This window comes from Ktedonobacteraceae bacterium, assembly GCA_035653615.1.
In the GTDB taxonomy this organism is placed as follows: Bacteria; Chloroflexota; Ktedonobacteria; order Ktedonobacterales; family Ktedonobacteraceae; genus DASRBN01.
On record DASRBN010000011.1, the window covers coordinates 1 to 57671 of the forward strand.

The 57671-nt window shown below is 54.5% G+C and carries 47 protein-coding genes, 1 CRISPR repeat array and 1 other annotated feature (1 of these 49 running past the window's edge); of the genes, 22 read left to right on the plus strand and 25 right to left on the minus strand.

Annotated features, from left to right (window positions below):
- Positions 1-174: 174 nt before the first annotated feature.
- Positions 175-430: direct repeats of the CRISPR family, unit length 32 nt; unit sequence GGCTAAATGGCTTGGGATGCCCGTTGGGGATT.
- A gap of 111 nt (positions 431-541) precedes the next feature.
- Positions 542-1786: an IS110 family transposase gene (locus VFA09_05865; protein ID HZU66784.1), complete on the minus strand. Its 1245-nt coding sequence runs from the start codon at positions 1784-1786 to the stop codon at positions 542-544.
- Between the two features lie 646 nt (positions 1787-2432).
- Here VFA09_05865 and VFA09_05870 point away from each other — a divergent pair.
- Both VFA09_05870 and VFA09_05875 read left to right on the plus strand, forming a co-directional pair.
- The gene (locus tag VFA09_05870; protein HZU66785.1) at positions 2433-2828 is read left to right on the plus strand and encodes an ester cyclase; all 396 of its coding nucleotides are present in this window, start codon (positions 2433-2435) and stop codon (positions 2826-2828) included.
- A 419-nt stretch (positions 2829-3247) separates the two neighbouring features.
- Positions 3248-3688, plus strand: coding sequence for a VOC family protein (locus VFA09_05875; protein ID HZU66786.1), 441 nt, complete (start codon positions 3248-3250; stop codon positions 3686-3688).
- 124 nt (positions 3689-3812) lie between these two features.
- Here VFA09_05875 and VFA09_05880 read toward each other — a convergent pair whose 3' ends face one another.
- Positions 3813-4673 (minus strand): PHP domain-containing protein, encoded by an 861-nt coding sequence (locus VFA09_05880; GenBank protein ID HZU66787.1) that lies wholly within the window; start codon positions 4671-4673, stop codon positions 3813-3815.
- A gap of 383 nt (positions 4674-5056) precedes the next feature.
- On the opposite strand from VFA09_05880, the gene VFA09_05885 reads away from it, so the two are divergent.
- The 3 genes from VFA09_05885 (at position 5057) to VFA09_05895 (ending at position 8408) form a co-directional block, all read left to right on the plus strand.
- On the plus strand, positions 5057-5443 hold the full coding sequence (locus tag VFA09_05885) for a hypothetical protein (protein ID HZU66788.1): 387 nt from the start codon (positions 5057-5059) through the stop codon (positions 5441-5443).
- Between the two features lie 238 nt (positions 5444-5681).
- Positions 5682-7022 (plus strand): dihydrolipoamide acetyltransferase family protein, encoded by a 1341-nt coding sequence (locus VFA09_05890; GenBank protein ID HZU66789.1) that lies wholly within the window; start codon positions 5682-5684, stop codon positions 7020-7022.
- Positions 7023-7043: 21 nt separating this feature from the next.
- A complete protein-coding gene (locus VFA09_05895) occupies positions 7044-8408 on the plus strand; it encodes an FAD-dependent oxidoreductase (GenBank protein ID HZU66790.1) in 1365 nt (454 codons plus the stop codon).
- Between the two features lie 2 nt (positions 8409-8410).
- Here the strand turns inward: VFA09_05895 and VFA09_05900 are convergent, their stop codons facing one another.
- On the minus strand, positions 8411-8767 hold the full coding sequence (locus VFA09_05900; GenBank protein HZU66791.1) for a hypothetical protein: 357 nt from the start codon (positions 8765-8767) through the stop codon (positions 8411-8413).
- 211 nt (positions 8768-8978) lie between these two features.
- On the opposite strand from VFA09_05900, the gene VFA09_05905 reads away from it, so the two are divergent.
- The 3 genes from VFA09_05905 to VFA09_05915 all read left to right on the plus strand — a co-directional run bounded on the left by VFA09_05905 (position 8979) and on the right by VFA09_05915 (position 11119).
- Positions 8979-9536: a metalloregulator ArsR/SmtB family transcription factor gene (locus VFA09_05905; GenBank protein ID HZU66792.1), complete on the plus strand. Its 558-nt coding sequence runs from the start codon at positions 8979-8981 to the stop codon at positions 9534-9536.
- Between the two features lie 24 nt (positions 9537-9560).
- Positions 9561-10145 carry a hypothetical protein gene (locus VFA09_05910; GenBank protein HZU66793.1) on the plus strand — a complete coding sequence of 195 codons (585 nt, stop codon included), beginning with the start codon at positions 9561-9563 and terminating at the stop codon, positions 10143-10145.
- Between the two features lie 122 nt (positions 10146-10267).
- Complete coding sequence (locus VFA09_05915; protein ID HZU66794.1) at positions 10268-11119, plus strand: sulfurtransferase; 852 nt, start codon at positions 10268-10270, stop codon at positions 11117-11119.
- Positions 11120-11161: 42 nt separating this feature from the next.
- Here VFA09_05915 and VFA09_05920 read toward each other — a convergent pair whose 3' ends face one another.
- Positions 11162-12133, minus strand: a complete 972-nt coding sequence (locus VFA09_05920) for a LysR family transcriptional regulator (protein ID HZU66795.1) — start codon at positions 12131-12133, stop codon at positions 11162-11164.
- Between the two features lie 695 nt (positions 12134-12828).
- Here VFA09_05920 and VFA09_05925 point away from each other — a divergent pair.
- The 5 genes from VFA09_05925 to VFA09_05945 all read left to right on the plus strand — a co-directional run bounded on the left by VFA09_05925 (position 12829) and on the right by VFA09_05945 (position 16408).
- Positions 12829-13134, plus strand: a complete 306-nt coding sequence (locus tag VFA09_05925) for a Chromate resistance protein ChrB (protein HZU66796.1) — start codon at positions 12829-12831, stop codon at positions 13132-13134.
- Between the two features lie 70 nt (positions 13135-13204).
- Positions 13205-14260 (plus strand): ABC transporter substrate-binding protein, encoded by a 1056-nt coding sequence (locus tag VFA09_05930; protein ID HZU66797.1) that lies wholly within the window; start codon positions 13205-13207, stop codon positions 14258-14260.
- Between the two features lie 34 nt (positions 14261-14294).
- A complete protein-coding gene (locus VFA09_05935) occupies positions 14295-15161 on the plus strand; it encodes an ABC transporter ATP-binding protein (GenBank protein ID HZU66798.1) in 867 nt (288 codons plus the stop codon).
- Entirely contained in the window at positions 15145-15966 is an 822-nt protein-coding gene (locus VFA09_05940; GenBank protein HZU66799.1) for an ABC transporter permease, read from the plus strand. Before VFA09_05935 ends, VFA09_05940 begins: the two co-directional genes overlap by 17 nt.
- Positions 15967-16072: 106 nt before the next feature.
- Positions 16073-16408, plus strand: a complete 336-nt coding sequence (locus tag VFA09_05945) for a hypothetical protein (GenBank protein ID HZU66800.1) — start codon at positions 16073-16075, stop codon at positions 16406-16408.
- A gap of 58 nt (positions 16409-16466) precedes the next feature.
- Here VFA09_05945 and VFA09_05950 read toward each other — a convergent pair whose 3' ends face one another.
- The 6 genes from VFA09_05950 to VFA09_05975 form a co-directional block, all read right to left on the minus strand.
- A complete protein-coding gene (locus VFA09_05950) occupies positions 16467-16676 on the minus strand; it encodes a molybdopterin-binding protein (protein ID HZU66801.1) in 210 nt (69 codons plus the stop codon).
- Positions 16677-16797: 121 nt separating this feature from the next.
- Complete coding sequence (locus VFA09_05955; protein HZU66802.1) at positions 16798-17250, minus strand: type II toxin-antitoxin system VapC family toxin; 453 nt, start codon at positions 17248-17250, stop codon at positions 16798-16800.
- A complete protein-coding gene (locus VFA09_05960; protein HZU66803.1) occupies positions 17247-17594 on the minus strand; it encodes a hypothetical protein in 348 nt (115 codons plus the stop codon). The genes VFA09_05955 and VFA09_05960 overlap by 4 nt, the downstream gene beginning before the upstream one ends.
- 190 nt (positions 17595-17784) lie before the next feature.
- Complete coding sequence (locus VFA09_05965) at positions 17785-18759, minus strand: diacylglycerol kinase family protein (GenBank protein ID HZU66804.1); 975 nt, start codon at positions 18757-18759, stop codon at positions 17785-17787.
- A gap of 23 nt (positions 18760-18782) precedes the next feature.
- Positions 18783-21443, minus strand: a complete 2661-nt coding sequence (gene alr, locus VFA09_05970) for an alanine racemase (protein HZU66805.1) — start codon at positions 21441-21443, stop codon at positions 18783-18785.
- A gap of 177 nt (positions 21444-21620) precedes the next feature.
- Entirely contained in the window at positions 21621-23288 is a 1668-nt protein-coding gene (locus VFA09_05975) for a hypothetical protein (protein HZU66806.1), read from the minus strand.
- Positions 23289-23676: 388 nt separating this feature from the next.
- Here VFA09_05975 and VFA09_05980 point away from each other — a divergent pair, with 388 nt between their 5' ends.
- Positions 23677-24102 carry a hypothetical protein gene (locus VFA09_05980; protein HZU66807.1) on the plus strand — a complete coding sequence of 142 codons (426 nt, stop codon included), beginning with the start codon at positions 23677-23679 and terminating at the stop codon, positions 24100-24102.
- A 179-nt stretch (positions 24103-24281) separates the two neighbouring features.
- Here VFA09_05980 and VFA09_05985 read toward each other — a convergent pair whose 3' ends face one another.
- Together VFA09_05985 and dprA are read right to left on the minus strand one after the other, a co-directional pair.
- A complete protein-coding gene (locus VFA09_05985) occupies positions 24282-25583 on the minus strand; it encodes a cyclopropane-fatty-acyl-phospholipid synthase family protein (GenBank protein ID HZU66808.1) in 1302 nt (433 codons plus the stop codon).
- A 16-nt stretch (positions 25584-25599) separates the two neighbouring features.
- Entirely contained in the window at positions 25600-26742 is a 1143-nt protein-coding gene (gene dprA, locus VFA09_05990) for a DNA-processing protein DprA (protein ID HZU66809.1), read from the minus strand.
- Between the two features lie 532 nt (positions 26743-27274).
- Here dprA and VFA09_05995 point away from each other — a divergent pair.
- The 4 genes from VFA09_05995 (at position 27275) to dnaJ (ending at position 34691) form a co-directional block, all read left to right on the plus strand.
- Positions 27275-30049 carry a transglycosylase domain-containing protein gene (locus VFA09_05995; GenBank protein HZU66810.1) on the plus strand — a complete coding sequence of 925 codons (2775 nt, stop codon included), beginning with the start codon at positions 27275-27277 and terminating at the stop codon, positions 30047-30049.
- 221 nt (positions 30050-30270) lie between these two features.
- Positions 30271-31329, plus strand: a complete 1059-nt coding sequence (gene hrcA / locus VFA09_06000) for a heat-inducible transcriptional repressor HrcA (GenBank protein HZU66811.1) — start codon at positions 30271-30273, stop codon at positions 31327-31329.
- A 100-nt stretch (positions 31330-31429) separates the two neighbouring features.
- The gene (gene dnaK / locus VFA09_06005) at positions 31430-33349 is read left to right on the plus strand and encodes a molecular chaperone DnaK (GenBank protein HZU66812.1); all 1920 of its coding nucleotides are present in this window, start codon (positions 31430-31432) and stop codon (positions 33347-33349) included.
- Between the two features lie 205 nt (positions 33350-33554).
- Positions 33555-34691: a molecular chaperone DnaJ gene (dnaJ, locus tag VFA09_06010; GenBank protein ID HZU66813.1), complete on the plus strand. Its 1137-nt coding sequence runs from the start codon at positions 33555-33557 to the stop codon at positions 34689-34691.
- A gap of 10 nt (positions 34692-34701) precedes the next feature.
- Here the strand turns inward: dnaJ and VFA09_06015 are convergent, their stop codons facing one another.
- Positions 34702-35682: an endonuclease/exonuclease/phosphatase family protein gene (locus tag VFA09_06015; protein ID HZU66814.1), complete on the minus strand. Its 981-nt coding sequence runs from the start codon at positions 35680-35682 to the stop codon at positions 34702-34704.
- A gap of 132 nt (positions 35683-35814) precedes the next feature.
- Positions 35815-36086, plus strand: a binding site (T-box leader).
- 59 nt (positions 36087-36145) lie between these two features.
- Here VFA09_06015 and leuS point away from each other — a divergent pair.
- Complete coding sequence (gene leuS, locus VFA09_06020; GenBank protein HZU66815.1) at positions 36146-38674, plus strand: leucine--tRNA ligase; 2529 nt, start codon at positions 36146-36148, stop codon at positions 38672-38674.
- 21 nt (positions 38675-38695) lie between these two features.
- Positions 38696-39244 (plus strand): non-canonical purine NTP pyrophosphatase, encoded by a 549-nt coding sequence (locus VFA09_06025; GenBank protein HZU66816.1) that lies wholly within the window; start codon positions 38696-38698, stop codon positions 39242-39244.
- Positions 39245-39289: 45 nt separating this feature from the next.
- Here the strand turns inward: VFA09_06025 and VFA09_06030 are convergent, their stop codons facing one another.
- Entirely contained in the window at positions 39290-40666 is a 1377-nt protein-coding gene (locus tag VFA09_06030) for a glycine--tRNA ligase (GenBank protein HZU66817.1), read from the minus strand.
- A gap of 139 nt (positions 40667-40805) precedes the next feature.
- On the opposite strand from VFA09_06030, the gene VFA09_06035 reads away from it, so the two are divergent.
- Entirely contained in the window at positions 40806-41024 is a 219-nt protein-coding gene (locus VFA09_06035; GenBank protein HZU66818.1) for a hypothetical protein, read from the plus strand.
- A gap of 133 nt (positions 41025-41157) precedes the next feature.
- Here the strand turns inward: VFA09_06035 and VFA09_06040 are convergent, their stop codons facing one another.
- The gene (locus VFA09_06040) at positions 41158-41640 is read right to left on the minus strand and encodes a hypothetical protein (protein HZU66819.1); all 483 of its coding nucleotides are present in this window, start codon (positions 41638-41640) and stop codon (positions 41158-41160) included.
- 348 nt (positions 41641-41988) lie between these two features.
- Here VFA09_06040 and VFA09_06045 point away from each other — a divergent pair, with 348 nt between their 5' ends.
- On the plus strand, positions 41989-43155 hold the full coding sequence (locus VFA09_06045) for a DUF6036 family nucleotidyltransferase (protein HZU66820.1): 1167 nt from the start codon (positions 41989-41991) through the stop codon (positions 43153-43155).
- A 57-nt stretch (positions 43156-43212) separates the two neighbouring features.
- On the opposite strand, the gene VFA09_06050 is transcribed toward VFA09_06045, so the two are convergent.
- The 10 genes from VFA09_06050 to VFA09_06095 form a co-directional block, all read right to left on the minus strand.
- Positions 43213-44190, minus strand: a complete 978-nt coding sequence (locus VFA09_06050; protein HZU66821.1) for an alpha-ketoacid dehydrogenase subunit beta — start codon at positions 44188-44190, stop codon at positions 43213-43215.
- A gap of 13 nt (positions 44191-44203) precedes the next feature.
- Complete coding sequence (gene pdhA, locus VFA09_06055; GenBank protein ID HZU66822.1) at positions 44204-45265, minus strand: pyruvate dehydrogenase (acetyl-transferring) E1 component subunit alpha; 1062 nt, start codon at positions 45263-45265, stop codon at positions 44204-44206.
- Positions 45266-45274: 9 nt separating this feature from the next.
- The gene (leuD, locus tag VFA09_06060; GenBank protein ID HZU66823.1) at positions 45275-45895 is read right to left on the minus strand and encodes a 3-isopropylmalate dehydratase small subunit; all 621 of its coding nucleotides are present in this window, start codon (positions 45893-45895) and stop codon (positions 45275-45277) included.
- Between the two features lie 33 nt (positions 45896-45928).
- The gene (locus tag VFA09_06065; GenBank protein ID HZU66824.1) at positions 45929-46084 is read right to left on the minus strand and encodes a hypothetical protein; all 156 of its coding nucleotides are present in this window, start codon (positions 46082-46084) and stop codon (positions 45929-45931) included.
- Between the two features lie 32 nt (positions 46085-46116).
- The gene (gene leuC / locus VFA09_06070; protein HZU66825.1) at positions 46117-47541 is read right to left on the minus strand and encodes a 3-isopropylmalate dehydratase large subunit; all 1425 of its coding nucleotides are present in this window, start codon (positions 47539-47541) and stop codon (positions 46117-46119) included.
- Positions 47542-47689: 148 nt separating this feature from the next.
- Entirely contained in the window at positions 47690-49579 is a 1890-nt protein-coding gene (locus tag VFA09_06075; protein ID HZU66826.1) for a hypothetical protein, read from the minus strand.
- A 212-nt stretch (positions 49580-49791) separates the two neighbouring features.
- Positions 49792-50877, minus strand: a complete 1086-nt coding sequence (locus VFA09_06080) for a HEAT repeat domain-containing protein (protein HZU66827.1) — start codon at positions 50875-50877, stop codon at positions 49792-49794.
- Positions 50870-51577, minus strand: coding sequence for a sigma-70 family RNA polymerase sigma factor (locus tag VFA09_06085; GenBank protein HZU66828.1), 708 nt, complete (start codon positions 51575-51577; stop codon positions 50870-50872). The genes VFA09_06080 and VFA09_06085 overlap by 8 nt, the downstream gene beginning before the upstream one ends.
- Positions 51578-51761: 184 nt before the next feature.
- Positions 51762-55151: a hypothetical protein gene (locus VFA09_06090; protein HZU66829.1), complete on the minus strand. Its 3390-nt coding sequence runs from the start codon at positions 55149-55151 to the stop codon at positions 51762-51764.
- Between the two features lie 13 nt (positions 55152-55164).
- Positions 55165-57671 carry the 3' portion of a hypothetical protein gene (locus tag VFA09_06095; GenBank protein HZU66830.1) on the minus strand. It continues 430 nt past the right edge of the window, so only the last 2507 of its 2937 coding nucleotides appear in the window; the start codon falls outside the window, past its right edge — the gene reads right to left on this strand; its stop codon occupies positions 55165-55167.

Below are 57671 nucleotides of genomic sequence, written 5' to 3' on the forward strand. Positions count from 1 at the left end.
GTCACATCCAGCTGAGAAACGCACGAGATGTGAGAGCATCCCGGGAAGAGGCCGTTGACGGAACCAGAAGCAGAGAGTACAATGAGCAACAGAGAGGCATCCCGGGACTCTTCCCGGGATTTTGCAAGTGCAACTGTAGTGTGGTCGCGGCGTATCAAACAATGGCAGGTGTTTCGGCTAAATGGCTTGGGATGCCCGTTGGGGATTGAAACGAACTCATCTTTAGCAACAACCCGCTCGGGTATGACCGGCTAAATGGCTTGGGATGCCCGTTGGGGATTGAAACGACACAAGTCGGAGCCTGCCCGCAGTGTGGCGCACCGGCTAAATGGCTTGGGATGCCCGTTGGGGATTGAAACGAACTTTTGCTCGTTCAATGGGAATGACAGCCGGAGTATGGCTAAATGGCTTGGGATGCCCGTTGGGGATTCCTGCGAAAAATGCCTGGAGGATGAGCAGAGAGGAAAAAAGGCAGCACAAAAGCACCCACAGCGAGGAGCTGGAGTGAACAAGGAGGCAGGCGAGCAGGTAAGTGACACGCTTAGGCAGGCACCTCCTGTTGTCGAGCCTGTAAGGTGACGGAGTAGCCGAGGGCTTCGAGCCGTTGAATGGCCCGGCTGCGCTGTTGTTGCTGATCGAGCGTCTCAAAGTAGGGGGAACCGAGATCGCGATAGGGCTTCTGCTCACGCAGCACATGATAGATGATCACCAGCAGGCTATGGGAGACCGCCACAATCGCCCGCGATTTGCCGATGCGACGGGCCAGTCGATGATACTGCGCCGAGAGATAATTGTCCTTCATATGCGAGATGACCCAGACGACTTCCGCTAAGGCCGCCCGCAGGCGTGGATTGCCCTTCGTAGCTTTGCCGCTGAGCCGTTTGCCGCCACTCTGCTTATTGCCCGGACACACGCCGGCCCAGGAGGCCAGATGCTTGGCCGAGGGGAAGCGAGTCATATCGACGCCAATTTCGCCCACGATGGTGGCCGCCGTGATGCGCTGGATGCCGGGGATACTCAGCAGCAACTGCATGGCCTGCTCATAAGGCAGCAAGCGACTCTCAATGGCCGCCAGCAGGGTTTGCATGCTCTGTTCGAGGAAGTCGATATGGGCCAGCAGTTGCTGCAGCAGGATGCGATGATGGGCATCGACCCGTCCATCCAGCGCCTCGCGCAATTGAGCGATCTTGCCGCGCAGGGAGCCACGCGCCAGGTCGGCAAGCGCTTCGGGATCACTGAGGCCCTCCAGCAGGCAGTCGAGCATGCGGCGACCACTTTTGCCCAGGATATCGGAAGCGACCGAAGCCAGCTTAATGTTGGCGGTCTCTAAGAGCTTGTGGAGCCGGTTGACTTCTTGCGAGCGCTCATAGACCAGGGTCTTGCGATAGCGCAACAGGTCGCGCAGATCGCGAATGGGCTGGGGAGGAATAAAGCTGGCTTTGAGCAGGCCGTGGCGCAGCAACTCGGCGATCCATTCACTATCTTTGGCATCGGTCTTGCGACCTGGAACGGCTTTCATGTGCTGAGCGTTGACCAGGATCACGATGAAGAGGCCTTCCAGCAGGTTAAAGACGGGCCGCCAATAGACACCGCTCGACTCCATAGCGACATGCGTGACGTGTTGGCTGCTGAGCCAGTCGCTTAAGGCCAGCAACCCGGCAGTGGTGGTGGCAAAGGTGCGCAGTTCTTTGTAAACCTGAGCGGTGTCCGAGGTCAGCATGAGGCAGGCCACCACCGTCTTCTTGTGGACATCCAGCCCGGCACAGCGTGGATAGAGTACCTGCATTGCGTTGGTCGTTCCTTTCTGCTATACTTCGATGGAGTTCAAGAGAAGAGAAGGCGACGAGCGGTGCGGCGGAACGGACAAGGTTCCTGCTCGTGCTCACGGGTAGTCCCGTGGCGACACTCGGGTCTACTGGATGCACCGGGATCAGCTTGAAACACGGACTTGGGTGTACCAATCCCGATCGATCTCGCCTCGTCGCTTTCTTCGTTTGTTAGTATATACCTTTTTTCATGCTCGGGTCTGACGCGCCGCGTCATTGCGCTTGAAACCCCGGCCTGCTGATCCCTGGCACCGGCGTCACCTGGGGCTAAATGGCTTGGGATGCCCGTTGGGGATTGAAACCTTCGGTGGTTCTGGCCCCTCGCGGGGTCGTTCGTTGGCTAAATGGCTTGGGATGCCCGTTGGGCCTGCGAATTGCGCAACGAGGTTGTTGAAGAGCTAATCGCTGAGTGAGCGGGAGCAAGCTGCCCACAGCGAGATGTTGCCCTCAAGAGAGGCGGCAGTCACAGAGAGGGATCGAGCCAAAAGAAAGATATTCCACCCATTCTGGTACTCGCGTGGAGCGGCATCTTCTCTTGTCCTGACAAGGTGTGCGATGATATGATCAGCTTAGGAGTACGTAGAAAGAAAGCACGGGGAGAAACGTATGCTAAATGCTCCACATGCAAATAAGGTGAACATACAAAAGATCGTCGAAATGTTTAATACGGGCGATCTTTCTGAGGTCGGCTCCCTCTTCTCTCCTGACTATGTGGACCATCAGAGGCCACCCTGGCTCGATGTCAGTGGGTCCGAGGAATTCAAACAGATTGTTCTGAGTGCCAGAAAGTCCTTACCCAACCTCCGTGTCACGATTGAAGATGTCATTGTAGAAAGTGATCGAGTGGTTGTACGCCTCCGGTGGCGGAGCACTCATCCAGAGGGCAAAAAGATTGAGCGAGAAACGATAGATATCCTGCGGTTTGCTCAGGGGAAAGCGGTTGAGCATTGGGGAGCAGAAGCATGGACCAAGGAAACGGCTGGAAACGATCAGACTTCATGAGTATCCCTCCTTGTGGAGCAAAGAACTGCTCAGGACAGGAAAGGATGTCGCTCCACGCGAGTACCAGAATGGGTGGACCCTCCTCTGAGTCAGTGTGGGATCAGGGAAAAGCGGACAAAGAAGGCACGTGGAGACACTCGCAGAGGCACACCTTTCCGAGGAGGGGGCCCGGTATGCTGCTCGAAGCAGGGTTAGGCTGATGCCAGACCAGGCGAGGCAGCAAAGGCTTCTGGGACGCCGAACAAGTTAATCGTCACCCGACCAGCAATGGGAGGACAGGCATTGCGAGCCAGCCGCTCTTGCCACGAAAGACGATAGGGAAGGCGGTCAATCTGAGTGGGTTCTCGCTAGCATGGGTAAGCCCCGCGTCCTGGTCTCCGTTCGTTGACAGGACGAACGATGCAGTATAGAATGGACACATGGCGCTTAAACGAATGGACAACGTCGGTATCGTGGTGGAATCCCTCGATGCCGCTATCTCTTTTTTCGCTGAGCTCGGCTTCGAGCTCGAAGGGCGAGCCATGGTAGAAGGCGAGTGGGCAGGGCGCGTCACCGGACTGGGCGACCAGCGCGTGGAGGTCGCTATGATGCGCACGCCAGACGGCCACAGCCGGCTCGAGCTCTCGCGATTTATCACGCCTCCCGTGATCGCCGATCACCGGAACGCTCCGGTGAACGCTCTGGGCTACCTGCGCGTCATGTTTGCCGTCGACGACATCGACGATACGCTCGTCCGGCTCCGCAAGCACGGCGCAGAGCTGGTCAGCAGCGAAGTAGTCCAGTACCAGGACGTGTACCGGCTCTGCTACATCCGCGGACCGGAAGGACTGCTCATCGGACTGGCCCAGGAACTCGGCTGAGTCGCCGCCCTTTCACGTAGATCGCGGCTGGTCCAACCGGGGCCATGGGCGTAAAATGTGAGGTTTCATCCTTACAGTGCGGGAGCTTGCGCCCAGATCTGTACCGCGACAGCCGGGAAGTCTTCTACCTGATCCGAATCCCCAGGCGTTCCAGCAGCTTCTGGCTCAACCCGGCTCGATATTTGATGGGTTTCTTCTCTGGACCATGGGAGTCTGAACCGGAACTCGTCAGTAACTGATGGGCCTGAGCATATTCCCGATACATAATCACCTGCTCCGGTGTGTGGGCAGGATAATAGACCTCGAAACCATCAATGGGAACCTCCTGCCGGAGCTCGTCAAGCAGGCGAGCATCGAAGCTGGTATAGCCATCGCCCCGGCCAGGATGGGCGATGAGACAAACCGCGCCGCTCCGGTGAACTGCGTCGCAGACCTCGGCCAGATCTTTGGTGACCCACAAGAAACCGGCGTCCGTGATGAGCTGGCCAGCCGAGGTTTCGCCTGTGCCGTAGCCCAGCTTTTTTAAGAGGGCCACCAGCGAGTGTGGCTGTTGCGCGCTCGGTTGGGCCAGGATCGCATCCAGTTCGCGCGGGTCTGGGAAGGAGATACCAGTTTTGCGAAGGTTTTCACAGACCTCCCGAGTGTTCTCGCGCTGGCGGTGCGCGATATCCTGCGCCAACTCCTGCAACGCGTTCTGGTGCGGATCGAAACCGTAGCAGAGAACATCGTTCGGCTCGCCTCTCCACGAGGCGCTTATTTCCACAGCAGTCAAGAGGGGAAACTGCTTCTCCGCCGCAAGCTGTAGCAGTTCCGCGGCGGTATCGGGACGATCATGATCGGTAATCGCAGCCAGAGCAAACTGTTCACTTATCAGGTAGTCGATGAGTTGCGCGGGCGTCCAGGTGCCATCGCTGTAAATGGTATGGAGTTGGAGGTCAATCGCAGCATCAGCCGCCAGGACAAAAGGGAAAGTGAATGGTTTCATGCGAATCCTTTCAAAGTTAGCCAGGTAATGCAGTTATCTGAAGATCTCTGTTTATACATCGAATATGGATATATCATTGAGGGATACCTTAGCCCTTGCCGGGATAGTCTGTCAAGAGGTACACATCAACCTCTGCGTCTGTTCTCTTCCAGAAGCGTGACGAGGCCATTCCTTATCGTTCTTCGACCTCGTCGGGCAGGTGAGGGTTAAATGGCCTGGGATGCCCGTTGGGGATTGAAACATATGAGGTAGAAGCGAGCGGTTCCAGTACCCAGGTCAATGCGCAGCTCTCATGGGTGAATACAGTGGATTTGGTCCTGCCAGTATAATGAATATTGATGAGTAGCATTGAAGCGTTTTGATACATGTGGTAGGGAGGCATTATGCTACAGAAAGTTTCGTATTTTCTCCAGGCCCTCTTTCGCGGTGAACAATCCACCCGGTTCTCATCTACCGATCAGGCTGCGCAGCAGGTCATGCAGGCACGAGATACGGGCAAGCAAGACCTATCTTCCGTGCTGAAAAGGGAACCCATTGAAAGAGATACGCTGCCTGTGATGCCTGCACTCGTCCGGGAGCGCACTACGGAGCCATATCCATCGCTGGTGCAAAAGAAGAATCCGGCACTGCGTTATCGAAACCTTGATGCGATGCTGGAAGAACTCAAACGCGAACGCTTGCACAATATGGATACGCAGCTTATCCCGCATGTAGCGTATAAGCCCGTGCGTCACTTACAACGCATCAGCAACAGGCAGGAAGAATCTTAAGAAGCAGGCGCTTGCTTTTGTGCCAGGATGATCAAACAAAGTGGCTTATCAGCGTGAGTGCGTCGCAATTCTTCTGGGAGATAACCTTCCGGTCTTGAACACTGACGTCTTGAAATTCTGCCTCGTTCATATACACTCCATTCACTAAGATGCCCGGCAATGATAGAATATAGCAGGATCATCTCGCATCGTAAAGAGGCGCCGGTTGCCTGAAACTACGCAGAGGAAAAGATAGTACATGAACAACGCACAAACATCAAGTATTTCCAGCACGATTTCCGAATTCAAACTGCCGGATCTCGGCGAGGGTATGCATGAGGCCGAAATCGTTGAATGGCTCATCCAGCCGGGTGATATGCTGAAGCAGGATCAGACGATGGTGAAAGTAGAGACCGATAAGGCGATTGTCGAAATCCCCTCACCGGTGGCAGGGCGTGTTTCTGAGATTCGCGTCCCGAATGGCCAGGTTGCGAAAGTGGGCGAGGTGTTAATTACTTTTGAAACGCCTTCTCCGGCAAAGACTACCGGTCCGACCGCTACTGAAAGCAATGGGGCCACGGCTACGGCTCCAGCTTCTGTTTCTGGAGAACCGGCAGCGGCACAACAAACGCCTGCATCCAGGCAGCGTGTCCTGGCCGCGCCCGCCGTGCGCAAACTGGCGTTTGAACTCGGCATCGACCTCGCTCAGGTGCCGGCCTCCGCGCCCAATGGACGTGTCACCATCGAGGATGTGCGTGCTTTTGCTGAACGCGGTAGAATCGCATCTACACATCCCGCTTCCTCTGCACCACCGACAGAACTGCAGCCGGCACAGTTACCTTCTCAAGCGGGGCAGCCGGTACAACCATCCGCGCAGGAGAAGTTCCAGCCAGCTACTGTCGAGGAGCGCCAGCCGTTGACGGGCCTGCGCAAACGCATCGCCGAACATATGGAACGCGCGTGGCGTAGCATTCCGCACGCCTCAGCATTCGACGAGGTGGATGGCGGGGCGCTCAAAGCCCTGCGCCAATCACTGACGCCCACGGCAGAAAAGCGCGGCGTTCGCCTGACTTATCTACCCCTGCTCATCAAGCTCTTGATCCCTGTACTCAAAGAGTTTCCGATCTTCAATGCGAGCTTTGATGAGGAGCGACGCGAGATCATCTATAAACGCGCGTACCACATCGGTATCGCCACTGCTTCCCCCGAAGGATTGCTTGTGCCCGTGATGCGCAATGCGGATCGCCTCACGCTGCTGGAGGTTGCTCGCACGCTCGAACACCTGGTAGAGGGGGCGCGCGCGCGCACGCTCTCGCTGTCGGAGCTTAGCGGCGGCACATTTACACTGAACAACGTGGGTAGTTTCGGCGGCAGCAGCGGTACACCGATCATCAATTCACCCGAAGCGGCTATCCTGGCGGTAGGCAAATTGCAGGATAAGGCGATGGTGCAGGACGGCGCTGTGGTAGTACGCCCAATGCTGCCCCTGACGCTCTCGTTTGACCACCGCCTGATCGATGGGGCGATGGCAGGAGCATTCCTGGCGCGTTTCAAAGAGCTGGTAGAAAATCCGCAGCAGTTGATGCTAGATATGGTCTAAAACACTGGAAGGGAAATACTCATGGTTGTTGGAGATGTTACCACAGCAGTCAATGTCCTGGTTCTCGGCGCGGGTCCGGGTGGCTACGTCGCGGCAATACGCGCTGCCCAGCTGGGACACCACGTCACATTGATCGACCAGGGTCCGGCTGGGGGTACCTGTTTGCTGCGTGGCTGCATCCCACTCAAGGCGCTGCTCTCGTCCAGCGAGCGGTACGAGCAGGCCCGCTCGGACGACCTCGCCGCTATGGGCATTCATGCCGAAACCGTCTCTTTCGACTGGACCAGCATGCAGGCATGGAAACAGGGCATCGTCGATCGCCTGGCTGAGGGTGTGCGTCGTTTAGTCTCCGGCAACCATATCGACTATGTACAGGGCATTGGCTGGTTCATCAACAACCGGGAAGTACGCGTCGAGGGAGAATATGGCTCCCATCGCTTCAAATTCGAGCATTGTGTTCTCGCGGTCGGAGCCGATCCGGCCCGGATTGGCGATTACTCTTTTGACGGGAAGCAGATTTTGACACCTGAACAGGCGCTGGCATTGCCAGAATTGCCCGCGTCGCTCAGCATTCTCGGCCATGATTACATCGCCCTGGAACTCGCTACCCTCTTCGCAAGACTGGGAGTCAGTGTTAAACTCTACTCGCCTGGCGAGCAAATACTCGCGAACGCTGATCCGGCGGCCTTACGACTCGTTCAAGCAGGATTGCGCAAACTGGGAGTACAGGCAACGACAAAGGCAACTATCGAGGCCATCGATGATCGCCCGATTGTGATTTCGCAGGGCGTTTCCCCGCATACCGCGGGCCTGCACCTGGATGCTGCCGGAATTGAAACGACGGTCAATGGCGGCATCTCTGTCAACTCCATGCAGCAAAGTAATATTCCTTCTATTTACGCCGTTGGAGACTGTACGGGGGGGCAGGCGCTAGCAACGATTGCCATCAAACAGGGAAAAGTGGCCGCTGAAGTGCTCTCCGGCCAGCGCGTGCAATTTGCCCCGCTTGTGACGCCGCTTGTTGTTCACACGACACCCGAATTTGCTACTGCCGGTTTTTCGGCGAGTGAAGCAACCGGCACCGGTTATACTATCGTCAGCGGTCGTTTTCCACTGGCCGCCAATGGCCGCGCTCTGACGCTTGGCACTGATAATGGGGCCGCGTTCGTCGTGGCAAACGCGGACGATGGCGCCTTACTGGGCGTGACCCTGGTTGGGCCGCGCGCTGGTGACCTGATCGGACAGGCGGCGCTTGCCATCGAGATGGGCGCGACGCTGACCGACCTCAGCGAAATTCTCTATGCTCATCCCGGCTTGAGCGAGGCATTGGAAGAGAGCGCCGAGAATGCCCTGGGAAAAGCGATACATATTCTATCAAAGTCGTAACGCTATTCTTCACCCGTTTTAGCCGCCAGAATAATGTTCTCAATGTCCTGGACGGATAGAGGCTCGATATCAACACGATCTCCCTCGATGGTAAACAGGAGAATCTGCTTCTGACCTGCCGGGCTGCTCTCGTCGTGCAAGAAGTTATAAAGGGTCTGCGCTACCTGCCGGGTGGCCTGCGCAGCCCGCTCTCCGCTGTGCTTTATGCCGATGGCCACCAGGGCAGGAGCCGTGGCATCCCTTGGCTCAATCAGCTCTACCCCCACATCGTGTATCTGCTTCAACTGGTGTTCCAGGATTTTGAGATGCCCCTCTGTATCTGAAAAGAATTCAATCGTAATCGTTGCCATTACATCCATAATTTTCCTACTCTTTCTTTTTCAAACCAGGACTCCAGCCAGGACAGGGACGAACCGCTGTCCCTACAGGAGCTTTCAAGCCCCGGACGTATCTTACCTGATGAATCACAGGGATGCAATAGCCCTGTGCGCTTGACTTTTCCAAAGCAATTAGATATACTTCTATGTAGATATAAATCTAATTAGATGTAGATAAAAAAGGATGGAGAACATGCCGCAAGAAGACTTTGAAGCGCTGCTGCAATTTTTCAAAGTGCTGGCCGATGAAACACGACTCAAATTGTTGGGCATTCTGGCGACACGCGAGCACAGCGTAGAAGAACTGGCCGCCCTGCTGCAATTGAAAGCGCCGACCGTGTCACATCACCTGGCCCGGTTGAAAGAACTGAATCTGGTAGGCATGCGTACCGAGGGCAACATTCATATCTACCGGCTCAATGCCGAAGCGTTGCGCGATACGAGCAAGGGGTTGCTCTCCTCAGAGAAAATGGCCTCGCTGGTCGATAATGTCGAGGGTGATGCCTTTGAGCGCAAGGTACTTAAAGACTTCTTTGAAGGAACACGCCTGAAGGAGATACCGGCCAGTCGCAAGAAACGCTCGGTGATTCTGAAATGGCTGGCTCAACAGTTTGAGCCGGGAGTGCGCTACTCCGAAGCGCAGGTGAACGAAATACTCCAGCGCTATCACCCTGACTCGGCCACGCTGCGACGCGAGATGATCGGAGAACACCTGCTACAGCGTGAGCAGGGTTCCTACTGGCGTCTCTAAACCGTACATGAGCAACAGGGGGGTATGTATGAAAACGAACCTTCTCATCAATCGCAACTTCGCGCTGCTCTGGTTTGGGCAGGCCATCTCTTCGGCGCTGCCTTTGGTGCGGGGGTTATCTCCGCTTCCTTCGCGCTGGTGCTGCTAGCCCATCGCCTGGGAGAGGCGCGCGTACTCGCATTTTCATTGATTGCCTGGGGCCTTTTCATGGTCATATTCTCGCGCCTGACGAGCTTTATTCCCGGTCTGATCATGTTCTTCATGCTCGGCGCATCGAATGCGGGGATTAATGTGACCGTGGGGCCGCTTTTGCTACACACGACTCCCCGGCAGTTTGTCGGGCGCATCTCATCGGTAATGACGCCAAGCATTACCCTGGCATCGATGGCTTCAGCAGCTGGCGCGGGTTACCTGGTCAGCACTACCCTGCGCGGTTTGCGTATCTCGCTGCTCCATCTGACATTCGGGCCGCTGGATATGGTGTTTACGGTAACGGGTATACTTGTGATAGGCGCAGGCATGTATGCCATGCTCGCGTTGCGTGGCGTCGCTTTATCGAAGAAAGCGCAATCAGAAATGCGTACTACCGCAGAGGTTGTCAAAATTTAACCATTTTTTGCTTGAAGAAACGTTGGAAATATGGTATTGTTGACAAAGTAAAGCAGAGTTGTCAAGTATCATTCCACTTGACGCAGATACACCTATTTTATTGTTTTATGGAAGGAGTTGTCATGGCTGAAGACAAGGGGTACGCCCATCCAGAGGCCCTGGTAGATGCCGACTGGGTAGAGGCGCATTTACACGATCCAAATGTTCGTTTGATTGAGGTTGATGTTGATACGGCAGCCTATGATCAGGGACACATTCCAGGAGCCGTGGGGTTCAACTGGAAGAAAGAATTGCAAGATCAGGTGGTGCGCGCTCCGCTGAGCAAGGAACACCTGGAAGAGCTTCTGGGACGCGCCGGGGTCAGCAATGATACCACCATCGTCCTGTATGGCGACAACAATAACTGGTTCGCGGCCTGGGCGTTCTGGATTCTGAAGTATTACGGCCACAACGATGTGCGCCTGCTAGACGGTGGCCGCGTTAAATGGCTGGCCGACAAACGCGAAATCACGACCGAGGTTCCAAGCTATCCACCCACAACCTATCATGCATCGGAACCCAGGACTGATATTCGTGCCTTGCGCGACCAGGTTCTCGCTGAGATTGGCAAGAGTAATGTTGCGCTGGTTGATGTACGTTCCCCCGGCGAGTATAGCGGCGAGTTGCTGGCGCCGGCCAACCTGCCGCAGGAGGGCGCGCAGCGCGGTGGTCACATTCCGGGCGCGGCCAATATTCCGTGGGGCACGGCAGTACGCGAGGATGGAACATTCAAATCGGCGGATGAGTTGCGCCAAATTTACGGGAGTAAAGGCGTGACCCCCGATAAAGAAGTCATTGCCTATTGCCGCATTGGTGAGCGCAGCAGCCATACGTGGTTCGCGCTGCACTACCTGCTGGGCTATCCTCATGTGAAGAACTACGACGGTTCCTGGACCGAATGGGGCAGCCTCATCGGTGTTCCTATTGAAAAATAGCAAAATTTGAGGCTGAGCAAGCATATAAAACGACCGGTAAGCTCAAGATTTGCCGGTCGTTCTGTATGCTTGTTCAGCCTCATCATCCTTAGCTATCTCCGTAGCCTGCTGGAGTTCAGGTATTTCCTTGTCTGGGGGCTTCAGAAGAGCGCAGAAAGCCTGGGCCGCGCGTGAAAGCTGCTTATCGATACGTCGTATCAGGCTCAGCTGGGGATGCAGTTCCAATCCGTTGATCGGAACGTGTACAAGGTCACCGGAGGCCAGCTCTCGCTGCACTGTGAGCCTGGACAGGATTGCTGCTCCTACACCACTCATTACCATCTGCTTAATAGCCTCATTATCGGGAATGGTCAATAGCGGACTAACCTGCACACCATGCTGGAGCAAGGCATGTTCGATTACCTCGCGAATGCCGCTTCCCTGCTCGCGCAACACCAGTTCTTCACTACGTAATGCTTCCGGTTTCAAGGCAGGCAATCGACTCCAGCGGTGTTGCGGCGCTACCACCATCACCAGTTCATCGTAGGCGAATATATCGACCTTCAAGCCTTCCGGCAGGGTCGCAGGATCGCTCTCGACCAATCCAAAATCCAGGTTCCAGTTCAATATCTGTTCGACGATTTCGTGCGAATTCAGGATATTGATGTGCAGAGCCACCTGGGGATAACGAGCGCGAAAACGCGCCACGATGGGAGGCAACAGGTATACTCCGGTCGTGGTATTGGCTGCGAGCGTAATCTCGCCGCTCTCTATATCCTTCAAGGCAGCAAGCGCCTCTTCCATCTCGCGCTCTAACGCGAACATACGGCGGGCGTATCTATGCAGCAAATGCCCGGCATGCGTCAGGACAATGCGCCTGCCATGCCGCTCAATCAGTTCAAGTCCGACTTCGTGTTCCAGGCTCTGAATAATCTTCGTGACAGCCGGCTGGCTCAGAATCAGCTCTTCAGACGCTCTTGTGATATGTTCGTGCTCGGCTACCGTCATGAAGACACGTAAATGGTAGAGATTCATAGCATTATTCCTCTCAACTCGTTGCTTATTCCTCTTCTATTATGCATACCTGGCCCCATGAAAGCAATGGATTTCATACAAATCATGCCATTTTCTTATGGGATTATAACCTCCAGTAATGAAATACATAAACCTTAAGAATGATAAGTGACTTCATCCATATCAATGTTGTTATAACACAAAAGAATATAACAAATAACTTGAAGGAATAGCATTTTTATGTTATTGTTTACTTAACGAAGCTGAGGTTTCAAAGTGATGACCTGTTGACGAGTCATCCTTATTTCAAATCCGGTGTCCTTTCCTGCAAAGGAGGCAGGTGAGCCAGGGGCCGTAGTAGAAAAAAACATTCCCGTCCTCTCCTAACGAGGTATTTCCTATGAGAGATCCCCCCATCTCCATAGGAAATGCCTCCACCTTGAGAGATGGACAAAAACACAATGATGTAACTATAGTTACATCATATCTTGCTTTTTGCGTCGTGAAGATTGATCTGCTTAATAAATCTGCCCATTAGTGGCCCTTTTTCAGGGCAACTCCCTTGACAACTTTTTAAATGTTGGGTATACTTCAGCAAGTGAAAGTAACTATAGTTACATACAAGCGAGGGGAATTCATAGGGACGGCAGAAATTCTGATGAGTTCCTCGAAAAGCAAGAAAGCTGAAGTAGCCTGAAGCTGCGGAGGTGCTTTTCTTGAACACCTGGTTGTTGTTCCTCTACAAGGTGCCGCACGAGCCAAGTTCTCGTCGTGTCTTCGTCTGGAGGAAGTTAAAACGCTTAGGAGCTGTATTGCTGCATGATTCCGCCTGGGCTTTGCCAATGTCGCCTGCTGTCCTGGAACAATTCCAGGTCTTAGCAGTGGAGATCGCCGAAATCGGTGGCGAATCTCTCCTGCTGGAGGCGCAACTGGTACCTGGCGAAAAGAGCCAGACGCTGGCTCAGGTATTGCTGACCCGGGCGGAATCGCTTCGCGAGCAGGAACCTTTAGAAGTGCAGTGATGAAGGCTGCCGGGGTTACTGTTTCAACCATCTCGTCGATAGGGATTAAGAAGAAAAGGAGAACTAGTTTATGAAGCGTTATTTGCAAGTTATCGGGCTTTTTATCATGCTTGCCCTGGCGCTTGCCGGCTGTGGCTCTCAGGGTACCAGTAGTAACGGCAACAGTAGTAGCGGGCCGGTAACGTTGAACCTGGCCTATTACCCCAACATCACCCACGCTGTCGCCTTAGTAGGCGTAGCGCGCGGCACATTCCAGCAAGAGCTGGGATCAAACGTCAAGTTGTCATCCAAGATTTTTAACGCCGGTCCTGCCGAGATCGAGGCGCTTTTCGCGGGTGATATCGATATCGGCTATGTCGGACCAAGCCCGGCGGTGAACGGCTTTGTGCAGAGCCATGGCCAGGCGCTGCGCATCATCGCGGGAGCCGCGAGCGGTGGAGCTTCGCTCATTGTACGGCCCGCCGCGAATATTCATACCGCGAAGGACCTGAGCGGTAAGAAGATCGCTGATCCTCAGCTCGGCGGCACGCAGGACGTATCGTTGCGCTACTACCTCAAGGAAAATGGATTGACTCCACAGGATAAGGGCGGAACTGTACAGATCGTCCCAACAGATAACTCTACAACCCTGACCCTCTTCAAAGAAGGCAAGATCGACGCTGCCTGGGTACCAGAGCCTTATGCTACACGACTCGTGGTAGAAGACGGTGGGTCACGCTTTATCGATGAGCGCACGCTATGGCCGGGTGGAGTATTCAGCACAACCGAAGTCATTGTGCGTACCGCATTCCTCAACGCGCATCCTGACATTGTCAACAAGTTCCTGCAAGCCCATGTTGACACTATCCAGTACATCCAGAGCAATCCAACAGAGGCGGCGACCTACATCAACAACGAACTGATCAAGATCGCGGGTAAGGGCCTGAAGAGCGCTGAAATCACTCAGGCTCTGAGCTATCTGACCATCACATATGACCCACTGAGCAGTTCGGTGTCGACACAGGCGGATAGGGCTTATGCGCTGGGATTCCTGAAGAGCAACCCTGATCTGACCGGCATCTATTACCTGGGGCCGCTCAACCAGGTGCTCACATCCAAGGGATTGGCGGCAGTCTCAGGATCATAGGTACTCAGGCCAGATCACGAGAGAGGACGATACCATGTTTTTCCAATCAACGATCAGTGCAAGCAACGCGAAGAACGCTGAACATGCTGCCAGCAATGGCCAGCAAACGCCCGGGGGCATTCCGTTAAGGATCGAGGGCGTGACCAAGTTCTTCGCGGGACGCAGCGGCTTAGTCGAGGCGCTGCGTCCGGTAGATATTGACGTGGCAGCCGGCGAGTTCATCTGCTTGCTTGGACCCAGCGGCTGTGGCAAGTCAACATTGCTCAGCATTATCGCCGGCCTTGAGCCGGCAAGTAGTGGCAGTATCTGGGCCGATGGACGCAAAGTCAGCGGCCCGGGTACGGACCGCGTGCTGTTGTTCCAGGAGGCGGCGCTGTTCCCATGGCTGGACGTACAGCGAAATGTCGAGTTTGGCCTGCGCCAGGCCGGTATGAGTAAAAAAGAGCGCACCGCGTTAGCCAGGCATTTTATTGAACTGGTGCATTTGAAAGGCTTCGAGCGCAGCTACGTGCATCAACTTTCTGGCGGCATGCGCCAGCGCGTTGCCATCGCCAGGGCGCTGGCGATCGATCCTGCGATACTGCTTATGGACGAGCCCTTCGGAGCATTGGATGCCCTAACCCGCGACCGTTTGCATACCGAGCTAGAGTCGATCTGGGCAGCAACACGCAAGACGGTTTTGTTCGTCACCCATAATGTGCGTGAGGCGGTGGCGCTTGGCGACCGCGTGCTGGTCTTCTCACCACGCCCGGGACGTATTGTACGCGAGTTCCGTGTCGATTTACCACGCCCGCGCAAATTGGAGGATCATTCCTTAGTAGATATGACAAGGGAAATTATGGCCGTCCTGAGTCAAGAGCTAAGCACAGACGAGGAGGATGAGCATGCCGAAAGCAATTAGCGCCGTCACGGTCGTACAGAACCAGCGCGTAAAGCAGATCGCTCAGAGCCCCTGGTTACGGCGCATCATCTTCTATATTCTCCTGCTGCTGCTGTGGGACGCCATCTGCGCAGCCGGTATCTGGCCGGATTACCTGTTTCCGACACCACTCGAAGTATGGAACGCGCTGGTCAACGGTTTTATAGGTGGAGGCCTCTATCTCCAGGCATCTCTGGTGAGCCTGGAGCGCCTGGCAATCGGTTATGGCATCTCGCTGGTTATCGGATTAGTGCTGGGTCTGTTGATAGGGCGCATTCGCCTGGTTGAAGAGACGCTTGGCTCGGTGATATTAGGCCTGCAGGCCTTGCCCAGCGTGTGCTGGTTGCCGCTGGCAATCCTGTGGTTCGGCCTGACCGAACAGGCCATCATCTTCGTCGTAATCATGGGCGCGCTCTTCTCGATCACGCTCGGAGTCGATGCCGGGGTCAAGAACACATCACCTATCTACCTCAAGGCAGCTCGTAACCTGGGATCGCGTGGAATAGGTCTCTATACTCAGGTGGTGATGCCTGCGGCCATGCCTGCGATCTTGAACGGGCTGAAGCAGGGCTGGACTTTCGCATGGCGCTCGCTCATGGCCGGTGAATTGCTTTTCTTCACACTGAGCCTGGGGAATCTGCTGGAAACCGGGCGCGACCTCAACGATGCATCGCAGGTCATGTCGGTGATGGTCGTGATCATTGTAATTGGCGTTGCCATCGATAGCCTGGTTTTCGGTCCCTTAGAGCGCCGCGTGCGCGATCGCTGGGGACTTAATCGAAGGTAAGGAAAATCGAATGATGTAATCTGCAACTCTATGCTATCCTGCCCGTATGATTACATAGCACTATGGAACAGGTCTTAAGCAGGCAAAACGTGAGGAGCAGAACAGCATGTCACAACAAATGAACTACGAAGAGGGCAGGAGTGAGAAGGAAGCCCCACCTTTCAATAACTACCAGTCCGGCTATTCACAGGACCCTTTCATGGGATCGTATGGGCATAAAATTTCGGCACCGGAAGATACTTCCAGGGTCGCAAGCGTAGGCCAGCGCCTGACCCTGGCAATCGTTTCTATAGTGATGCTGGTGCCTCTTAGCGGTATCATCATTGGCATCACAGGTTCGCAAGATAACGTTTTCACGCTGATTGGCGGCCTGGTCGCGCTTGGCTTAATTTGCCTGACGATCATGGTTGTCAATATCGCTTTCAGTTGGAGAGGAAAGTAAGCAGAGCAATAAAGATGGCCAGGGCACATCCTGGCCATCTTTATTGCTCTGCTTACTTTTATTCTTTCCCTATCATCACCTCTGTTGACTTGATGATTGCGACAACCTGGTCGCCAGCTTTCAGACCCAGTTCCTCAACCGAGCCGAGCGTGATGGCGGAGACCACTTCCTGACCATCCGGCAGCGAAACGACTACCTCGGCCATCACAGCACCTTTCTTCACCTCTTTGACCGTACCCTTTAGCTGGTTGCGCGCGCTCATTTTCATAGCAAGCTCCTTTCAATCGGCAAAATATGACTTTGTGACGTTTTTCAATCGGGCAGGTAATCAAACGAATCTGCTCCTTAGTAATATACGGCATCTAACCGGCCTCAGGTACAAAGAAAGATCAATGGAGCATGCTTTTATAATCGGCTAGCCGCCGTACCCAGGGGAGTTTACCGCCGATTGCGTTCCAGAGTCGGGTGTCTGCGGTCCAGTAGTCGCACTGCTCGCGTTCCGCTAAGGCAAGATAATGTGGATCGTATGCGGCTGGAAGAGAATAAAGATGGGCTAATTCAATTGCTCTCTTGCCTAGATTTAAGAAATCATCAAGGTTAAGCTCAAGTTCAATAAGTAGAACATCTTCTAACCCTTTCTTCGCTCTTTCGGCTGAAAGTTCACCTTTACGGACACGCTGATATAATACGTTAGCAACCTCATACGCGAGTAGAGCAGGAGCCCGTATCTCTGTTCCTTCATCAATCCACTTGAAGAGTAAGGCCAGTGCTAAACTGGAATCAGGTTCATCCAACACCCATTTGATAGCAATACTTGTATCAACAACTACTTTTTTTCTCATAACTCACCTAAGTACCTGGAGCGCTCTTCGCGCATCTCTCGAATAAGTTCGGTAGAATCACTAAATGGCTCTCCCTGGCGCTCTTGTCTGATCTCCTCTCTTATTTGTAAGAGCCGTTCAAGTAATTTACGGCGATCAGGGCGAGGCCTCTCTTCCTCATTCACCTCTACTTCGGGAACAGCCTGCTCCAGAATATCTTCGACATATGCACGGATAGAAAGATCCTTCTGCGCTGCCGCAATCTTGATGCGGCGGCGTAACTCAGGGCTAATATCGATCATCAGGCGAGGACGCTTGCTCTGATGCCTGCTTTGATCATCATTATTCTGCTGCTGCATTGCCATAATTTCACCTCTGTTCTTTAAAAGAAGCTACATGAGCATCTGCAAGATGAAATACCTCTCGATGCTACCCATATCCAATATCTGATGAGGTAATTATATATCATTGGTGACAAGTCGTCAAGACATATTTCTATATTTATGACACAATCTATAGTAAGTTACTTTTCTCGCTTGATGCGATGCCAGGTAGTCAGGAGTTATCGTTCTGTGAAAATACGTCAGCAGGCACTTTCTGTGGCACGATAACCTTTAAGCTCGCAGGAAGAATGCTGAAAGTAGCGGGGGTATAACCGGCGGCTTCGCCATCGACCTGAATGGCGACCGGCTGTGGCGTTTCTATCGCAATAGAGGTGAAGGTTTCGTAATGAACCCAGTGACGGCGATGTTCGCGGCGCAGGATGAAGTCCCACAGCACTACCAGGCGACCAAACGGCCCGCGCCTGCGCACGATGCATAAATCGAGCAAGCCATCGTCGCACTTCGCCTGCCAGGTAAACTTGAACGCGCCCGCGTAGAGCTGGGTATTGCCGACAAAAACCTGCAAGGCGCGCATGTTCACAGTTTTTCCATTCTTGTGAAGAGTAACGGGGAAGCTTTGATAGCCGGGGCCTAACCAGGTAGCGGCGAGGAAATAACCAAAAATGCCCAGGCGTTTGAGCGGCTTTTTTTCGACGGCCTGCGTGATTGTGCCATCGAGACCGATGCCGACCATCATCAGAAAATAGCGCCCGTTGACGCAGCCGAGGTCAATACAGCGCGTCTGCCCATGCAGCAGCACGTCGCGCGCGCCTGCATCATAAAAAGGAATGCCCATTTCGCGCGCCCACACATTGACGGTGCCCGTAGGGATGACGCCCAGCGCGGTTTCGCTTCCGGCCAGGGCCTGGATGATTTCGTTGATGGTGCCGTCGCCACCCACTGCGATTACCACGTCGGCTTTCTGTTCTACGGCAGTGCGAGCCAGTTGCTCCGCATCACCGGCTCTTTGCGTGTAACAGAGCTCGACCCTCCAGCCCTGATTGCGTAAAAATGAGGCGGTCTCATGCAAGCGATGCGTATGATGCACAAAGACACCCGATCCCGAATTGGGATTGGCGATCATGACGGCAAAACAATGCGATGCGCCCGAAGCGTGCGAAATATCCCCGGTTGTATCTGTCAGCATATTACTTCTCCGGCTCTACAAGATCAATCTACGCGCGGCACGCGTGCCAGGATTTCCGAGACGACTTCATAATTAATTGTACCCAATCGCTGCGCCACCTGCTCGGCGGTAAGAGTCGCCTGTCCCTGTCGTCCGATCAAGACTACCTCGTCACCTACACGCGCCTGCGGAATGTGCGAGACATCGACGATGCACTGGTCCATGCAGACCCGACCCAGCAGCGGCGCTTCCTGCCCGTGAATCAGCACGGAACCCCAGTTGGCCGGAGCGCGGCGAAATCCGTCGGCGTAGCCAACCGGCAGTATCGCCACCGTTGTAGGCCGTTCCGTCGTAAAGGTACAGCCGTAACTGATGCATTCCCCTGCCGGTATGAGCTTGACCTGGCCCACCTGCGTTTTGAACGAAAGCGCGGGCCGAAAGCCTTCCGGCAGGCGCACCTCCGTCGATGGGTCCAGACCATACAGCGCGATACCGGGCCGCACCATATCGAAATGCGCCTCAGGCAAACTCAAGATCGCCGCGCTGTTGGCGGCATGAATCAGAGGCGGGCGGATGCCTTTTCTCTCCAATACTTCCAATACGCGCCGGAACCGATTCAGTTGCAGGCGCGCATGAGCTAAATTGGCACTATCGGCCATCGCGAAATGGGTAAAGATACCTTCCAGAACAAGCCCGGGCAAACGTTCAACCTCCTGGGCCAGTTGTAATACGTTTTCGGGTTCCTCGGCACGTATACCCAATCGCCCCATACCGCTATCGACCTTGATGTGGACATTGACGGATTTTTTCAGGGCCTGAGCAGCACGCGAGAGCGCCTGGGCCGCTTCCACCGAATACAGTGTGATCGACAATCCCAGGCGCACAGCCTCGCGCATTTGCCAGTGAGGGACATAGCCAAAAACAAGCATGGGCGCATTGATGCCGGCTTCGCGCAAAGGCGCGGCCTCGCTTACCGTCGCCACCCCGATCATGGTGGCACCATTGTGCAAAACTGTACGCGCCACCTTCAGCGCTCCATGCCCGTAGGCATCGGCTTTCAAACTGGCAAGAATACCGACTCGCGGCCCGACCAGCGCCTGAATGCGCCGCGTATTATTCGCGATGGCGCTCAGGTCGATTTCTACCCAGGTAGGCCGCTCGGGGCGCATAACCACAATTTGCTTCCAACCCGGCATCTGGCGCACCAGCTGTTCGGGCGCCTGTTCAGGTTGCGCCATAAGCATTTCTGTTACTCGCTCCATGCGCGTTTCCTCGGAACCTTTGATGAGGACGGTGGATGCGTAGGATAGGAGTTCCGGGTTGGCGGAAGGAACGGATTGGGCCGGTAAATCGGCGGTGTGTACGATCAATCGGCCCCCATGGGATTCTGCGATGAAATGCCGCGCTACTTTTACAGCGTCTTCGTGGGTTGAGGTGATGATGATGCGCTCTGGCGAGAGACCGGCCTGCTGCGCGGCTTCGGAAACAGTTGTCGCCCACTCTCCGCGCAAAATCAGGTAGTCGACGCACGAGGCGGTTTTCTGCCCGGCCTGGCGATGGGCCTCCTCTTCATAGTCGCCCAGGCGTAACATATCGCCAAGCACGGCAATACGGCGACCCGAAGGAAGCGTTCGTAGTGTTTCCAGCCCGACAAGCACCGACGCGGGTGTAGCATTGTGCGTATCGTCGAGCAGCATCGAACCCTGTATGCCGGGGACAGGATTGAGTCTCCCCGGCAGTGGATATACATTCGCCAGGGCATGAGCTATGTCATCCTGATTCAAGCCACAATAGCTGCCGACAGTAGAAGCAGCAAGCATAGTGGAGATATGATGCGCGCCCAGCAGGTGCGAAGAGAGATGGACAGGTTCATCAAAACGGATGCCCTGCCACGTCACTTTCACGTTTTGTGCCGCCAACGGCATAAAAGGTATGATGGGAGCAACAATAAACCTCGCGAGCGAATCTACCATGGAGCCTGAGATGATATCGCGGATGCGCGCATCATCGATGTTGACGATAGCCACACCTTCCTCTGGAAGGTGGGTAAGGAGGGAAACCAGTTCGGCGGCCAATCGATCAACGCTGCCAAAATACTGGAGCTGCGCAGGGCTGATATTGGTCAGGACACCAATCTGGGGCCGCGCAATGCGACACAGGTCTTGAATCTCACCCGGATGATCGCAACTCATCTCCAATACCGCGTACTCGTGGCGCTCTTCAAGACGGCCAAGCGAGAGCGGCAATCCCAGCAGGTCATTGTAGTTTTGCCAGCTGCGAAATGTGGCAAAGCTACCGGCCAGGACAGTAGCTATAGCTTCCTTTGTGCTGGTCTTGCCAGTGCTGCCGGTTACGGCGATAACCGTCGGATGCCAGCGCTCCAGAATGAAGCGAGCATATTGTTGTAAGGCGATGCGTGTGTCTTCTACGACGACGACAGCAATGCCTGCCTGTTGTATCGCCAATTGCGCTTCCTCAGAGAGCGCGTTCATATAGCGAGCCTCTAGCAGCAGGCCCGCCGCTCCTCGCTTCACAGCATCGCCCAGGTAATCATGGCCATCGCGGCGTTCGCCGCGCACGGCTACAAAGAGTTCGCCAGGGATCAGTTGCCTGGTATCGTGGTTAAAAGCATCGAAGTGTTGCTGTTTTCCTGCAAAGCGCAGCACTCCCTGTGTCGCGTCGAGCAGGTGATCAAGGAATATCATTATGGCTCCAACTAGCAGGCTATCACGCGATTTCTCTAGCAGTAGCGGTACTTCCCACTGCTCTCTCTACTAAAAAACGAGGAGGGCCAGTGATCTGTTACATCAGAGGCCCTCCTCGTTTTTAGCGAAAGGAGCAACTCAAGAAGGAGGAGGCTAGAAATTAACCTGTCTGCAAAGTTATGCCTGTATCTCCATGACGCGAGTTCCCCAGTTCGTATGTGTATATCCCGGCCCTGGAATATACTCGGTTGCCATCCAGATGGTCTTGCCATTGTTCGATGGATCAATGACGGCCGCCGAATAGTCGCCCCAGCGGCACAGGCCACCTAATTTGGGTAAGCAGGCGTATTCACGCACGCGGTAAACTCCGGCAGCGGCTACCTGCACGGCTCCAAAACCGGTCTTACCTGACGGCATGACGGTATAGACCGCGCTGGGATATACCTGCGCTGCTGACAGGCTCATGGTCATGACTACTGTGCCATCGGGACTCGCCTGAATTGCCGGATACATCAGATAGGTGCCCAGCATGTCTACATATCCCTGGTTCGTTACGTTAGCACCGCCGATGACATTCCCTTTCAAATGGGGCTGGATTTCAAACCACGCTGCCGCCGAGCGAATCTGCGTATCACCCGGAATCGTGATGGCCGTGGTCAAAGAGGACCATAATTGCCCATTGATGAACTGCACCTGCTGCATGCGATCATCATCGGTATTGAGCAGTTCATTATGCGGGCTTTGCGCGCTCGGTGGCAGTCCGTAGGTTTCCGAAGTAATCACCACGCTGCTGAGATCTGGCACGCCACCTTTCCCTACCTTATCGCGGCCGGTCATGGCCCAGACACCGATGCGATTATCGAATGTTCCATTGGGGTCAAGCGAGTTCAAGAAGTATTCGGCGTTGACATCGCCATGATTGATGGCGGGCTGTACCGAAGCCGCAATAGTACCACCGATATTCAGGTTGCCGAAATGCACATAATTGACCTTCGTATTGTGTACCAGAGCCGCTTTATCGAGCGCGTAAATCTGCGCGCCGTTGAACTGCGGCCCAAGGATCGAGAACTCGTTGGTGCTGACATAGAAATTGAACTGGTCAAGTCCAAAGAGCGGCTGATCACCAAAGCAAGGACAACCAGGATCGCGATTGTCGGTCGTATCGATTTTATAGACCACCGCCGACTTGAGCGGATTGTCATTCGTACTGACCTCGATATCAAAATGCGAATGCTTGTTATTCGGGTCGATGGTGAGAATAGTGCTGAACCAGGCTTGCGTCGTAGGATCAAAATAGCAGCGCGGATCGCTGGTGAACTCGGATGGCGACTCGCCGAAGAAGCTATTCATACTGATCAGCCCGGAAGCGAGCGTACCATTGCGGTGGTAAAGCGCGAAAACGGAATTCACTTCTTCCAGCACGTAATCGCCATTGACGCAGAGGCCCTGGTCGGGGGGTTCAACAGTGCTGCCGTTCACGTTGAAGCTGTCAACTCCACTCAGTCCATTGAAATTCTGCAACAACGAGTGCCCATTCCCTGACGGTGATGCCGGCGCTTCCGGCAGGCCATTCGCGCTACCTGTGCTACCTTTACGGGTAGGGCGATTGACCTTGATCGCAGAGAAATCGGAATGAGAAGACGCGGAAGAGCCTTTCGAGCTAGTTAAGTCCGCCCGGATTACCGCGCTCACCGCTCCCTGGCTGACCGAGTACGGATTGCCAGCAGCATGAGCCAGGGTCGATGGACCATGGAAAAAACCCGTCACCGCAAATCCGCCGGCGACAGCCAGGATAGTGACGAGCGAAAGGATAATGCTCATCTTTGAGCGAGAAGTAATGCGCATGCGACCATCTCACTTTCGAAAATAATTTCAATCTCACATGAGAAGCCAGGTCCAATAGCCAACAGCGTTTATCGGGTATCAGATACAATTATGGAAGAAAGCGCTCAGATACGAAAGGGTAAAGTGGTTAAGAAGCGGTTAAGGGCTGGTTGCAATTTTGTACAAAACGAAGCAAATGAACGCTACTCGTTTTTTAAGAGAGCAAAAAAGCCTTCCAGGATGAAAATAACTTATATATACATTTACACAAGAATTAAAAATGTAAAATGCTTGATTAGACAAGCAAAAAGGGGATGATTTTTGGCGATTTTTGTCGTATAATATATCCATGAGGTTCGATCTGCAACCTCGTAGGGGGAAATATTTCTTCAAGGAGGAAGGAAGAAACATGCTCCAAAAACGATTCCTGCTTACCGTCGTCCTTAGTACGCTGCTGGCTATGCTCTCCATGGGTTTTATGACGCTCACCGCGAGCGCGCAGGCTGTAGCATCTCCGGCACATAGTGTCACGTTCAAAGTCGGCACCACGCCGCTATCCGGCACGCCGAATTCGAACATCAAGGATAACAAGAAAGGGAAACCGGTCTTCAAGCCGAAGAAGCTCTCCTGCACCCAGGTTCAGGGTCAGGCCTGCAACACCATCACCAACGAGTCCAATGAAAATGTAGACATTTACCTGAATGGCAGCTACTTCTTCAGCCAGACACCAGGTCAGGTCAACTACATCTACTACGGTGGAGCTGGAACCTACGTTTACACCATACCCAACCAGAATCCCAAGACCAAACTGACGGTAACCGTCACGATGGGTTAATCGCGGCGACCTTCCAACAGGGCCGAGAAAAATCAACAGCGCTTGATAGGGTGAATCTATCAAGCGCTGTTCCTTTTAAGTATCCTCAACAAACGCAGGATAAGCGTGTCTTATCCATGTGAGAGATACGCTGAATTGTTTTCCCTAGATCAATGCGCTATGGAGTCAATACGGCTCTTTCAGACATACCAATCGCCGCGCGTCAGAGGCAGTCGGCTATCGCCATGGTCAGGTTTAGCCAGCAGCGTCTGATAAATGTTCGTCCGGCCAGTTTTGAAAGCATGGATCGATGCGGCCATGTATAGCCGCCAGATACGATAGGTGACCTCGTTGGTATAGTGGCGCGCCTCCTCGGCATGAGCCTCCAATCGTTTGACCCAATGGCGCAGCGTGAGCGCATAATGCTCGCGCAGGCTTTCAACGTCGCGTACCTCGAAGCCGCTTGCCTCGGCTATGCGCAATGTTGTACTGATCGGCACCAGTTCACCATCTGGAAACACATATTTCTGGTTAAAGGATGATTCCTGCAAAGCGGTTGCGGTCATCACACTGGCTATTCCATGGTTAAGGAAGACTCCGCCCGGTCGCAAGAGGTGCCACGCCTGTTTAAAATATGTGGGCAGCAGCGCCTCACCCACGTGTTCAAACATACCCACGCTCACAATTTTCTCATAGGTGTGTTCCTCGTTCACATCGCGATAATCGCGCATCTCCACGCAGCAGCGATCGGTTAAACCCGCCTGCCGGATACGCTCCTGCGCCAGGTCTGCTTGCGCCTGGCTCAAGGTAATGCCATAGGTGTCGACGCCATAATGTTGCGCGGCATAGATCACCAATCCACCCCAGCCGCAGCCGATATCCAGCAGACGCTCTCCCGGGCGCAAGCGCAACTTGCGACAAATATACTCGAGCTTGCGCTGCTGGGCTGTATCCAGGTCGTCATCGGGACTGGCAAAGTAGGCGCAAGAGTAGACCATGTGCTGATCCAGCCAGAGCGCATAGAAATCATTGGAACGATTGTAGTGATAGGAGATGGCCTGCTTATCGCGCTCTTTCGAGTGCAACGCGCCCCGCAATCTGGCGCCTGAATCGCCAGGGCGAGGTTGGCCTGTGCGAGGCAAGCTCAACAACCGTTTCCCATAGCGGACCTGCGCCATCTTTCCCCAACGCTCATCCATGATCTGATCCGCTACCGGAAACACGGCTTCGATATCCCCCTCGATATCAAAGTCATTGTAAATATACGCCTCGCCCAGATTCAGTTCGCTGGGCGGCAGGAACATCTTCCGCAGGGCCCCCGGATGCTGGAGTACCAGTGTGAAACGGGGTGGCTCATCCGCTTCCGGCTTTGATTGCCAGACCGTTCCTTCCCACAGCCGCACAGCAAAGGCAGGCACCTCCGCGGAGCCGAAAAAATCTTGTAACAATGATAGGGTGGTTTGGATGGCCGGATCGGTCGTTTTTGTGGTTTGCGAAGCCATAGCCTCTTTGCTCCTTTCATCTCGCCAGTACAAACTGCATCCCCCCCACCTGCCTCACCATCCCTTTCAATTCCATCATCATTAGCGTGGCAGTAACCGTCGTGGTCGCCAACCCCGATTCACGAATCAGGTCGTCCACGTGGCGCGGCTCGTGGCCGATCAAATCCAGAAGCACACGCTCTTCGGCATTCTCCGGTAGCGCCGCCTGCATCTCGATATGTTGCGGGATCATGAAGAGATTGAGAGCCTCCAGAATGTCCTTCACGTCCATCACCGGGCGGGCACCGTCCTGGATCAGGCGGTTAACGCCCTTGCTCCTGCTGGAGAGAATGCTGCCGGGAACGGCGAAGACCTCGCGCCCCTGCTTCAGGGCAAAGTTGGCGGTAATCAATGCCCCGCTTTTTTCGGGCGCTTCGATGACCAGTACACCGAGCGAAAGACCGGAGATGATGCGATTGCGAGCAGGAAAATTGCCGCTTTCGGGCTGAACTCCCAGCGGATATTCCGTAATTAAGGCTCCCTGACCTGATTCTACGATGCGACGAGCCAGGCCACGATTGATGGGCGGATAGATGGTGTCCAGGCCATTCGCCAGCACCGCTATCGTGCGACCACCGGCATCCAACGCCGCTGTGTGGGCGATGGTGTCGATGCCGAGGGCTAATCCGCTCACGACTGTAACCTTACCCTTGGCGAGGTCGCTCACCATCTGCTCGGTCACCTGGCGGCCGTAGGTGGTCGAATTGCGCGTGCCAACCACAGCCAGCGCGAATTGATCGGCCTCTGTAAAAGTGCCATAAATATAGAGTACGGGCGGCGGAGCATCGACTTCTTTAAGCAGCGCAGGGTACGTTTTGTCCTTCCAGGTAATTACTCGAATGTGTAATTTGTCCAGGCGCTCAAGCTCCCGCTGCGGTATGATGGCGGCGCGCTGCTTCAGGAAACGTTCAATGATCTTCGGCTCCAGGCCCGCCTGTGCCAGTTCTTTGCTACCGGCATGCCATGCCGCAGCGGCATCATCGTGAAAGAAATCGAGCAGTAACTTGAAACGGACGGGGCCTATGCCGAGCACGCGGTTGAAAGCAATCCAGTAGGCCAGTTCGTCTAATGACAGCGCGTCAGAGGGATAGTAGTGCGAGGGTGAATCAGACACTTCCATCTTGCTTGTCCATCCTTACGAAAGATTTTTCCCTCAAAGTTGCCCCCGCTCACTCATAGGAGCCTGGTTGCTGTGAGTCGTGCCCTATTCTACAAGATTTCCAGCCTTCTGTATAGTCACTTAATACTGGTGATTGCCCAGAAGTGGCCAGGACCAGGAAAGCACGCGGTATCTCAAGGCTGGGCACAGGATTCTTCGCTACGCTCAGAATGACAGGCCCGAGCGCAGCCAGGTGCCTCCGGGCCTGTCATTCTGAGCGTAGCGAAGAATCCCTGGCCTCACCTATGCTGTAGCCAAAATAGGTAGTTCTGTTAACCTGTTTATGTTCCAGCGTTGAGATAATCAAGTCGAAGCTTCTACCAAGCTTCTGGAGAGGGATGGCGAGGGGAGGATAAAAGTTTGTTTTTCCCGGAAACTACGCAAGCGCTTCGTTCTTTTAGAAAGACAAAGGACGAGAGACTTAGAGATGCCACCAGCTGGGGGTTGGCGGCATCCGCACTAGAAGATATTGACGATATCAAGGAAATCTGTAATGAGCAATAACTTCGACAATCAACAATATTCGAATGGATATCAACCCGAAGCCGGAAATGGATACCAGCAAAACCGCCCGGCAGGAAGCCTGTTACGCGATTACGCCAGGCAACAACTCCAGGTACCTCAGCAATATTCTCCTCCTGCTAATTCTCAGACGCAAGGGCCACCTTCTTATTCACCCATGCCTGTGCCATCTGCGCCGCCACAGCAACCACCACAACAAGGATGGCCTTCACCACAGGGATGGCCCTCGCCCTCGTTGTTATCAAACGCGGTACAGATGGTGCGCAGCTGGTCCGGTAAAATAGTAGCAGCCCGCAATGTCAATGTTCCCCAGGAGCCGCTCGTCCTGTATCATCCACCTACGCCGCCTGATCTACACAGGCGCTCGGAACGCTGGCAACGTTCGCGGGCGGTACGCATCTCGATGCGTATGCGCCACCGCAGAGCACGCTGGAAACGCGCCCGGCCCAATAGTAAAAAAATCTGGGCTATCGTAGCTACTGTTTTCGCGCTGCTGCTGGTCATCGCTTCATCGGGGGCAACTGCCGCGGCCTACGCTTACTATCAGAGTCAGCTGCCGCAAGTCCAGGGACTGGCATCACGGGTGGGAGTTGACCAGACCACGCATATTTACGACCGCAACGGCGTACTCCTCTTTAATGCCTATGATAGTGCAGGACGCAGCACTCCTGTTGCTTATAATCAAATTCCAGGGGTCATGCAGGACGCAATGATCGCGGCAGAAGACAATACCTTTTGGGATAATGCGGGCATCAATCCGCTGGCGATTATCCGCGCCGCCACTCAGAACGTATCATCGGGCCAGATTCAGAGCGGCGCCAGTACGATTACACAGCAATTAGTGAAGAACTTGACGGGCAATACCCAGGATACATTGCAACGTAAAATTCCCGAAGCAGCGCTGGCAATCGGTCTGACGCAGCAGTATCCCAAGTGGAAAATCCTGGAGATGTACTTCAATGTCGCTCCTTTCGGCGCGCAAGATGTTGGCGTCGAAGCGGCTGTCGAGGACTTCTTTGGCCTGAAACCGCATTGCGATAAGAACTTCAAATGCACCCCGGCCATCGTCAACCTGGCCCTTGATAAGAATGGCCATCCTGATCCTGTCCTGGCGCTGGCACGCGCATCGTTGCTGGCCGGCATGCCGCAGGATCCGCCTGCTTACGACCCAACCGTGAGTTCCAGCAATCTACAGCAGGCGCTCTTACGCCAGCAGTATGTTTTAAGCCAGATGCTCGCGCTACATATGGACATAAACCTTGGGCTGGGAGATCAGATCCAGGATTATGGTCCGATCACACAGGACATGGTGAATCAGGCAGAAGCATTGACGGCCAAAATGACGTTCCCCGGCTATCACTATTTTAAAAAGGACCCACATTTCGTGGATTGGATCATTTCGCAGCTGGAGACGGCATTGGGAAATGGCGATCCGCAGGTTGGAGTACACCTGTTTCTGTCGGGCGGATTCAACATTCGCACCACTATAGACTCGAACCTGGAATCCTTCGTGGAGAATGCCGTGCATCGTCATCTGGATGAACCGGAATACCAGCCCCTTGTAGGCGGTGATGGGCCGCTTAATACTGTCGAGAATGTCAACGATTCCGCGGTAGTGGTGATGAACGCGCATGACGGCGAAATTCTGGCTATGGACGGCAGCGCAAACTTTAATTCTAACGATCCTAGAATTGATGGACAATATAATGCCGCCCTCTCGCCGCGCCAGCCCGGTTCATCCTTCAAACCCATCGTCTACGCGACGGCATTCGAGATGGGATGGTACCCCGGAATCGTGCTGCCAGATGTGAAGACCTACTTCCCCAAGTATTATGGACCGCAGAGTGGTGATCCTACGAAAATCGCTTACGTGCCTTCCGATTACGGCGGCAGCTATAACAACACAAAATGGCCCATTCACATGGACCTGCAGAACTCGTTCAACATCCCGGCAATCAAGGCCCTCATGTATGCCGGCACGCAAAACGTGCTGACAACGGCAGAACGCATGGGCATAACAGGAATAGACCCGAAAACTTTGGGCCCTGCTTTTGCGCTCGGAACTGCTGGAGTTTCCCTGCTCCAGATGGTAGGCGCCTACCAGGTCTTTGCCGACCAGGGCGTGCGCGTTCCACCGCAGGGCGTCCTGGATATCTGGGACAACTATGGAGACCATATCTACCATTTTGACCCCAGCCATCCTCAAGGCGTGCAGGTAATCAGCAAACAGATCGCCTTTTTGATTACCTCGATGCTGACCGACGAGAATGCCCGCAGCTACGAGTTCGAAACTGATCATGTGCTTTCCATGTGGGACTGGACACTGCCGAACGGTACTCACCCGGCAGTAGCGGCCAAAACTGGCACGACCGACAGCTTCAGAGATAACTGGACGCTTGGCTATACGTCAAATGTGGTAGTAGGAGTCTGGTCCGGCAATGCTGACAATAGCATCATGTACAATCACGTCATTGGTATCACGGGTGCCGCGCCTATCTGGCACAGCGTGATCGAACGCGTGAGCGGTCATTGCGAGGGCGACCCGCTCCTGCCATGCGGCAACATTTCAACCATTTTACCGCCAGGACAGTTCCAGGTGCCTCCTGGAGTGCTTCAGCAAACCGTCTCGGCACAGACAGGCCTCTATGGAAGTGGCTATACCGACTGGATGCTGATGAGCGATATTCCCCAGCCCATAAGTGGTAACAATGGGAACGGGAATCAAAATGGAACACAAACACCATAGTCATTTCTCTCATATAGCGCCGCGAGCAACAGAAGGCCTCCTCAATATTGAGGGGGTCTTCTGTTGCTCTATAGTACCTCTGCTTTAAACCCTTGACAAACACGGCTGCCGAGTGCTATTCTGTACTTGCACTCTCATGGTGAGAGTGCTAGCAATCATCCTTGACAAACGAAGTATCATACCTTTATCTACTACTGGATGCCGTGAGGATATCTGAGCATATGATGCCAATGAGCCCGCGCAAGCAGCAAATCCTGCGCGCACTTGTCGAAGAATACATCCACACTGCTACACCTGTTGCGTCTGAGACCCTGGTGCGTAAATATGGTCTGAGTTTCAGTTCCGCTACTGTTCGTCATGAGCTGGCCGGGCTGGAGGAAGGGCATCTCATCTACCAGCCGCATACGTCCGCCGGGCGCGTTCCTACTGACCTGGGATACCGCTATTTTGTGGAGCATCTCATGCAGGAATCGGCGCTCTCGCTGGATGAGCAGCGCCTCATTCGCCACCAGTTCTACCAGGTGCAGGACCAGCTGGATCAGTGGGTGCGCCTGACCGCTTCGGTTATGGCGCGTTTGTTGCACAGCGCGGCAGTCATGACACCCCCACGAGCGAATGAGGGACGGCTAAAGCACTTCGAGGTGCTGTCCGTTACCGAACTTTCCGCTCACCTGGTGCTCGTGCTGACGGATGGAACGGTAAAGCAGCAACGATTGCTCCTGGAGTATCCGATCGAGCAGGAAGAATTAAGCTCATCAGCAGATCGTTTGAACAGGCTTCTCCAGGAAAAAAGTGCTGGCGAGGTAAAAAAGATACTCGAACAAAATGAACTTTCGCCGGTAGAGCATCTGATCGGCAGCACCATCGCACGTATTCTAGAGCAACATGGCGACCCGCTGGGCGACATATTCTACCGCGAAGGCGTCGTCAATATCCTGGAGCAGCCGGAGTACAGCCGCATGGGACCGGAAGAAGAGCGCAGCGAACGCGTGCGTAAAGTGATGGAAGTATTGGAGCAAAATCGTTTCCTTCCAGCCCTTGCCTCACACTTGCGCGAATCCGACGGCGTGCAGGTGATCATCGGCGGTGAGAACGAGTGGGATGAGATGAAGGATGTCAGCCTGGTTGTAGCCCGCTATGGACATGAGGGCAAGATCGGCGGTTTATTGGGCGTCATCGGCCCTACCCGCATGCAATACGGACGTGCCATCGCCGTAGTGCGCTACATGACCCAGGTAATGAACGAGCTACTGGCTGAAGTCTATGGATTTGACGAGTGAGTAGGGGTCGCGCCCGATTCAGGTTGGGCGACCCATTCGGGGTCGCCCCTACGCATTTATAATAAACAATTGATACACTATACATTTTTAGGAGGCAACTGTGCCAAAGGTTATTGGAATCGATCTGGGAACAACCAACTCGTGCGTCGCCGTCATGGAAGGCGGTGAGCCTGTCGTTATTCCGAACGCGGAAGGGGCACGCACCACTCCCTCCATCGTAGCAATGAATAAGAATGGCGAGCGGCTCGTCGGTGAGGTGGCAAAGCGCCAGGCTGTCACCAATCCTGAGAACACCATCTACTCCATCAAGCGCTTCATGGGTCGCAAGTATGATGATCCTGAAGTGGATCGCGACCGGCGGTTGGTGCCATATAAAGTGGTGCGGGCAAGCAACGGCGATGCCTGGGTAGAGGTGCAGGGCAAGCAGTATAGCCCGCCGGAAATCTCGGCCATGATCCTGCAGAAACTCAAGACCGACGCCGAGGCCTATCTCGGAGAGCGTGTGACGCAGGCTGTGATTACCGTTCCGGCCTACTTCAATGACGCGCAGCGCCAGGCGACCAAAGATGCCGGTAAGATCGCCGGCCTGGAAGTCCTGCGTATCATCAACGAGCCGACAGCTGCATCGCTGGCATACGGCCTGGACAAGAAAAAGGACGAGCGTATCGGCGTCTATGATCTTGGTGGTGGCACATTCGATATCTCGATCCTGGAACTCGGCGATGGCGTTTTCGAGGTCAAGAGTACCAACGGTGATACACACCTGGGCGGCGATGACTTCGACCAGCGCATCATCAACTGGATGGCCGATGAGTTTCGCAAGGAGCAGGGCATCGACCTGCGGCAGGATCGCATGGCCTTGCAGCGCTTGAAAGAGGCAGCGGAGAAGGCCAAAAAGGAACTCTCCAGCTCGATGCAGACGGAAATCAACCTGCCGTTCATCACGGCGGACGCCAGCGGCCCTAAGCACCTGAACATGACGCTGACCCGCTCAAAGCTGGAACAATTGGTAGAAGACCTGATCGAGAAATCGCGTGGTCCCGTCATGAAGGCGCTCGCTGATGCAGGCATTCGTCCTGGAGATATCAACGAAGTCGTGCTGGTTGGCGGCCAGACGCGTATGCCGGCGGTGCAGACCCTGGTACGCCGCATTTTTGATCGCGACCCGCATCGCGGCGTGAACCCTGACGAAGTGGTGGCCGTTGGAGCTGCTATCCAGGCAGGCGTGCTGACCGGCGATGTCAAGGATGTCCTGCTGCTGGATGTCACCCCGCTCTCCCTGGGTATCGAGACGCTGGGCGGTGTCTTTACGCGCCTGATCGAGCGCAACACAACCATTCCAACGCAAAAGAGCCAGGTTTTCTCGACTGCCAGCGACAACCAGCCGAGCGTAGAGATCAACGTCCTGCAAGGCGAGCGCGAGTTCGCCAAGGACAATCGCTCGCTGGGCAGCTTTATCCTGGATGGTATTCCACCCGCTCCTCGCGGCATCCCGCAGATCGAGGTAACGTTCGATATCGACGCCAACGGCATCGTGAACGTTTCGGCACGCGACAAGGGCACCGGGCGCGAGCAAAAGATTACCATCGTAGCTTCCAGCGGCCTCTCTAAAGACCAGATCGACCGTATGGTACGCGACGCCGAATCCCACGCTGCCGAAGACAAGCGGCGCAAGGAAGAGGTCGAGGAGCGCAACCTGGCCGATAGCGCAGCCTACCGTGCGGAAAAGAGCATCTCGGACCTGGGTGACAAGATTACCGCGGAACAAAAGAGCGAACTGGAGTCCAAAATTGCCGACATCCGGGCCGCGCTCTCAACCGATGATGTGGCTCGCATCAAAGCCTCGCGTGAGGCGCTGGAGCAATCCTTCCATCGCATCAGCGAGTCCATCTACAGGCAGGCCGGTGCTGGCGCCGGTGGTCCGGGAGCCGACTTCGGTGGTGGTGCGGATCAGGGTAACCCCTCTGACCAGGGCGGCCCTCACGATGATACCATCGAGGGTGAATACAAAGAGATGTAGGGGAATAATGGGAGAACTGTCCTTGTTTAGGAATGTATCTCCTACTCTGATATATGGTCCAGAGGAATCTTTCAGGTATAGCAAGTCATTAGTCTTGCTATACCTGAAAAAACAATGTAGTATGGAATGAAGCACGGAAAAGCAGTTTTAAACCTGGCAGCGCGGAAAGAGCCGCGCCCTGTTGCTCACTTTAAAGGACCGGTCGATGGCCACGAATAAACGAGACTATTATGAGGTACTGGGTGTATCGCGCAGCGCGAGCGAAGAGGAACTGAAGAAGGCCTTTCGTCGTCTTGCCAAGCAGTATCATCCCGACGCCAATAAAGAGCAGGGAGCGGAAGCCCGCTTTATTGAGATCAATGAAGCTTATGAAGTATTGAGCGATCCGCAAAAGCGAGCTGCCTATGACCGCTATGGGCACGCGGGCGTGAATGGTTCGGGGACAGCGGGCTTCGGTGACTTTGCCGGATTCAGCTCGATCAATGATCTTTTTGAAACATTTTTCGCGGGTGCTACGACCTCGCAGCGCCGTTCAGGCATGCAGCGAGGCGCGGACCTCAAATATGAACTGACGATTACCTTTGAAGAGGCGGTGTTTGGTTGCCAGAAAGAGATTGAACTGCCGCGTTGGGAGACCTGCTCAGTATGTCGCGGCAGTGGCGCGCAACCTGGCACTTCCACGGCTCGCTGTTCCTCCTGCCAGGGCACGGGCGAGATTCGCCGCGTACAGCAGTCGATCTTTGGGCAGTTTGTCAACGTGACGATGTGCGAACGCTGCCACGGCGAGGGGCGCGTGATTACGACGCCTTGTGAGAAGTGTCGCGGGCAGGGACGCGTGCGCAACAATCGCCGCGTGGTGGTCAATATTCCTGCCGGCGTGGATGACGGCATCAATGTGCGCGTGACAGGCGAGGGCGAGGTAAGCGCTCGCGGTGGGACGCCGGGAAATCTGTATGTGATTCTTACGGTCAAGCCGCATCCGTTCTTCAAACGCCAGGGCAACGATATCCTCTACGAACTGCCGATTAGCTTTACGCAGGCAGCGCTTGGCGACGAAGTTGAGGTGCCTACTGTCGATGGCAAGACGACAATGCTCAAGATTCCGGCAGGCACGCAAAGCAATCGCTCGTTCCGTCTCAAGGGTATGGGTGTGCCGGTTGTGCATAGCAACGCTCGCGGCGACCAGCACGTTATCGTGAAAGTGGTAACGCCCACCAACCTGACCTCGGAGCAGAAACGCCTGCTCGAGGAGTTTGCTCGCCTGGAACGCGAACAGGCCGAACAAAACGACAAAAACATCTTCCGCAACTTGTTTGAAAAGACAAAAGATGTGTTCCAATAAAACAGGCGTTTTATTGGAACACATCTAATTCTTCGATATCTTTCCGACTCCTGTCGTACGGGGCATTCTGCGCGCGCTCTCCAAACTCAGCGAGTACGGGATAGTGATCGCTGGCTTTCTCCCCCGCAATACCATTTCCCCCGGTGATTACCTTGCAGCACGTGAGACGTCGCGTCATTTCTGGGCTGGCAAAGATATAATCGATGCGACCGGCAGGTGCGCCCGCAGGACAGGTGAATCCGGAGGCGCGCGGGTTCGTATAGCGAAAACTGTCGGTATAGCCCGCTTTCAGTAACAGGTCAATGCTGCCGCGCGGCGCATACAGCGTCACCAGCTCGTCAAAAATCGCCGATAATATCCTGCTGCGAGGGATAGCTCGCAGCAGCGGGTTGAAGATGTGGAAAGCAGGAGGTACCACAAAATTCAGGTAGGGATGCCCACTGTTGACCAGGGCATCTTGCTTGTAGCGCCGATCCAACATCGCGAGATAGCCCAGCAACGCGCTGCCTTTCAAGCGATCTCCTGGCGCGAGCGCGTTGAAATCGCCCATCAAAAGATGAGGCGTTCCTTGTAAGGGGGCCATGATGCGCAAAATTTCACGCACTTCAGTACGCCGGATGCTATCGCCGGCTCGTCCATGACTAAAAGATGCCGTCAGGTGCGTCACAAAGACCGTAAGCTGACTGCCATCCTTTTCCTCAACACACACCTCTAAAAGTGGCTTTGTCAGGATATCAGGGCGTGTATGCACCTGCGTTCGCACAATGGGAAGACGGCTGAGTACGGCTGCCTGCCAATCCGTGCTATGCTGCCCGCTGGCGCTCATCCGGTATTCCATGCCCAGCCGCTCTGCCAGCGTTTCAACGACCCGTGGATTCGTGGCCTCGACAAGGCCAACAACATCAGGGTCAGCAGATCGAATCATCGTAGTTATCTGATCAATGCGAGGTCGACCACCAACGAGGATATTATATGAAAGTACGCGCGTCATTCGTTCTATTTTCCTTACATGATGAGATAGTATCTGGTTTCAGTATATCAGACGGAGAGAGACGGATGAAAGCTACATGGCGCGACTTGACAAACTGCCCCGCATAGTATACCTTCATTCTTAACAATATCATACGTAGCATTGATCGAGGGAAGTAGGTTTGCGCTCCGGCTTCAGAGAGCTGGTGGGTGATGCGAGCCAGCGCCGGGGACGAACTGAAACTGCCTCGTGAGCTGTGGCTGTGAAATGCCATTCCAGCAATGGAGGATGTAAGTAGTAGTCACCGGGAACTCCCGTTACAGAGCGCGGGTGTGTTCGCACCCAGAAAGGCAGCTATCGCGAGATAGCTGCGAAGCAAGGTGGTACCGCGAAAGTGAGTCGTATGCGCACTGTTCGCCCTTGTCGGGCGGAGGGCGCATTCTTTTTGCCCTCCGCGCTGTCCAAAAGCAACAAGGAGGATCGAATGCCACAACAGGAACCGGCCAGCATCGACGCTGGCACGCCAGAACAGGGGCAACAAACCCAACAAACGTCATCGTCTCAACTTGCCAGGGTGCGACCGCCCAGGTATGATTTCGCAAGCTTCGAGGAGAAGTGGCGCGAACGATGGGAGCAGCAGCATCTCTACCAGGTAGACCTGGAACGCGCTGAGCGGCCTTACTACAACCTCATGATGTTCCCCTACCCTTCCGCTGAGGGATTGCACGTGGGCAACATGTATTCCTATGTTGGCTCGGACATTCATGGGCGCTGGATGACCATGCAAGGGTATGATGTCTTCGAGCCGATCGGATTCGACGCCTTCGGCATCCACAGCGAAAACTTCGCTATCAAGCGCGGCGTGCATCCCATGCTGCTCACCGGACACAACGTCGAACATTTTCGCGAACAGCAGTTGAAGCGCATCGGCAATCGCTTCGACTGGTCGCACGAGGCACATACCACCGACCCGCGCTACTATAAATGGACGCAGTGGATTTTCCTGCAATTGTTCAAAGCTGGATTGGCCGAACGCAAGACCGCGCCGGTCAACTGGTGTCCAAAGGACAAAACCGTGCTGGCCGATGAACAGGTAATTGCCGGTCGCTGCGAGCGCTGCGGAACGCTGGTAGAGCGGCGCTGGCTGGAACAGTGGTTCCTGAAACTGACAGCCTACGCGCAGCGGCTCCTGGACAACCTGGAATGGATCGACTGGTCGGAGCGCGTCAAAACGGCCCAGCGCAACTGGATAGGCCGTTCAGAGGGACTCGAATTTGAGATGCAGATCGATGGGTTACCGGGCGAGAGCGTACAGGTCTATACGACGCGCCCGGATACCATCTTCGGCATGACCTTCGTAGCGCTGGCCCCACTTCACCCGCTTATTCCACGCATCACAGCGGGCGAGCATCTCACAGCTGTCACCGCCTACCAGCAGCAGGCCAATCGTCCACACGACGACGAGCAGCGCATCATGACCGGCGTCTTCACTGGAGCCTTTGCCCTGCATCCCCTGACCGGCGAGCGCATTCCTATCTGGGTAGCTGATTTTGTCCTGGAAGGCTACGGTGCAGGCGCGATCATGGGCGTCCCGGCGCACGACGAACGCGACATGGCCTTCGCGAAAGCCATGGGATTGCCGGTGCGCGTGATAGTTATCCCGCCCGATGACGATGCAGCGCTGCTTGTGGAACAGATGCAGCAAACCGGAGAAGCATATGTGCAACCGGGAGTGCTGATCGATTCCGCCGGGTATTCAGGCATGACCTCGGCACAGGCCAGCGACGCCTTTGCTGCCTGGTTCGAGGAGCGTGGTAGCGGCAAGCGGGTCGCGAAATACCACCTGCGCGACTGGCTCATCAGCCGCCAGCGCTACTGGGGGCCGCCCATTCCAATCATCTACTGCCCGCGGCATGGAGCCGTAGCGGTGCCGGAAGACCAGTTGCCGGTTCTCCTGCCCAGCACGGAGAACTGGATGCCCACCGGAACCGGAGCGTCACCGCTCGCGGCCATCGAGGAGTTTGTCTCGACAACCTGCCCCATCTGCGGCCAACCGGCCAGGCGCGAAACGGATGTCAGCGATAACTTCCTGGACTCAGCCTGGTACTACCTACGCTACCTGTCTCACAACGACGAGACGCAGGCCTGGGACCCGGCCCTGGCGCGCAAGTGGCTACCGGTTGACATGTACATCGGCGGCCTGGAACACAGCGTTCTGCACCTGATGTACGCACGCTTTATCGCGATGGCGCTGCACGATCTTGGCTATCTGGAGTTCGAGGAGCCGTTTAAACGCTTCCGTGCCAACGGTACGATTACGAAGGATGGCGCGAAGATCTCCAAATCAAGAGGGAACGTCGTCAACCCGGACGACTACATCTCGCGCTTCGGCGCGGATGTGTTCAGAGTCTACCTGATGTTCATGGGACCTTATGATGCCGGCGGCGATTTCAGCGACCGCGGCATCGGCGGTGTCGTGCGCTTCCTTGACCGCGCCTGGTCGCTGGTCACGCGCCATGCCGCGAGCGCGGTCGAGGAAGCGGTCCAGGGAGATGCGCGGCGTGTCCTTCACCAAACCATCAAGCGCGTCACCGAAGATATCGCCACCCTGAAATACAATACCGCAATTGCTGCGCTGATGGAGTTGCTCAACAGCCTGGAAAGCAGGCAAACCGTTACAGGCGAGGAACTGCGCACGCTGTTGCTGCTTATGGCTCCCCTGGCTCCCTATATCACAGAGGAACTCTGGGAGCGCATTGGCCAGCCAGGCTCAATCCACACCGCATCCTGGCCCGCGTTCGATACTGACGCTATCCGCGCCGAGACGCTGGCACTCGCTGTGCAGGTCAACGGTCGCGTCCGTGGTCGCCTCGAAGTCGCGTACAACACGCCCGAAGCTGAGATCAAACGGCTGGCGCTAGAGGCTCCCAGAGTGCAAGCATATATAGATGGGCAGCAAGTGAGCCGCGTGATTTACGTACCGGAGCGGCTGGTGAATATTGTGACCGAGTAAGAAAGGCACGGAGCAGCAAATATGATCGATTCGCTAACATTCATCACAAGCAATCCAGGAAAGGCCAGGCAACTCGGCCGGTATCTAGACTTTCCCGTGATTCACAAAAACATTGACCTGGTCGAAATGCAATCGCTTGATTTAACAGAGATCATCGAGCAGAAAGCCAAAGAGGCTTATAAGCATATCCGCTCGCCGGTACTGGTAGAAGATACCTCGCTACGATTTCTGACATTGGGCAGATTGCCGGGGCCACTCATCAAATGGTTTTTAACAGAACTGGGTACAAATGGGCTTTGCAAGTTGCTTGATGGATATACGGATCGATCTGCCCTGGCAGAAGTACAATTTGGCTTGTATGATGGCGAGATGTTTCAGTCCTTCGCAGGTAGTAGAGAAGGTTCGATTGCTCCTGCTCCACGCGGGAACAGCGGCTTTGGTTGGGATTCCATATTCATCCCTAAAGGGTATCACAAGACATGGGGCGAGATGACGAGCAGCGAAACGCAAGAAACATCGATGAGAAAAATCGCGCTGAAGAAACTGGAAGTGTATTTATCTGCCCTGTAGGGGTAGGGGAGCTTGCTCCCCCACCCCTACTGAGATTGTAACGTCCTATGCGTAATTCCAGGTCACGCGCTTCAGAAGGTATGATGGCAGTTCGTTAATGGGAAGACGAATCTGAGTCATACCATCACGCTCGCGAATCGTGACTGTCGAATCCTCAAGGGTCTGGAAATCGACGGTGACGCAATACGGCGTGCCGATCTCGTCCTGGCGGCGATAGCGGCGACCGATATTGGCCACATCATCGTACTGCGCGACCATGAACCGCTTCAAGCGATTATGGATATCCTTCGCCGTCGTTACCAGTTCCTCTTTGTTCTTCTGCAAGGGCAATACCGCGACCTTGACGGGCGCCAGCCACGGATGCAGGCGCAGCACAGTGCGGCCCTCCTTATCCTTGCCGGATGGTGGCTCTTCCTCGTAGGCATCGAGCAGCAGGTTCAGGAAGGTGCGATCCACGCCGCCAGAGGTCTCGACGATCCATGGGATATACCGTTCTTTGGTCTCTGGATCGGTATAGCTCAGGTCGTGGCCGCTGTACTCACTGTGGCGCGAAAGATCCCAGTCTTGCCGCCAGTGAATGCCCTCCCATTCCTGCCAGCCCAGTACAGTTCGATACTCGATGTCGAAAGCTTGCTTCGCGTAATGGGCAAGCTCATCGGGCGCGTGAGCGCGGAAGCGCAGGCGATCCTTGTGGTTGATGATACCCTCGTACCACTTGAAGCGGAACTCTTTCCAGTAATCGAACCACTTCTGCATCTCGCTCGGATGCACGAAGAATTGCAGGTCCCACTGCTCGAATTCGCGCTGGCGGAAGAGGAAGTTGCCGGGTGTGACCTCGTTGCGGAACGCCTTACCAATCTGGCAAATGCCGAAAGGTATCTGCATGCGCGAGGACTTCAAGACATTATCGTAGTCCAGGTAGATGTTCTGGCAGGCCTCGCCGCGCAGGTAGGTCTTCATGCGCTCGCCCTCGACGACGCCGATATATGTTTCCATCATCAGGTTGAAGAGACGCGGCTCCGTCAGTTCGCCGCCACATTCCGGGCATTTATTTTGCTCGACGTTCTCTACTGGCAGGTGATCCAGGCGGAAACGCCGCTTGCAGTTCTTGCAATCCACGAGCCGGTCGACGAAATTCTCAACATGGCCGCTGGCCTCCCACACGCGCGGGTGCGTGATGATATTGCCTTCGATACCGACGACGTTATCATTCATCTGCACCATCGACCACCACCAGTAGCGGCGGATGTTGTTGCGCAATTCGACGCCGAGCGGCCCGAAGTCATAGATGCCGGAGACGCCGCCGTAGATTTCGGAGTTGGGGTAGACGAAGCCACGCCGCTTGCACAACGAAACGATCTTCTCAATGGGAACAAGCGGAGTGTCCTCGGTTGCTTGAACCTTGTCCTCTGTCTGTGTCATGAGTGGTTTCTTTCCTTTCCTCAAAAACATGATATTTGAGGTCGAACCACTCAATAAAGGTCGCAACGATTTCTGAGTGGCCGCCTCAAAAAAATTCCCCAGGCGTTCATTCTTCTGCAAAACGCCCAGGGACGAATACATGCCGTTGCAGGCCTGGGGCAACTACAAACTGCGGCATGATGCGCGGTTCCACCCTGCTTCTTCACCCAATCGTGTGAAGCCACTCATTGAATCCAGCTCCGAAGCGCCTTCGCCTGCTGCGAATAACCGGCATCGCACCATTCGCCGGCTCTCTGCTATCCCTGGCAGGTTACTCCTCTTCATCATCACTGGAGGATATATGCTTGTATGTGCGTAGTATATCGCAGTTGAGGGGAAGATGCAATAGTCACGGCTTGAGTTCGTTTTTTTGAGGACTTGTCGGATCATTTCTCGGATGCCATCTCGATTGTTGTGTAGCGAAAGGGTCGTAGAGAAAGAGCCCTCAGACCTTAGCGATTAATCTCAATGATTAAGACCCAGGCATCAGTAAAAGCGGCGAGGAAGGAGAGCAGGGTCGCGGCGACCATCCAATAGAGACCGTTGATTCCGAAGATCAGGACAACGATGCCAGCAAGAACAAAGGAGATCGCCGCCACCTGGCTGACCACGCCCCAACGGACGAACGCGCGGCGATACTGAGCTTGCGTCTTGCGCAGGCTATTGAGTTGGAGGAGAGACATCATCACCCAATCGATCAGTCCAATGAGCAGGATTTCGATACCAATGGCAAGGAAGGACTGTCCAGGAATCAGGAGCAGCGAGCAAATGAAGAGTACCGCCACCAGGGCCACCAGGGCTTCTAAAGCTCGATTGGTCAAGATAGATGACGCCATAATCTTCGTGAGATTGATCGAGACTCCCACAAAGACGAGCCCAGTCAGCGCGGCTGAGGCTCCCAGCTCGCCAACGAAAAAATTCTCCCAACCACTCATATCTGCTCCTTGACAAGACTTTTCTCTGATCGCTCCTCTGCATCCAACCACCCTTCTGAATACTTGAGGTTGAGTTCATTCTACCACACTTTGCTTCTGATAGGTGAGGGCATTGAGTAGGACACTGGGGGCTGCACATCGCTACACAACTAGCAAGATAGCACCTGTCTTTCTCTCTCAAGGATACCTCCTTTTCCCTCCTCTCATCAAATCACGATGGACTGATCACTAGAGCAAACAGGAGCGCCGCCAACCTTAATGGCGGGGACGCTGCCTTTGGTAAAAGACGGCAATCTCTGGTAAAATGAAGTCAGAAGAAGTGTTTCATATGAGAGCACAGGAGCCAGAGTGAATACAACTCTCAACAATCAAACCGCTTTAATTGACGATGAAGAACCTGACCGGCTGATTAATATATTACGGTCATGGGGCATCGACTATTTGATGGCTGCCTCTTATACCACAGGGAAGGCAGATCATCTATCGCCCGTTGAGTTAGTGAAATGCCTGGCGCAATGTAAGTATCCACGTGTCCGTGATGCAAGCATCTCACTCTTCTTATTGCACCCTGAGTTAGCAGACGCTATCGATGAAGCCTACCGCTCAAGCCCTCTACCAGTTAGCGAGCAGATTGCAGTTTTGACACTGGCCACGCTTTACCTCCAACGATTATGGTCATTTCGACTGACGGTAGCGCTTGGACATACTCCTTGTTTCCCTGAGCAGCGTTTCGCACATCTCTGGCAAAGTCGGCATTTACCTCGACCGGTATGCAGATATGGACAGCAGGGATTGGAGGCATTGCAGGCAATCGAGCAGCAACGCCGGGGCTTGCCATTGAACTTTATCGGAGATTGGCAAAATCAGCTAGATCATCTATTGCTGCAAGAAGAGGCCAAACATCGTTACTATGCTGTTCCTCTCGCGTCATTAGCAATACAGGAGGATGAGGAACAGGAGTGCAACGAAATGAGTATGCGCCACATGGTCACAAGGGCCGATATCGAGAAGTTTTTGATTGCTTTAGGAAAGACTTTTCGCAAACCCGGACGGCTGTATTTGGCCGGTGGAGCTTCGCTGGTGCATTTGGGACTCCGATCAGGCTCCACTATGGATATTGGCGTGGTAATAGAGACAACAGACGAAGATAGTATGGTAACTGCTATCCGGCGCATCGTCGAGCAGATGCAGATCAATATCGAGTTTTCTTCACCAGGAGATTTTATTCCTCTTCCGGCACAATGGGAAGCACATGCACGATATATTGGCCGTTACGGGTCAATAGAGGCTTTCTACTTTGATTTCTACAGCCTCGCGCTGAGCAAAATTTCGCGAGGAAGTGACCGCGACCTTCTCGATGTCAAACTCCTGGCACAACAAAAAGTAATCACGCTGGAAGAACTGGACGCCGCATATCATGAAGTCCTGCCCCGTATGGGAAAGCGCCCTTACATTAATCTAAATCCCCAACGCTTTGCCGAGCGCTATGCGCTTGTGCGCCAGGAGTTACAATAAAATTAGAGGCGACCACAAGGGTGCGCCCTTGAATGATTTTTCCCCACCTTTTTGTCTCTACGGCTCCATCACCTGCCTCAAAGCCGTCATTACCTTCTGCACCGACGGCAAGTAATAATCTTCCTGCCCTGGGACGGGAAATGGTGTGTCGTAGCCGGTAACGCGCCCGACCGGTTTCAAGAGCGAATAAAGGCAGTGTTCGTTGATGACCGCCGTCACTTCAGCACCAACGCCGCCTGCGCGCGGTGCCTCGTGTACGATGACAGCGCGGCCCGTCTTCTCGACGGACGAGACAATCGTTTCTTCATCGAGCGGCCAGATCGTTCGCAGGTCGATGACTTCAACGCTGGTACCCATTTCTTGCTGCGCCTGTTGCGCGGCCTCCAGGGCAAGCGGTACCATCGCACCATAAGCGAAGAGGCTGGCATCCGAGCCTTCCTGCACGACCTTTGCTTTGCCGAGTGGCACGGTGTAATATTCCTCCGGCGTCTCCTGGCGGAACGAGCGATAGAGCTTGATGTTTTCGAGGAACAGCACCGGGTCCGGGTCCTGCACAGCCGAGGCCAGCAGGCCCTTGGCATCGTATGGATTGGAAGGAATGACGATCTTCATGCCGGGAGTCTGTAGAAAGACACCTTCGAGGCTGTCGGAGTGCAATTCCGGTGTGCGCACGCCTCCACCGTAGGGAGCGCGCACGACCAGCGGGCAGGTATAAGCCCCGGCGCTGCGAAAACGGATACGCGCCGCCTGCGAAACCAGCTGGTTCATGCAGACGAAAAGGAAGCCGGCGAATTGTATCTCGGCGATGGGCCGCAGCCCGTAAATAGCCATGCCGACAGAAGTGCCGATGATACCGGATTCCGCGAGCGGTGTGTCAAAGACGCGTTCTTCGCCGAATTTCTTTTGCAGGTGTTCGGTGACACGGAACACACCACCATTTGGGCCGATATCCTGTCCGAGTAGCACGACGCGCTTATCCCGCTCCAATTCGAGCGCGAGCGCAGAGTTCAGCGCCTCAATCATAGTCATTTGCATGGGAGTTTCACCTCTATTTTATATAGCGTAAGAGATCGGCCCGTTCCTCTTGCAGGCGCGGGGGAAGTTCGGCCATGGTGTAGTCGAAGAAGCTGTCAGGGCGCATGGGTGGTGTGGCTTCGGCCTCCCGCACGGCTTCGTTGATCTCTTCTTCCAGGTCTGTGACGATTTGCTGCACCTGTTCCTCTGTCAGCAGGCCGCGCCGGATGAGAAAACGCTGGAAACGCGCGATAGGGTCTTTGGCACGCCAGGCCTCGACCTCGGCAGGGTCACGATAGCGCGTTGGATCGTCGGCGGTAGTGTGCGCGCCAATGCGATAGGTGAGTGTTTCTACCAGCGTTGGCCCCTCTCCAGCGCGAGCGCGTTCGACGGCCTGCTGCATCACATCATAGACGGCGAGGATATCGTTGCCGTCCACCAGTACGGAAGGGACGCCGAAACCGGCCCCACGCGCGGCCAGATATTGCGCGGCGCTCTGCTTATGCCGGGGAACGCTGATAGCCCAGCCGTTATTCTGCACGACCAGCACAACGGGCGCACGAAAGACGCCCGCGAAGTTCAGCGCCTCGTTGAAATCGCCCTCGGATGTAGCCCCATCGCCGCATACACCCACCGCTACCGCCGGGTCGCCCGCTATTTTGGCGGCCATTGCCAGACCAACAGCATGCAGCATCTGGGTGCCGATCACAATTTGAATGGGCAGGCAATGCGTCTCGCCCGGCCAGTTTTCAGGCGTGAAGCCGCGAAACGAGTAAGCGACCGTGGCTATAGGAACGCCCTTGACAAATAACGAGGCGATTTCGCGGTAAGAGGTGGCCAGCCAGTCCTGCGTTTGCAGAGGCGCGGCCAGTCCGACCGCCGTGGCCTCCTGCCCAACCAATGAGCCAAAGGTGGTAGCGCGCCCCTGCCGCTGCATGGCGATGATTTTATTGGAAAAGAGGCGACCAAGCTGCATATAGCGGTAGAGCGCCAGCATGCGTTCATCGCTCAGGTCGGGTATTGCTCCCACCACGTTTCCATCGGGATCGAGGATCTGATAGGGAACGAGGCCAGGGTCAATTTGTTGTATGGTCATGCTCACTCCTTAAGAGGCAAACACCCAGGGAGCCTCTTGTTTCCTTTTCGCTTCGTAGGCCGCGATCTCATCCTGGTGGCTCAGCACCCAGCCGATATTGTCCAGGCCTTGCAGCAATGCGTTTTTGCGGAAATTGTCGATCTCGAAGTGCAATTCGCGCCCGCCCGGTGTGGTAATCGTCTGGGAGGCAAGATCAACATGCAGGCTATAGCCCTCGGTTGCCTCGACCTCGGCAAAGAGCTCCTGGACAATGGCTTCGTCCAATGTGACGGGCAGGATGCCGTTGTTAAAGCAGTTGTTGTAGAAGATATCGGCAAAGCTGGGCGCGATGATGCAGCGGAAGCCATAATCGCGAATAGCCCAGGGAGCATGCTCGCGCGATGAACCGCAGCCGAAATTATCGCCTGTCAGCAAAATAGTGGCACCCTGGTAGCGTGTCTGGTTCAGCGGAAAATCAGGATTGGGTACTTTGGAATCTTTATCGAGGTAGCGCCAGTTGGCGAAGAGGACATTTTCAAACCCGCTGCGCCGGATGGTTTTGAGGAAACGAGCGGGAGTTATTTCATCGGTGTTGACGTTGACGCGATCAAGCGGCACAACAAGGCCTGTGAATGGTTTGTATGGTTCCATATTTTTTCACCCCTTTGTGATCATTTGATGGAGTTATAAATCAAACCGGCACCGGGGCCGATCAATCGGCGCTGCCCGCGATAAATCGGGGCCTACGGCTGTGCCGTAGGGGCCGGGCAGTCCTGCCTGGGGGACAGGCGTACCGCGCCCATCGCCGATTGATCGGCCCCACGCGGTTGACCGGCTCATTTACTACTCCCATCATTATGCCCTTATAACATTTATTGCCAATCTCGAATATCGACGAAGTGGCCGGCGACGGCAGCGGCGGCAGCCATGGCGGGACTGACAAGATGTGTACGCCCACCACGTCCCTGGCGGCCCTCGAAGTTGCGGTTGCTGGTCGAGGCGCAGCGCTCGCCCTCGGAAAGCTGGTCGCCGTTCATGGCGATACACATGCTGCATCCCGACTCGCGCCACTCAAAGCCTGCTTCGCGGAAGATATCGGCCAGGCCCTCTTCCTCGGCCATGCGGCGCACCTGCATTGAGCCTGGCACGACCATGGCGCGAATGTTGGGCGCGACATGCTTGCCCTTGACGTACTGCGCGGCCATGCGCAAATCTTCCAGGCGCGAATTGGTACAGGAGCCGATGAAGACGGTGTTCAAGGGAATTTCGGTGATCTTCTGGCCCGGTTTCAGATCCATGTATTGCAGGGCGCGTTCGTAGGCCTTGCGTTTTTCGGGGTCTTGCACCTGCGCGGGATCAGGCACGACGCCGGTGACATCTACCACCATGCCAGGATTGACGCCCCACGTGACCTGTGGAGCCAGGTCCTCAATATGTACCTCGTGGACGGCATCGAACTTCGCGCCGGGGTCGCTTGGGAGCTGTCGCCATGCCTCGACTGCCCGCTCGAACATCTCCCCCTGGGGAGCGAACGGACGGCCCTTAATATAGGCAAATGTGGTTTCATCCGGGGCGACCATGCCTGCACGTGCGCCTGCCTCAATTGCCATATTGCAGAGGGTCATGCGCCCCTCCATCGAGAGGCTGCGTATGGCCGAGCCGCTGAATTCGATCACATGGCCGGTGCCAACGCCCGTGCCGAGTTTGCCGATGATCGCCAGCGCCAGGTCTTTAGCGGTGACGCCGGGCCCCAGCGTACCTTCGACGCGAATATTCATGGTTTTGGGGCGACTCTGCAAGAGGCATTGCGTCGCCAGCACCTGCTCGATCTCGCTGGTTCCGATGCCGAAGGCTAGCGCGCCGACCGCGCCATGCGTCGAGGTATGCGAGTCGCCGCACACGATGGTCATGCCGGGAAGCGTGATGCCCTGTTCCGGCCCGATGATATGCACGATACCCTGGCGCATATCGCCCATATCAAATAGCGTGAGGCCGAAATCGCGCGCGTTTTGCTCCATCGTGGTGATAACTTCGGTACTCGCTCTATCGACGACATCTAGCATGCGCCGTCCGGGTACCGTGGGTACGTTGTGATCGAGTACGGCAATGGTGGCATCGGGTCTACGCACCGGAAGATGATTCATGCGCAAACCGGCGAAGGCCTGCGGCGAGGTGGCTTCATGCACGAGATGGCGGTCGATGTACAGGATGGTGGATTCGCCTGGAACGTCACGAACGACGTGCGCGTCCCAGATTTTTTCAAACATTGTCTTTGGCCGGGAGCCATTTTCGTCCATAGATTCAGTCCTTCTAGAGTGCTTGGGGAACTCCTCATTGAGCTTGTTGTCTTTATTATGTCACATTCTGGAAGGATTGTGGGCCTGTATCTTTTAGGGGGATAGTGCAGCCGGGCAAGCAGCAGAGCTTCTTACTCTGCTGCTATGCTTAGCGACCGCGCCATACGATTATATCGGTTCCACTAGATGAGACTATCCACTCGCCGGGTCCCAATTGTACCTTTGGCGAAATCCATTTAACGGTTGTCACATTCGCATGATGTCCTTTAAATGCAAACAACTGATTATGATTGAGTCCGTAAATTTGAATAACCTGATCATCTCCGCCGGATGCAATGTAAAGGCTATCATCCGAGAATCCTAGATCGGTCACCGGCCCATTATGGTTGTATGGGAACAAAAGGTAGAACTGCTGAGCATTTCTCACCTGCACAGATTTGTTTTCACTGCCAATTCCGATATAGCGCCCATCAGGCGAGAATGCAACAGCCGAGATGGGTTGATCAAAATCCTTCCCTGTTGTCGCTATCAGTTGCCCTGTCTCAACATTCCAAACCTGAGCTGTCATGTCCTCAGAGCCGGAAAGAGCTGTTTTACCGTCTGGTGAGAGGGTAACGCAAGTGACAGTGTCGCTATGGCCCTTATAAACAAGCGGTTGCTTGAGGAATCCTTTCCGCAGCACGTCTCTATAAACCAGCACGTAGCAGCCTGATGTTACCACGAAATCTCCACGAGAACTCCAGGCGATCTTGCTTGCCGAAGGAAAGATGGGGTGGTAGTCACGACCTTTAATGGGTGTATATTCATCCCCTTGAAGTTGCCAGAGTCTCACAAGCCCATTCTGGCCTAGAGTGGCGAACGTTTGTCCATCAGGCGCCCACGCAGCAGAGGCGACCGGCACACCTTCATAGCGGAGAGAGTCGTCCAGTATCAATTCCTGCGAATCTATCTTCGAGACAATCACGCGGCCGCTTTCATCCGTTGATAGCAACTTTGATCCATCTGGAGACGGCAATGCAACTTTTACTCGCGCTTCATGTTGGTTGAAAATGTAGCGTTCAGTTCCGACTTGACTGCTCACCTGATATTTTTTCTTCGGCTTTCCAGCTCCTTGCAAAAGGTTTCCCAGGTTGTCGAATAGGACAGCCAGGAAAAGAAGACTTATCATCACCATAAGGGCGATTGCCGTCCTGCGAGTCATAGGCTTTCCCGCGACGGCCTTGATGAACGCCGCAGTCTCAGCAAGTGTATCTACCCGAGGCGGCCCAGGAATCATTTCTCGATAAGCCTGCTCGAACCTATCCCGGAATTTCTCTATTGAGGGCCGCTCGGCAGGATCTTTCGCGAGCGCCTCGCGGAATAGAGGGTGAAATTGCGGTGGCAGGTCTGTCAGGTCAGGCTCTTCCCAACGATGTTGCCAGCGAATCCTGGCATAAGTTGTTTCTGTCTCGCCAAATATACCATGTCCAGAGTAAAGCTTATAAAGGGTTGCAGCCAGCATGTACACATCCGAGGCAGTGTCGGGCTTTCCCAAATCAGGATGATCTACTTCAGGTGGCAAGAAGAGGAAAGATCTCAGGTCATAGGATTCAAGGGAGAACATCCCCAAAAACCATCTGCCAAAAGTATATATTGGCCCCACTGTACCTGCCTGAGTTGCTTCAGGCGGCTTCTGTAGAAAAATGTTGCCCGGCCGGATATCGAGAATAGGTATCCCAATCTGATGAGTAGCTCTTAATAGAGCTGACAGCTGTTTTACACAATCAAGCAGGTCGATGTCTGACATTTGTACGTTTTGCCGGCAAAACTCTTCATGGAGCGAAAGACCTGGGGATTTAAACCAGATAATTGTATATGCACATATGGAACTCTCTGTAAGAGGATGTAGTAGTTTTTCATCGTACTGGTAGATTCTTGGAAGCTCTGGATGATCTTCCGTTAAAAGATTCCACTCCTTAATGCGCCGGAGCAGTTCTTCCCGTTCTGCATCACTCCGTACTACGATCTCTTCTTTCAAAAACTGTAAAGGAGCATCCATACTTTCCTTCTCCTACACGGTCTTTCACCTACTCGATAGCAATACTATTTCCTGACTGGTTTGGAATTGATGTTCCAATAAAACTACCAACTTCAATCTCATGCATACATGACAATTTGATGGAGTCGCGAGATGTATTACATGATACCCTGCTAAGAGAGACGCATGGCTCACCATTCCTTCAAATAAGTCTGGGGAGAGAACAGGTCATCTTATACATTGTCTCTATTCTCATCGCGCGGGATCGATCGGCGCCTCCTCCTGTGTTGCGAAATGTCTGTAATATTCTCTCTCCTTGCTTCTGGTTCAGGATTGGGATGAAGAGCATCGTACAGCATTGAGGCAGCTGCGCGAATAGACTCATCTTCATGATGCAAAAAGCGATTCAGCAACCTTTCTCCGACAGGCATACGAAGTTCTGCCATGGCTTCTAAAGCGGACTGGAGCAGCTTGTTACTTGCTTGAGGAGCGCGAAGAATATCCTGCAAAGCTGCCAGCATTTCTTTCTCGTGATCCTTCAGTTCGCCGACCACCCGTGCTGCCCGGCGCTGTTTCTCGCTGTCGCCCGACCGCAGGTCTGCAAGCAGGCGCTCAGTTGGAATATATTTGCGCAAGACGAGCAGGGCGGCTTGACGTACAAAATCGTCATCATCGTAGAGCATCGTATCGAGTCGCTCGCGTTGTTGTGGTTCCAGGCGCTGAATCAGCGTGCCAAGGGCGAGAACGGCAGCTTCACGTACCTGCCAATGTTTATCCTGCAAGGCGTTCACAAGTAATGCAACAGGAACCTGGTCACCCAATGAAGCGAGCAGGTGAACAATCCACATGCGCTCCCATTCGTCCACATCCTCGTTTTTGAGCTTGTTCTCCAGGTCGTTTAAGATCTCTTTGAGTAATCGTCGAGCGCCATAGCTCGTCAAGGCCTCTAACGCAGCCAGACGTATTTGTGGCTCATCATCATAAAGCGCGTCTACAAAAGGCTTGAGTGGGACAAGACCTGGATCACGTTTTTCTAACGCAAGCAGTCCACGCAGCGCCGCTATACGTATAGCCTTGTTAGGATGATTAAGAAAGGAAGAGATGGGCCCTAAAGCATTATTACCTCCATGTTCTATATTCCATTCTATCTCGCGAATCCGTTGTTGCCACTCTTCCGCCCCCTTGCTACTCAATCCTAATCTGGAAAGAATCTTTGACTCTAAATCAGGGGACGATGCTACAGGTTCCATGCCCGGTTGTTGCCGTTCGTGATTGCGATCTTCCGGCGAATCGCCGTGTCTGGAATGCCTCTCACTCATGGTCTTTCTCCTTTTCATCATCCTCTTTGTCCAACAAATCAGGGTAATCTTTGCCTAATTGTTCGCGCAGCTTTTTTCTAGCGCGCCAAATTCTTGGCTTGATTGTACCTTCAGATTCATTAAGTATACTACTGATTTCCTTATATGTGAGTTGTAGTCCAAATTTTATAGAGAGAGCTACTTGCTCTTGCGAGGTGAGATCCGTAAATGCTTTTAGAAAGGCTTCGTACTTTTCATTGAACTCAGCCTGTTCCTCTACGTCTATGACCCGCTTCCACAGAATCTGATAACGAACTCCTGGTTCTGAGGATTCGATTGATAACTCTTGCCACTGCTTTACTTTCTCATCCCGATGTTTTTTGGCATCATTTTTCACAATTCTAAAGAGCCACGCTCGTAGATGCAGTTCTCTTATACGTTGCGGCGTATAGCCTGGACTTTTGAGAGCTGAACGGGCATGTTCAAAGGCATCTATAATGGCATCCTCCGCCCCCTCGCGTTGTCCAACAATTGAGTACGCGAGCGCATAGGACTTTCCCCAGTACTTCTTTACAACAAGTTCAAAACTCGGCAAAGGTTTTAGCAAGGCATCAACATCGTTTCCTTTCAGCAGACGTTCCTTTTCTTTCGCCAGGCGTTCCGTTAACTCTTCGTCGTCAGGGAATTGTTGCGGTTCATCTTCAGGATCTCTTCTTGGCATCTCTTATACCTCGATTCATAGACAACAACACGGCATTACTATTATTGTAATACGAAATGATCCCGAAAGAGTTGCTTGTTTTTACGGATAATTTATTATTACTTTGTCTTCATATATCTATGCTCTGTTCTCTTATTTCAATACGATATATCGATTTATTGGAGTATGTTTCCCACCTGCCCTTTTAAGACAGGTGGGTGGTCGTTGCTGTGCTGGCGCCGGGCTGTGACAGGCCATTGCTCTTCGCACCGTTCACCTTGCTGGGGGGCAGTGCGAGCTGGCCTGCCTGATCAGGCGCCGGCAATTGCAGCGGTTCCGCTACGAAGCGTTTGACGCTCAGCAGGAGAATGCGCTCGACATCAGGAAAGTCGGTGATTTCTACCGGTTTGAGACTCTTCAACCCCTGGCGGAAATGATAGCTCTGCTCTGATGGGGCCATCAGCAGGCGGAAATCGACCCTCTGCCCGGCATGCAGGCTGCGTCCAAAGAGAACGTTATGCACCAGCAGGCGGCGCATCACGGCACGCGGGTCATAATCATCGCCCAGTTGCCGCTCCAGGTGCTTCAAGATGCCGTCCGTCATCAAGATTTCGTCGAGCTGATCGTCACTGTGCAGCCAGAAGAATTGACTCCATAAGGCGGTGGCTGTGGCAGCGAGACTTTTATTGTTCGTGGCGGTATCGGCTGACCGGTACGCTGAACCTTTGTTGCTCGACGTCTCAAGCGTCACGTGGCTCATACGCTTATTGAGCGTTTTCACGAAAGAAGTGAGGGCCGGGATTTCCTCGCCTGTAGAAGCGTCAATGCTGCGGTATTCTTCGTCGATGAGATCGATATTCCGAAGCGCAAGCGGGTCGATGACAAAGCGCAGGGTGATGGCCACGAGCGATGCCAGGAACAACTGCAGGCGGCGCTGATTACTGGCAAGCACATCGCGCTTTTCCAGAAGTTCGCGTTCGACATTTTCTGGAGTTTCCGACCCTTCCAGGCGCAGGATGAACTCCGCGAGTTCTTTCAAGGCTGGATGTTCTTTGATGAGTTGCTCACGCAGCGCTTTATAGGCGTTCGTCAGCGGTTCCGTTTCCAGTCGCTCATCGCGAATATGGAGGTTCAGCCAGACATTGCCCGGTTTGCCGCCTGCCCCTTGCTGCGCCTCATCCTGCTTATAGAGCAGGCGATCTGCGGCCAGCTGTTGCTGCGCCTGCGTGTTGATTGCCAGCTTATCCAGCAAGTCATTTAATCGCGAGAGACGAGTGTGGTATGGGCCAGGGCCGCCTTTTATGTCGAACAGTTCGGCCCGTTGAGCTATCTCCAGAGCCACTTCATCCGCGATTACCTCGATGACTTCCTCGATATCGCGCCGGTGTTGTTTGCGCATTTCTTCGACGATGCGACGGCGCTCGCGCAGCAGGTAATCCAACCACCAGAAGAAGTAGATCACCTCGATGCACAAAACGACCAGCAGGATGAGAGCCGCCGCGAATCCGATGGCCGGCATGAACGAGAGCCATAACAGGTAGTTAAGGCTGAGAATATCACCGGGCAGGCTCCCTAGAGAAGTGATCGAGAAACTGACGAACCACCCGGCCAGAGCCACCACGATGAGCAGGAGCAGGAAGGTAACTTCGGTGTACAGGCCGGGTCGTCGGTTATTCATGAGCGCCGGACGCAGTGTATAGAATTCCATCAAGAGCAGCAGGAGCAGGATGAAGATCGCGATGAACGTCAGCACCGGCACTCCCGATAAAACGTAGTCAACATAGGGCAACAGGCCATCGAAACGGACCAGCAGGAGATGATGCAGCCATGCCGCTCCACTGAAAACGGCCACCGCAGTCAGAAAAGCGGCCAGCAGCAGGGTGATAATGGCCATAATCTGCCTCGGCACGGGCGATCCGGCCAGGAAAGGCCAGTGCGCGAGATGTTCTTTCAAGCTATTGATCATGCTATTGCCGCGCTCTTGCAGCCTGCGTTTCCGGTTTTCCAGGTTATCTTTCGTTGACTGTGGACTGAGCGGCTTCTGCTGGTGTTCGCGGCGAAAATGGTCAATCGTATGGCTCAGGGCCTCCAACTGCATCAGCGCGCGTGGAATGGCTCCTGTTGCCTCATGGAAGAACTTGGGGTGACTGAGGACACGTTCCGCTTCGAGTTGCAGTGCTGTGAGTTCGTTTGCCTCGCGCTCCTGTACCGATTGCTGTTTCTTTTCGCGCAGCACCTGCGCAATTTGCGCGCCCCCGTGGAGCAGCGAATCTTGCATGGCGATTTCGTGGCTAGAGGAGATGTAGGTTCCTGTCAACTCAGCCAGGCAGCCCTGTAAATCTTTGATCGTGCTTTTGCCGATCTGAAAGTTAAATTGGCGCGTCGTGAAAGGATACGACCTTTTCTCTGAGACCAGTTTTGCCCGTCGTATGCCTTCCAGGGCCGGAACATCCTCCGGTTCTGCCGGGACCAGGGTTGGAATGGTATTCTGCACGCGCTGCCGCCATCCCATGAACCAGTTCGTCGCGATATCCGCCAGCGTGATTTTTTCTCTTCCTGGATTGGCCGGTCTTTCGCGCAGGGCGTTCATGCCATCCCGGGCCAGTCCGAAATTCAGCCAGCGGCGTCCCCAACGAGCCGAATACTCAAGCGCGGCGAGGCCTACGACATAGGTATTAGGCGGCAGGCCAAGCTGCTGTTTCGCGTCAGGCGATTCAACGGGTTGAGAAGCCGGACCTGCATATCCATTGCTGCTGGTTTCACTGACGGGAAACGGTGGAACGATCAGCAGCGTATAGAGCATCAATTCAGCAATATATGCCTGGGCCGTGCCGGAGATCAGCGCCGCATCCTCGCGGTAATTCTCGCTCAGAATAAGAGAGTCGATATGATCCCACGAGTTGTTCAGGCTCAATCCCTGGATAAGAGCAGTGGGCGGCCCCGCTTCCCCCGTATTGCCGAGGCACACGACCGTCGTACTCAGCAATGGTTGATGACCGGGACGATCAAATTTGCACGCATAATGTTTCAGATGATCGGCATACAGAGCCGCGCTGGTAAGCGATTCCGGGTGATCGACATCGGTCAGGAAGACGACGCGCACAGTTGAATCGCGGGTGCTTCGTCCGGGAATGGCGGCAGGGTTAAGGTCTTTCACCGCCGCGATACGATTAGTGCGTACCCGGTCAATCTCCAGGATGAGTTCATTCATGTTCTGTTCAAAAAGATTGAAAGGCATGCTCTCGGCATTTCCTGGATCGCGTACATCTTCGCTGAAGAGCATATCGTCCGGGTTGGTCGAATGCACTAATCCAACCAGGCCGGTCATGCTGCTATTCCCATTCGTGCTGCTTTCCTGCTTCGGTCCCGCTGGATGGCTCGTGTTAGGATTAATGCGCATGAACGAGAGAAAGTCTATCAGGTGCCGCCAGTGATACACCTCGCGACTCTTCATTTCGTTGGCCAGGTCGGTGATTTCTACTTGCAGCCATTCGAGGGCGCGGTCGTCGCTGATTCCGCGCATATCGATGACCACATGGGCAGCCGGCAGCGGAAGCTGGCTGCGCTGCTGCAAGCTGGTTTCAATCATATGCATACTTGTATTCCTCCTAATGGCCTGTTGGAACACCGGGTTTGTTGGCGTCCTTCTTCAGGTTCTCAACAGATGTGCTATCTTCCAGAGCAAAAATCTGGTGTACCTGGTGAATGCGCAAGTAAATCAGCTTTTCCCGGTCAGGAAACTCCATAACGTGTAAGCGACGGTAATCGACGTGTTCGAGTGCTTGCATAAATGTGTCGGAAGCAATTTCTGCTCCTGGTGCGATAAACAGGTAATACTCATCTTCGCCTAAAACTTCGTCAGGATAGCCGAGCAATGTCGCTTTCTGATATAAAGCGTCCACAGCCTCTAAGGGTTGCATGTGTGAAAGCAATAGCCGTTCAAGCACGTCACTGCCGGTGAAAACTTCTTCCAACTGCGGCAAATGCTCGTGCTGGGCGCTAATCCAGGTGATGAGGGCATACAATCCCTGCCGTTCCCTGTCCCTTATCGTGAGAGCGCGCTGACTCCCACGTGCCTGAGCCACCAGCGTCTGCTTGACGGCTGTTTGCAGCTCGATGAATTCTCCTCGCGCGAGCAACGGCTCTGGAAGGTACCTCGTCTTGAGCGCCGTGTATTCCTGCAAGATGGAAAGCACATCCGACAGATGTGGCGGCCTGACAGGGGACACCAGCAGTTGTGCAACGAGCAACACACTGACCACCTGGAAGCGCGATTCTCTATCTTTGCTCGCTATCCAACGCTGTTTTTGCCATATATCCTCTAAAAGTTCTCCTGGACGCTCGGTTCCTAGCTGGCGCAGGAGCATTTCCGCCAGCATATCTACAATCGGATTGGAGCGTAGCGCCTGATACGATCTCAGGAATGCCTCTTCTATACGCGGCCAGTCAATCAACTCTATTGAGCTAGAGAGGTCCTGCGTGGTCTGCTGCTCCTTGCTGCTAGGGGCTTCAACGCGCAAGCGCATCTCAGCCAGCCTTTGCTGGAAACGCACCCGCTCCTCAGCTCTCCGGCCTGCCTGGGCAAACGCCAGCACTCGCTCTTCATAAGGGCTGCTAGCCTTCCCCGGATTATAGAGATTGGCTTTCTCCAGCAGAGCAAGCGCCACACGTGCCGCGATAGTCTCGCTTACCGAAGTCAGATGCCCGGCAATCACAGCACTCAGCCGTCCCTCAACAGCGCGAAGGTAGCGGCGCATTGAGCGGTTACGCGTACTCAGATACAGGCACTCACCGGCCAGCACGAGCAAGATGAGGATGGCGCGTACCATCCATACCAACAAACTCACAAAAGAAGGCACGAATATATTCAGCAAGGTTGGGAACAGTCCTTGCCAGTTGATGCCAAAGAGCAGCACCCCGCCGAGTACGAGGGCTATCAACCAGGAAATGACGGTTGAACGAAACACCTTCCCGAAGAAAGGCACATGCCAGATCTGAAATTTTGCTGCAATCTCTGTCGATGCTTGCTGCGCAGCTCGCTCAAACTGTTGCCGGTAATCATCTGTCCTGATCTGTCGCTGCGCTTCAGCGGTGATAGTTTGCTGCGTATAGGTGTTGAACGCGGCCAGCTGACAGAGCGCGCGTGGTACAGCGCCTTCGGCTTGCTGGAAGTGCAGGCCCAGGAATCGCTGTAGTTTGTGATAGAGCAGCAACAGGCGATAATGACTTTCAAACGCGCCCTGGTCATCCCCGCCAGCATCTCCGGCCCCGGCGAAACGCTCCATGAACCAGCGCAGTTGTTCGAGAACAGCTCCCGGCCCTTGATCGAGCGCGCGTTGCAGCGTAGGCGCGTTTTTTCCGCTGTAGCATACCCCCACCCTGTTATTGAGTTCCGTCAGCTGCTCCTGAACATCAAGTAACTTGCCACCAGAAAGTGTAGTCGAACGTGCATAATTGCTCAGATAGGCAATGCCGTGCAGTTCGTCGATGTCCCCACTGAGCAAATCCGGTACAATCTCGCGTAAGTCACGTCGCCATGTATCCAGCCATTTATGAATATTCCACACGAGGCTCGCTCGATCTTGTTCGACCGTTGTTGAGGCGAGCAGCATTTTCAAGATGTTACCGGTCACGCTGTAGTCGAGCCAGCGGGCAGACCAGCGAGCCGAATATGCGAACTCTGCAAGGCCAATCAGGTACGTGGGCCAGGGCAGTGTCAGCGCGGCTTCTACGAAACGCGGGTGCATCTCGATAGGATCATTGATCCGTTTCCACAGGATAGCGGGCCAGCGCAGGATAAGCGCGTACAGCAAGAGTTCCGCCTGGAAAAGCTGCGCGCTTTCGCTGAATGCCGCATCCTGGTCGGAATACTTTTGCAGCAAGATCACCGTATCGATAGTGCTATCTGGCACCTGCCCCAGGGTCTGGAATAAAACATCCTGGTACAATGCGCTCACGTTCAAGCAGAGAACGACCGTATGGATGCGCGCGTCGCGATGGTGACGACTCCTGCCATGCTCCTGCTCGCACCAGGCCTTGAGCCACGAAGCGTAGGTAGCGGCGCGTTCTAGCGAGGCCACTTCGCGCATGTCGGCCAGCAAGAAAATGCGCACTG

Bases quoted from the DNA above. Each gene is read 5' to 3' on its own strand.
- VFA09_05865 (HZU66784.1), bottom strand. From the start codon at position 1,786: ATGCAGGTACTCTATCCACGCTGTGCCGGGCTGGATGTCCACAAGAAG.
- VFA09_05870 (HZU66785.1), top strand. From the start codon at position 2,433: ATGCTAAATGCTCCACATGCAAATAAGGTGAACATACAAAAGATCGTC.
- VFA09_05875 (HZU66786.1), top strand. From the start codon at position 3,248: ATGGCGCTTAAACGAATGGACAACGTCGGTATCGTGGTGGAATCCCTC.
- VFA09_05880 (HZU66787.1), bottom strand. From the start codon at position 4,673: ATGAAACCATTCACTTTCCCTTTTGTCCTGGCGGCTGATGCTGCGATT.
- VFA09_05885 (HZU66788.1), top strand. From the start codon at position 5,057: ATGCTACAGAAAGTTTCGTATTTTCTCCAGGCCCTCTTTCGCGGTGAA.
- VFA09_05890 (HZU66789.1), top strand. From the start codon at position 5,682: ATGAACAACGCACAAACATCAAGTATTTCCAGCACGATTTCCGAATTC.
- VFA09_05895 (HZU66790.1), top strand. From the start codon at position 7,044: ATGGTTGTTGGAGATGTTACCACAGCAGTCAATGTCCTGGTTCTCGGC.
- VFA09_05900 (HZU66791.1), bottom strand. From the start codon at position 8,767: ATGGATGTAATGGCAACGATTACGATTGAATTCTTTTCAGATACAGAG.
- VFA09_05905 (HZU66792.1), top strand. From the start codon at position 8,979: ATGCCGCAAGAAGACTTTGAAGCGCTGCTGCAATTTTTCAAAGTGCTG.
- VFA09_05910 (HZU66793.1), top strand. From the start codon at position 9,561: ATGTATGAAAACGAACCTTCTCATCAATCGCAACTTCGCGCTGCTCTG.
- VFA09_05915 (HZU66794.1), top strand. From the start codon at position 10,268: ATGGCTGAAGACAAGGGGTACGCCCATCCAGAGGCCCTGGTAGATGCC.
- VFA09_05920 (HZU66795.1), bottom strand. From the start codon at position 12,133: ATGAATCTCTACCATTTACGTGTCTTCATGACGGTAGCCGAGCACGAA.
- VFA09_05930 (HZU66797.1), top strand. From the start codon at position 13,205: ATGAAGCGTTATTTGCAAGTTATCGGGCTTTTTATCATGCTTGCCCTG.
- VFA09_05935 (HZU66798.1), top strand. From the start codon at position 14,295: ATGTTTTTCCAATCAACGATCAGTGCAAGCAACGCGAAGAACGCTGAA.
- VFA09_05940 (HZU66799.1), top strand. From the start codon at position 15,145: ATGCCGAAAGCAATTAGCGCCGTCACGGTCGTACAGAACCAGCGCGTA.
- VFA09_05945 (HZU66800.1), top strand. From the start codon at position 16,073: ATGTCACAACAAATGAACTACGAAGAGGGCAGGAGTGAGAAGGAAGCC.
- VFA09_05950 (HZU66801.1), bottom strand. From the start codon at position 16,676: ATGAAAATGAGCGCGCGCAACCAGCTAAAGGGTACGGTCAAAGAGGTG.
- VFA09_05955 (HZU66802.1), bottom strand. From the start codon at position 17,250: ATGAGAAAAAAAGTAGTTGTTGATACAAGTATTGCTATCAAATGGGTG.
- VFA09_05960 (HZU66803.1), bottom strand. From the start codon at position 17,594: ATGGCAATGCAGCAGCAGAATAATGATGATCAAAGCAGGCATCAGAGC.
- VFA09_05965 (HZU66804.1), bottom strand. From the start codon at position 18,759: ATGCTGACAGATACAACCGGGGATATTTCGCACGCTTCGGGCGCATCG.
- alr (HZU66805.1), bottom strand. From the start codon at position 21,443: ATGATATTCCTTGATCACCTGCTCGACGCGACACAGGGAGTGCTGCGC.
- VFA09_05975 (HZU66806.1), bottom strand. From the start codon at position 23,288: ATGCGCATTACTTCTCGCTCAAAGATGAGCATTATCCTTTCGCTCGTC.
- VFA09_05980 (HZU66807.1), top strand. From the start codon at position 23,677: ATGCTCCAAAAACGATTCCTGCTTACCGTCGTCCTTAGTACGCTGCTG.
- VFA09_05985 (HZU66808.1), bottom strand. From the start codon at position 25,583: ATGGCTTCGCAAACCACAAAAACGACCGATCCGGCCATCCAAACCACC.
- dprA (HZU66809.1), bottom strand. From the start codon at position 26,742: ATGGAAGTGTCTGATTCACCCTCGCACTACTATCCCTCTGACGCGCTG.
- VFA09_05995 (HZU66810.1), top strand. From the start codon at position 27,275: ATGAGCAATAACTTCGACAATCAACAATATTCGAATGGATATCAACCC.
- hrcA (HZU66811.1), top strand. From the start codon at position 30,271: ATGATGCCAATGAGCCCGCGCAAGCAGCAAATCCTGCGCGCACTTGTC.
- dnaJ (HZU66813.1), top strand. From the start codon at position 33,555: ATGGCCACGAATAAACGAGACTATTATGAGGTACTGGGTGTATCGCGC.
- VFA09_06015 (HZU66814.1), bottom strand. From the start codon at position 35,682: ATGACGCGCGTACTTTCATATAATATCCTCGTTGGTGGTCGACCTCGC.
- leuS (HZU66815.1), top strand. From the start codon at position 36,146: ATGCCACAACAGGAACCGGCCAGCATCGACGCTGGCACGCCAGAACAG.
- VFA09_06025 (HZU66816.1), top strand. From the start codon at position 38,696: ATGATCGATTCGCTAACATTCATCACAAGCAATCCAGGAAAGGCCAGG.
- VFA09_06030 (HZU66817.1), bottom strand. From the start codon at position 40,666: ATGACACAGACAGAGGACAAGGTTCAAGCAACCGAGGACACTCCGCTT.
- VFA09_06035 (HZU66818.1), top strand. From the start codon at position 40,806: ATGCCGTTGCAGGCCTGGGGCAACTACAAACTGCGGCATGATGCGCGG.
- VFA09_06040 (HZU66819.1), bottom strand. From the start codon at position 41,640: ATGAGTGGTTGGGAGAATTTTTTCGTTGGCGAGCTGGGAGCCTCAGCC.
- VFA09_06050 (HZU66821.1), bottom strand. From the start codon at position 44,190: ATGCAAATGACTATGATTGAGGCGCTGAACTCTGCGCTCGCGCTCGAA.
- pdhA (HZU66822.1), bottom strand. From the start codon at position 45,265: ATGACCATACAACAAATTGACCCTGGCCTCGTTCCCTATCAGATCCTC.
- leuD (HZU66823.1), bottom strand. From the start codon at position 45,895: ATGGAACCATACAAACCATTCACAGGCCTTGTTGTGCCGCTTGATCGC.
- VFA09_06065 (HZU66824.1), bottom strand. From the start codon at position 46,084: ATGAGCCGGTCAACCGCGTGGGGCCGATCAATCGGCGATGGGCGCGGT.
- leuC (HZU66825.1), bottom strand. From the start codon at position 47,541: ATGGACGAAAATGGCTCCCGGCCAAAGACAATGTTTGAAAAAATCTGG.
- VFA09_06075 (HZU66826.1), bottom strand. From the start codon at position 49,579: ATGGATGCTCCTTTACAGTTTTTGAAAGAAGAGATCGTAGTACGGAGT.
- VFA09_06080 (HZU66827.1), bottom strand. From the start codon at position 50,877: ATGAGTGAGAGGCATTCCAGACACGGCGATTCGCCGGAAGATCGCAAT.
- VFA09_06085 (HZU66828.1), bottom strand. From the start codon at position 51,577: ATGCCAAGAAGAGATCCTGAAGATGAACCGCAACAATTCCCTGACGAC.
- VFA09_06090 (HZU66829.1), bottom strand. From the start codon at position 55,151: ATGCATATGATTGAAACCAGCTTGCAGCAGCGCAGCCAGCTTCCGCTG.